This is a genomic window from Nostoc sp. 106C, assembly GCF_002154725.1.
Classification (GTDB): domain Bacteria; phylum Cyanobacteriota; class Cyanobacteriia; order Cyanobacteriales; family Nostocaceae; genus Aulosira.
The window spans coordinates 1-57,671 of record NZ_MTAW01000066.1; the positions used below are offsets into that span (position 1 = coordinate 1).

44 protein-coding genes and 2 pseudogenes (1 of these 46 running past the window's edge) are annotated in these 57,671 nt (G+C 40.4%); 23 read left to right on the forward strand and 23 right to left on the reverse strand.

Going from position 1 to position 57,671, the window contains the following annotated elements; genetic code table 11:
• Positions 1-203: 203 nt before the first annotated feature.
• From BV375_RS06285 to BV375_RS06300, 4 genes and pseudogenes are all read right to left on the reverse strand, one after another.
• Positions 204-2,810: a DUF3769 domain-containing protein gene (locus tag BV375_RS06285; protein WP_086758431.1), complete on the reverse strand. Its 2,607-nt coding sequence runs from the start codon at positions 2,808-2,810 to the stop codon at positions 204-206.
• Between the two features lie 12 nt (positions 2,811-2,822).
• Positions 2,823-3,047 (reverse strand): hypothetical protein, encoded by a 225-nt coding sequence (locus BV375_RS06290; RefSeq protein ID WP_134075838.1) that lies wholly within the window; start codon positions 3,045-3,047, stop codon positions 2,823-2,825.
• A 113-nt stretch (positions 3,048-3,160) separates the two neighbouring features.
• Positions 3,161-3,277, reverse strand: a complete 117-nt coding sequence (locus BV375_RS06295; protein ID WP_015114068.1) for a photosystem II reaction center protein I — start codon at positions 3,275-3,277, stop codon at positions 3,161-3,163.
• Between the two features lie 668 nt (positions 3,278-3,945).
• Positions 3,946-4,091, reverse strand: a pseudogene (locus tag BV375_RS06300) (acyltransferase); the annotation flags it as partial.
• 620 nt (positions 4,092-4,711) lie between these two features.
• Between BV375_RS06300 and BV375_RS06305 the strand changes: the two are divergent.
• The 3 genes from BV375_RS06305 (at position 4,712) to BV375_RS06315 (ending at position 8,873) form a co-directional block, all read left to right on the forward strand.
• On the forward strand, positions 4,712-5,026 hold the full coding sequence (locus BV375_RS06305) for a hypothetical protein (RefSeq protein WP_086758435.1): 315 nt from the start codon (positions 4,712-4,714) through the stop codon (positions 5,024-5,026).
• A 524-nt stretch (positions 5,027-5,550) separates the two neighbouring features.
• Entirely contained in the window at positions 5,551-8,115 is a 2,565-nt protein-coding gene (glgP, locus tag BV375_RS06310) for an alpha-glucan family phosphorylase (protein ID WP_086758437.1), read from the forward strand.
• Between the two features lie 23 nt (positions 8,116-8,138).
• The gene (locus BV375_RS06315; protein WP_086758440.1) at positions 8,139-8,873 is read left to right on the forward strand and encodes an HAD family hydrolase; all 735 of its coding nucleotides are present in this window, start codon (positions 8,139-8,141) and stop codon (positions 8,871-8,873) included.
• A gap of 29 nt (positions 8,874-8,902) precedes the next feature.
• Here BV375_RS06315 and BV375_RS06320 read toward each other — a convergent pair whose 3' ends face one another.
• Positions 8,903-9,634, reverse strand: a complete 732-nt coding sequence (locus BV375_RS06320) for a DUF429 domain-containing protein (RefSeq protein WP_086758442.1) — start codon at positions 9,632-9,634, stop codon at positions 8,903-8,905.
• Between the two features lie 271 nt (positions 9,635-9,905).
• Positions 9,906-10,805, reverse strand: a complete 900-nt coding sequence (locus tag BV375_RS06325) for an XDD3 family exosortase-dependent surface protein (protein ID WP_086758444.1) — start codon at positions 10,803-10,805, stop codon at positions 9,906-9,908.
• A 555-nt stretch (positions 10,806-11,360) separates the two neighbouring features.
• Between BV375_RS06325 and BV375_RS06330 the strand changes: the two genes are divergently transcribed.
• From BV375_RS06330 to BV375_RS06350, 4 genes are all read left to right on the forward strand, one after another.
• Positions 11,361-12,662, forward strand: a complete 1,302-nt coding sequence (locus BV375_RS06330) for a HEAT repeat domain-containing protein (protein ID WP_086758447.1) — start codon at positions 11,361-11,363, stop codon at positions 12,660-12,662.
• 556 nt (positions 12,663-13,218) lie between these two features.
• Positions 13,219-17,517: a PAS domain S-box protein gene (locus BV375_RS06335; RefSeq protein WP_086758449.1), complete on the forward strand. Its 4,299-nt coding sequence runs from the start codon at positions 13,219-13,221 to the stop codon at positions 17,515-17,517.
• A 234-nt stretch (positions 17,518-17,751) separates the two neighbouring features.
• Positions 17,752-18,699, forward strand: a complete 948-nt coding sequence (locus BV375_RS06345) for a LysR family transcriptional regulator (RefSeq protein WP_086758453.1) — start codon at positions 17,752-17,754, stop codon at positions 18,697-18,699.
• A gap of 147 nt (positions 18,700-18,846) precedes the next feature.
• Positions 18,847-19,917 carry an anthranilate phosphoribosyltransferase family protein gene (locus BV375_RS06350; RefSeq protein ID WP_086758456.1) on the forward strand — a complete coding sequence of 357 codons (1,071 nt, stop codon included), beginning with the start codon at positions 18,847-18,849 and terminating at the stop codon, positions 19,915-19,917.
• Positions 19,918-20,213: 296 nt separating this feature from the next.
• Here the strand turns inward: BV375_RS06350 and BV375_RS06355 are convergent, their stop codons facing one another.
• The 6 genes from BV375_RS06355 to BV375_RS06380 form a co-directional block, all read right to left on the reverse strand.
• Positions 20,214-21,116, reverse strand: coding sequence for an MBL fold metallo-hydrolase (locus BV375_RS06355; RefSeq protein ID WP_086758459.1), 903 nt, complete (start codon positions 21,114-21,116; stop codon positions 20,214-20,216).
• Positions 21,117-21,128: 12 nt separating this feature from the next.
• A complete protein-coding gene (gene panD, locus BV375_RS06360; RefSeq protein WP_086682243.1) occupies positions 21,129-21,512 on the reverse strand; it encodes an aspartate 1-decarboxylase in 384 nt (127 codons plus the stop codon).
• Between the two features lie 223 nt (positions 21,513-21,735).
• Positions 21,736-22,248 carry an inorganic diphosphatase gene (locus BV375_RS06365; RefSeq protein ID WP_086758461.1) on the reverse strand — a complete coding sequence of 171 codons (513 nt, stop codon included), beginning with the start codon at positions 22,246-22,248 and terminating at the stop codon, positions 21,736-21,738.
• Between the two features lie 390 nt (positions 22,249-22,638).
• Positions 22,639-22,818, reverse strand: a complete 180-nt coding sequence (locus BV375_RS06370; protein ID WP_086758463.1) for a hypothetical protein — start codon at positions 22,816-22,818, stop codon at positions 22,639-22,641.
• A gap of 836 nt (positions 22,819-23,654) precedes the next feature.
• A complete protein-coding gene (locus tag BV375_RS06375; RefSeq protein ID WP_086758465.1) occupies positions 23,655-24,626 on the reverse strand; it encodes a DUF362 domain-containing protein in 972 nt (323 codons plus the stop codon).
• A gap of 72 nt (positions 24,627-24,698) precedes the next feature.
• Entirely contained in the window at positions 24,699-26,135 is a 1,437-nt protein-coding gene (locus BV375_RS06380; RefSeq protein ID WP_086758467.1) for an aspartate ammonia-lyase, read from the reverse strand.
• A 208-nt stretch (positions 26,136-26,343) separates the two neighbouring features.
• On the opposite strand from BV375_RS06380, the gene BV375_RS06385 reads away from it, so the two are divergent.
• Together BV375_RS06385 and pgsA are read left to right on the forward strand one after the other, a co-directional pair.
• Positions 26,344-27,105: an ATP-grasp domain-containing protein gene (locus tag BV375_RS06385; RefSeq protein ID WP_208099067.1), complete on the forward strand. Its 762-nt coding sequence runs from the start codon at positions 26,344-26,346 to the stop codon at positions 27,103-27,105.
• Positions 27,106-27,143: 38 nt separating this feature from the next.
• Entirely contained in the window at positions 27,144-27,650 is a 507-nt protein-coding gene (gene pgsA, locus BV375_RS06390; RefSeq protein WP_086758469.1) for a CDP-diacylglycerol--glycerol-3-phosphate 3-phosphatidyltransferase, read from the forward strand.
• 34 nt (positions 27,651-27,684) lie between these two features.
• On the opposite strand, the gene galE is transcribed toward pgsA, so the two are convergent.
• Positions 27,685-28,761 (reverse strand): UDP-glucose 4-epimerase GalE, encoded by a 1,077-nt coding sequence (gene galE, locus BV375_RS06395; RefSeq protein WP_086758471.1) that lies wholly within the window; start codon positions 28,759-28,761, stop codon positions 27,685-27,687.
• Entirely contained in the window at positions 28,758-30,176 is a 1,419-nt protein-coding gene (locus BV375_RS06400; protein ID WP_086758473.1) for a sugar transferase, read from the reverse strand. The genes galE and BV375_RS06400 overlap by 4 nt, the downstream gene beginning before the upstream one ends.
• Positions 30,177-30,883: 707 nt before the next feature.
• Here BV375_RS06400 and BV375_RS06405 point away from each other — a divergent pair.
• From BV375_RS06405 to BV375_RS06450, 10 genes are all read left to right on the forward strand, one after another.
• Positions 30,884-33,076: a polysaccharide biosynthesis tyrosine autokinase gene (locus BV375_RS06405; RefSeq protein WP_086758475.1), complete on the forward strand. Its 2,193-nt coding sequence runs from the start codon at positions 30,884-30,886 to the stop codon at positions 33,074-33,076.
• A 136-nt stretch (positions 33,077-33,212) separates the two neighbouring features.
• Entirely contained in the window at positions 33,213-34,508 is a 1,296-nt protein-coding gene (locus BV375_RS06410) for an oligosaccharide flippase family protein (RefSeq protein ID WP_166507394.1), read from the forward strand.
• A 1-nt stretch (position 34,509) separates the two neighbouring features.
• Positions 34,510-35,256: an FkbM family methyltransferase gene (locus tag BV375_RS06415; RefSeq protein ID WP_086758478.1), complete on the forward strand. Its 747-nt coding sequence runs from the start codon at positions 34,510-34,512 to the stop codon at positions 35,254-35,256.
• An 87-nt stretch (positions 35,257-35,343) separates the two neighbouring features.
• Positions 35,344-36,219 (forward strand): glycosyltransferase family 2 protein, encoded by an 876-nt coding sequence (locus tag BV375_RS06420; protein WP_086758479.1) that lies wholly within the window; start codon positions 35,344-35,346, stop codon positions 36,217-36,219.
• A 100-nt stretch (positions 36,220-36,319) separates the two neighbouring features.
• Positions 36,320-36,769, forward strand: coding sequence for an acyltransferase (locus BV375_RS06425; protein ID WP_208095488.1), 450 nt, complete (start codon positions 36,320-36,322; stop codon positions 36,767-36,769).
• Positions 36,766-37,947, forward strand: coding sequence for a glycosyltransferase family 4 protein (locus BV375_RS06430; RefSeq protein ID WP_086758481.1), 1,182 nt, complete (start codon positions 36,766-36,768; stop codon positions 37,945-37,947). The genes BV375_RS06425 and BV375_RS06430 overlap by 4 nt, the downstream gene beginning before the upstream one ends.
• Before the next feature lie 34 nt (positions 37,948-37,981).
• Positions 37,982-39,328, forward strand: a complete 1,347-nt coding sequence (locus BV375_RS06435) for an O-antigen ligase family protein (protein ID WP_086758483.1) — start codon at positions 37,982-37,984, stop codon at positions 39,326-39,328.
• Positions 39,329-39,444: 116 nt separating this feature from the next.
• A complete protein-coding gene (locus BV375_RS06440; protein ID WP_086758484.1) occupies positions 39,445-40,482 on the forward strand; it encodes a glycosyltransferase family 1 protein in 1,038 nt (345 codons plus the stop codon).
• Between the two features lie 59 nt (positions 40,483-40,541).
• On the forward strand, positions 40,542-41,735 hold the full coding sequence (locus BV375_RS06445; protein WP_086758486.1) for a glycosyltransferase family 4 protein: 1,194 nt from the start codon (positions 40,542-40,544) through the stop codon (positions 41,733-41,735).
• 185 nt (positions 41,736-41,920) lie between these two features.
• Positions 41,921-44,023, forward strand: a complete 2,103-nt coding sequence (locus BV375_RS06450) for a right-handed parallel beta-helix repeat-containing protein (protein WP_086758488.1) — start codon at positions 41,921-41,923, stop codon at positions 44,021-44,023.
• 20 nt (positions 44,024-44,043) lie between these two features.
• On the opposite strand, the gene BV375_RS06455 is transcribed toward BV375_RS06450, so the two are convergent.
• From BV375_RS06455 to BV375_RS06480, 6 genes and pseudogenes are all read right to left on the reverse strand, one after another.
• Positions 44,044-44,619 (reverse strand): YdcF family protein, encoded by a 576-nt coding sequence (locus BV375_RS06455; RefSeq protein WP_086758490.1) that lies wholly within the window; start codon positions 44,617-44,619, stop codon positions 44,044-44,046.
• 117 nt (positions 44,620-44,736) lie between these two features.
• Positions 44,737-45,639 carry a dTDP-4-dehydrorhamnose reductase gene (rfbD, locus tag BV375_RS06460; protein WP_086758493.1) on the reverse strand — a complete coding sequence of 301 codons (903 nt, stop codon included), beginning with the start codon at positions 45,637-45,639 and terminating at the stop codon, positions 44,737-44,739.
• Positions 45,636-46,181: a dTDP-4-dehydrorhamnose 3,5-epimerase gene (rfbC, locus tag BV375_RS06465; protein WP_086758595.1), complete on the reverse strand. Its 546-nt coding sequence runs from the start codon at positions 46,179-46,181 to the stop codon at positions 45,636-45,638. Before rfbC ends, rfbD begins: the two co-directional genes overlap by 4 nt.
• A 79-nt stretch (positions 46,182-46,260) precedes the next feature.
• Positions 46,261-47,247, reverse strand: a complete 987-nt coding sequence (gene rfbA, locus BV375_RS06470) for a glucose-1-phosphate thymidylyltransferase RfbA (protein ID WP_086758496.1) — start codon at positions 47,245-47,247, stop codon at positions 46,261-46,263.
• Between the two features lie 70 nt (positions 47,248-47,317).
• Positions 47,318-48,388, reverse strand: a pseudogene (gene rfbB / locus BV375_RS06475) (dTDP-glucose 4,6-dehydratase).
• Between the two features lie 104 nt (positions 48,389-48,492).
• A complete protein-coding gene (locus BV375_RS06480) occupies positions 48,493-49,431 on the reverse strand; it encodes an NAD-dependent epimerase/dehydratase family protein (RefSeq protein ID WP_086758499.1) in 939 nt (312 codons plus the stop codon).
• Between the two features lie 272 nt (positions 49,432-49,703).
• Between BV375_RS06480 and BV375_RS06485 the strand changes: the two genes are divergently transcribed.
• The 4 genes from BV375_RS06485 (at position 49,704) to BV375_RS06500 (ending at position 54,158) form a co-directional block, all read left to right on the forward strand.
• Positions 49,704-50,846, forward strand: a complete 1,143-nt coding sequence (locus tag BV375_RS06485) for a glycosyltransferase (protein ID WP_086758501.1) — start codon at positions 49,704-49,706, stop codon at positions 50,844-50,846.
• Positions 50,847-50,958: 112 nt separating this feature from the next.
• Entirely contained in the window at positions 50,959-51,717 is a 759-nt protein-coding gene (locus BV375_RS06490; RefSeq protein WP_086758503.1) for a sugar transferase, read from the forward strand.
• A gap of 393 nt (positions 51,718-52,110) precedes the next feature.
• Positions 52,111-53,190, forward strand: a complete 1,080-nt coding sequence (gene gmd, locus BV375_RS06495) for a GDP-mannose 4,6-dehydratase (protein WP_086758505.1) — start codon at positions 52,111-52,113, stop codon at positions 53,188-53,190.
• 23 nt (positions 53,191-53,213) lie between these two features.
• Positions 53,214-54,158, forward strand: a complete 945-nt coding sequence (locus BV375_RS06500; RefSeq protein WP_086758507.1) for a GDP-L-fucose synthase — start codon at positions 53,214-53,216, stop codon at positions 54,156-54,158.
• Between the two features lie 131 nt (positions 54,159-54,289).
• Here the strand turns inward: BV375_RS06500 and BV375_RS06505 are convergent, their stop codons facing one another.
• From BV375_RS06505 to BV375_RS06515, 3 genes are all read right to left on the reverse strand, one after another.
• Positions 54,290-55,876 (reverse strand): DHA2 family efflux MFS transporter permease subunit, encoded by a 1,587-nt coding sequence (locus tag BV375_RS06505; protein WP_086758509.1) that lies wholly within the window; start codon positions 55,874-55,876, stop codon positions 54,290-54,292.
• Between the two features lie 219 nt (positions 55,877-56,095).
• On the reverse strand, positions 56,096-57,370 hold the full coding sequence (locus BV375_RS06510; protein WP_086758511.1) for an MFS transporter: 1,275 nt from the start codon (positions 57,368-57,370) through the stop codon (positions 56,096-56,098).
• Positions 57,371-57,493: 123 nt separating this feature from the next.
• Positions 57,494-57,671, reverse strand: the final stretch of a protein-coding gene (locus BV375_RS06515) for an HlyD family secretion protein (protein WP_086758513.1). 1,331 nt of this gene lie beyond the right edge of the window; only the last 178 of its 1,509 coding nucleotides appear in the window; its start codon lies beyond the right edge, outside the window — the gene reads right to left on this strand; its stop codon occupies positions 57,494-57,496.

Here is a 57,671-nt window from a genome sequence, read left to right on the forward strand (position 1 = left end):
ACTAAACAAAAAACCGAACAATTATTTTGGAGGGGGCTTGGGGGACGCAACCGTCCCCCAATCGGGGGTTTGGGGGAGAATCCCCCAAATCTTGGTTTTTGTTCGACAGATGAGAACTCTTATCACCTTAACTGAACCGTATTGGTCTATTGGTTATTTCTCCCTTGTATCCCTTGTCCCATTTCTCCCTTCCCCTTTCCCCATTAGCGCTCCTGGCGCACACCACCAACAACTGGCCTAACTTGTTCTCCAGAGAAGGGATCTGTACCACCAATCCAGTTAAAATCACTAATTCGGAAGCTAATGCCGCCTAATTCCAGCACTGGATTGTAACGTAATGTCAGCCCATAGGTACGACGGCTATATTCCACAATATAGTCAGTGCTAGTTTCTCTACCTGTATCTAAGTTAACAGATGTCTGAAAGCCTAAGCGAAATGGTCCATAGATTTGCTGTGTAATCCCAGCGCTCAGCACTCTATTGTCAACAGCGCGATCAAACAAAAAAGGCGATAATCCACTGGTGAAACCTTGGGAATAGGTAACATTAAAAGCGGTATAGTCGAAATACGGTCGCGAGAAATGACCAATCTGCCCTTCTAAGCCAATTGTGCCAATGAGGGTGCTTTGATTGTCACCATTTGTGTAATAAGTACTAGTACCAGTAACACCAGCGATCGCGCGCAAGTAGGGAACTACTTGGTTGGGTGTGTATCGTAATCCCCCAGTAGCAGTAGGTGGTAAGGGTTGTCCCTGCCAGAGTAACAAACCACCACTGAGAGCAGCACTACCTTGGAGGCGACCTAATGAGATGCGATCGTTTTCTCTATTAGGTTCTAGGAGGTCAAGGCGATCGGTGTTGGCATTAATATACTGAGCACCAGCCTGATAGCTGAGGTTAATGCCGCTGTTGCCTAGGGGAATCACAGGAGAAATAAGTACACCACCAAGACTACTTTGAACTGTTTGGTAGCCAAGAGTACCGTTATAGAGGCGATCGCGGTAGCTGTATTCTAGATTCAATAAATGAGGATTTTGATCGCCTAATGTCTGGCGCAACCGCAAACTCGCTTTGAGGTTATTTTCAACTTCACCTAAGTTGAGACTAGTTAACTCGCCTCTACCTTCAATTACAGCCTTGGGATTTAAAGTCACATTTAGTCTACTTCTGATCCCAAACAGCCCTGCTAAGTCTCCAGTACCTTGTTCAACGGCTTTTTGCACGAAAAACTGAGGTGCTATCGTCCAGCGTGTCTGGTCTGAAGTTACAGGTTCAAAGCCACGTTCAATATATAAACCACCACGCTGATCTGAATCAAAACCAGGGGTAGCGATCGCTGGAGTCACCTCACGTTCCCGGCGGTCAATCCTCTGCTGTTCTCGCGGAATACCGACAGCGAACTTCTGGTCAAAAACTAAACGTCCTTGCTGAGCTCTAACTCTATCTACTAAAGGTGCTTCACGTGTCAAAGTAACGTTAGCTGCTCGTAAAACTAGTTCTGGAGGTGAAAAAGGATCGTTAGTGATGCTGACATCTTTTGCTTGCCAACCGCGGGGATAAAATTCAATGCGTTCGGCCTCAAAGCGGAGGCGGTTGACTAAGCCCCCTGATTTTGGTGGGGGAATGTTTCTGGCATCCGTTCTGCCACCAACTGTAATATCAATTCCCCCAGGACTGCTGACTCCAGATAAGGGCTGATTGGAGCGAATGCGATCGCTGACTGGACGCTGTGGTATTCCTCCTGCTGTCACATCTGTGGGTAAGAAAGCGACATCTCTTTGTGCTGTGGGAACGTAAATTTCTCCCCTGCCTTTTTGCAGTTCCCCACTATCTTGAATAAAGTTATAAGTAAAACGTTGTCCTCGCAATACTTGATCGCCCCGTGTCAATGCTACGTTGCCTTCTCCTACAGCGATCAAGTTATCCAAATTTATTTGCAAGCGATCGGCATCTACCACTGCCCCATCAAATCGCACGACCACATTTCCTTCTGCGGTAACAATTCGGCGTTGGTCATCAAAAACTTGGCGATCGGAAATTACTTCCACCGTTCTTGGTCTGGTTGGGAGAGTTGTACCAGATGGTTGATTTTGTGGCTGATTCGTGCCTGCCCCCTGAGGTGCTGGGGTTGACTGACTTGGCGGTTGAGTTTGTTGCTGAGGCGACTGAAATTCTATGGTTGAGGGCGTTGCAGATCCGTTTGTTGGAGTGCGAGACTTGAATTCGATAATATTTTGGATTGATTGTGGTTCCGGTGTATTTTCCGCAGCCGATGGTACGATATTACTGTTTTTTGCTGGTTGCTCAGTTTGAGTATTACTTGGCTGTTGTGATTGGGCAACTTGTGCAGAGGGAAATAAGTTCTGATTGTTTGTAGCGTTTGCGACATGGAATGAAGCTGGGAACACCACTGTGACTGGCGCATCTAAGCTACTGCTGTCATTTTGTACAGGATAAGCGATCGCCAATGGCTGCCCCAACAATGCTGCACTTTTCGGAGCAATCAGGGGAGAAAACTCTGGTGGGAAGGTTTCTGGAGGATTAACTCTGGATAGAGTTGAGGAAACTACTAACTTATTGCGAGCCTGTTTCAGTCTTTCTGGCAAAGATAAAGACTTCTGCTTTTCCCCTACAGGTGAAGGCTGCGGTGTTGCTTGTTGTTGCTGGGATGTCTCTTGATTTTCCTGCGTCCCAGTGTCTGTTGCTATTAATGAATGAAACTTGCTATCACTAGCAGATGAGGTAGGGTTTGCAGGTTGTAACGCTTCCGTAATCGGAGATGGTGCAGGCGGCAGAACTGGATGAAGCATATTTCAGCACAATCAAGCTAACAAATAGCCAATGAATAGCCGGAAGGATGAACTACACTTTTTGCCTTCCGACTTAGCTTTCTGCCTATTTGCAGCAAGCTGGCCGGAGAAGAACACTACGCCGCCAAAAGAATCCGCTAGGAGGGTTTCCTTCTGGGTGAACTTTGGGAGTTCCCTCCCTGTAGCAAATGCTGTCAGCTTTGCCGATTCGCAGATGTCTGGAGGCTGGCTTCCCATACTTGTTGGGAAAACCCATCGTATTATATGGGTAAGCCCTATTAAAGCAAGTGTCCATAGCTTCTGGTGTCTTCGGCCTTCCGGCATTCCTACGCGGATTATCAGTCGCGCTTTTACTCTAAATCCCGACGACCGGGGTTACGAGCTGGATCGTTCGACAAAAATCCAAAGACGAAGATAGTCACAAAGAAGGCAACAACAATATAAACAGCGATTTTTAAAGTAAGCATCAGAGATATCTCCAAATGGTATGAGAAACAGAAAATTTCTCTCTCGGTATCTGCTAAGCAGAAAAGATAGCTCCTTTATATTACCCAAATCTTGTCCCTTTTTTGGAAGACTCTGGTGCGGTTGGAGAACCATTTCACCAGCGCATCATTGCTTCGGGTCGAGAGTTTGGCCGTGGTTTGCCTGTTTTTTAAATACCATGAACTTAGAAGTTGTGGACGTTGTTACTCTTGTGACGGTTACTAGCGCTATAGGTTTCCAAGTATGGACATAGAGTAGCTAGTTATCAAAAATAGCTATTTTTTATAGTCTGTCGTCCATCATAAGCGCAAAAAATTGGCTTCGCCTCAGTATTTATTGGTGTTAACAAAGCGCTCAAATCTAGCTTTTTCGAGGTTTTATCCTCACCAAGTTCCACAGGACTTAAGCACAAATTTGACTTGTAGAGGCTGGGCGTAAGGAGTAGAAGAATGTAACATTGTAATAATTTTGAACCCTACTACCATACATTCCTAAATCCCTAAACCTTTGGCAAAAACTATTTATTTTTCGTTCTCATGCGATAGTCTTTTGCAATTGAAGCTTTTAGAATTTTGAATTTTAAGGTAGCGCTACTAGCTTTTAGTGTCTTTTTATACATTATTAATGTGCGTTGTTCCTGATGGCTGCCTTATAGCACTAAATCCTGGCAAATACGGCTTTTGATAACTTGTGCAGGTATATCTATAGCAACAGAGAAGGGAGGATATTTTTGGTAACAACTGCGCCTGCACCAATGACACTATCTTGACCAATAGTGACACCATCTAATACGCTTCCCCGACTGCTATGACGGCTTTCTTGCCACGAATTTCTAGAGTATACTGCTCTAATCATGTTGCACACAGATGATTTACAGAACAAACAAATCACTCTTGAAATTACATGAGTGGTTTTTAACCAGAATTGCTCCTAAATATCAAATATTTTATTTTTAATTTTTTACGCATCAAATTATTAATATTGAGCTAATATTGTGTTTTTATAATTAATAGTAAACAAATATTTTATATACAAAAATAAAAAGCAATTTTAAATGTAGACTTTTACTTTCAACAATTCTGCAACTCATAACTGCATTTGATAATTTCCTTATGGTTTATACCATTTCATCTTAATAATGATACAAATATGCGCTTCAGGGTTTAGCAATGCTAAACCCCTACGAAAAATTTATGTGTATCAAGATTTTCGTGAATTAGTATTACACCTAACAATTTGTAAATCACCCGCTTGGATAACCCATTCGGGTGATGTGTGCTGAACACCGCTCATTATAAATTTTGAAGAAAACTTACAGATATTTCGCAGGCAAATTTACTCTAACCCACAAGAGCGATCGCTCAAAGTTCCATATCACTTTCAACTCCCACACTTAGTTAAGAAGTAGGCTTTTTATGAAAGAAATTGTTCAACAAGCTTTAAACACTGGCTATTTAAGTGTTACAGCCCAAAATCAGATCCGATTACTGCTGCAAAGTGATTATGACTCAGAAGACTTAGATGCCTACATCATTTTGCAGCGAGCTGTTGTGGCGGGTGATGTCAAGCAAGAACCACGTAGTCAAAAAGCCTCTCGCTCCACTACAGCTAAAGATACAACATCAAATATCAAACTTGCGTATCAGGTTGCAGCTGAGATTGCTTGTGTCGCAGCGATGGCTCTGACTATGCCAAAAAATACCAATGATTCTTCTTACTTGGGTGCATAAATTGTTACTTTTCCTTAGTCACTGGGTAAAACAAATGCCACCTACTTACACGACTAGCAATCAATACATTACAAAACTTTTTTCTCAAGCTAATAGAAATCCTCGACCAGCTTTATTAAGAAATAATTAAAATTATAATCTGACCAGAACTCAAAGCGGACTGTTTTCAGGTTGAGCTAAAACTCTTGAACAGAGCTTCTAGAGGGGTTCTTGCCAGTTATTGTCTGGTTAGTAATGAAATATAAAATAAATATAAATACTTAAAAAATTTAATACATACAAATATCTTTCTAATTGAGTAGAAAATCACATCAATAGTTAAGTTTTACAATACCAAGCATAGATCGCAGAAGACCTCTTAAGATAGAAAATACTGTTGGTGTAAACTCTAGCAACGCTGATAAGAATGATTCTCAATGCTTAACAAAGTCATAGCATTCTTACAAACATAGTATAAAGAATTGGCAACATTGGGTAAAGACAGTAAAAAATAACCTTAGCTAAACTTGGAGTTTTGCCAACCTATGCAGCCAATTCGTACATTCAACGTCTCTCCTTCTCTTCCGCCGCGACTCGAACCGCTGCGGCGGCTGGCATATAACTTGCACTGGGATTGGAACGTTGAGAGCAAAGATTTATTTCGCCGCCTAGATCCCGACTTATGGGAGTCTAGCCACCATAACCCGGTGTTAATGCTGGGTACTATCAGCCAAGGGCGACTTTTGGAAGTTGTTGAAGATGAAGGCTTCTTGGCGCAAATGGACAGAGCTGCTCGCCAGCTAGAAGATTATTTGCAAGAGCGCTCCTGGTATCAAAAACAGCGCAGCCAAAAGCCAAAAGAATGTTACGCTTATTTTTCTGCTGAATTTGGATTAGTGGATTGTCTGCCAGTTTACTCTGGAGGTTTGGGTGTTCTCGCGGGCGATCATTTAAAATCTGCCAGTGATTTGGGTTTACCCCTGGTTGGTGTAGGCTTACTCTACCAACAAGGCTATTTTGCCCAGTATCTCAATGCTGATGGTTGGCAGCAGGAACGCTATCCAATCAATGATTTCTACAATATGCCTTTACACCTGGAGCGTAATTCTGATGGTTCAGAACTACGCATCGCAGTAGAGTACCCAGGACGTAAGGTTTACGCTAGGGTTTGGCGGGTACAGGTGGGAACAGTACCACTGTATTTGTTGGACACCAACATTGAACCCAACAACCCCTACGACCATGACATCACAGATCAGCTGTATGGTGGTGACATTGATATGCGTATCCACCAAGAAATCATGCTGGGTATTGGTGGTGTCCAAATGTTAAAAGCTTTGGGGTATAAAGTCACTGCTTACCACATGAATGAAGGTCACGCAGCCTTCTCAGCCCTAGAGCGCATCAGGATGTTGATTCAAGAAGAGGGGTTGAGTTACGCTGATGCCAAACAAGTGGTAGCTTCCAGCAATATTTTCACGACTCACACGCCAGTCCCAGCGGGGATTGACTTGTTCCCGCCCCAGAAAATTTTGGACTACCTGAAATATTATGCAGCTATCTTTGGCTTGCCTGAAGAGCAATTTTTAGGGCTAGGGCGTGAAAATACAGGTGATTTATCAGCACCGTTCAGTATGGCGGTGTTGGCGCTGAAAATGGCAACATTTTCTAATGGTGTAGCCCAACTGCATGGCGTGGTATCACGGCAGATGTTCCAAGGGTTGTGGAAAAAGGTTCCTGTAGAGGAAGTACCGATCGCCGCAATTACTAATGGTGTCCATGCCCGTAGTTGTGTGGCCAAATCGACTCAGGAGTTGTATGATCGTTACCTAGGTCCAAATTGGTCCTCAGCACCACCAGATAGCCAGTTGTGGGAGCGAATGGATGCCATTCCTGATGAAGAGTTGTGGCGCAATCACGAACGCTGTCGACTCGATATGATTTTGTATGTGCGAGAGCATTTAGTGAAGCATTTACGCGATCGCGGCGCTTCTGCCTCAGAAATTGCTCAAGCCCAAGAAGTTTTAGATCCAAACGTTTTAACCATTGGTTTTGCACGGCGCTTTGCTACCTACAAGCGTGCTACTCTCTGGATGCGGGATCTAGAACGCATCAGGCGGATATTACTCGGTAATAAAAACCGGAAAGTACAATTTGTGATCGCTGGTAAAGCACATCCCAAAGATATTCCTGGTAAAGAACTCATTCGTGAGATCAATCATTTCATCCGCGAACAACATTTAGAAAAACAAGTAGTGTTTGTTCCCAACTATGACATTCACATATCTCGTTTAATGGTGGCTGGTTGCGATATCTGGTTAAACACGCCACGTCGTCCGCGGGAAGCCTCTGGAACCAGTGGAATGAAAGCCGCAATGAACGGATTGCCGAATTTAAGCGTCCTCGATGGCTGGTGGGATGAGGCTGATTATGTCCGCACTGGCTGGGCGATTGGACATGGAGAAAATTACGAAGATCCCAACTATCAAGATGAGGTAGAAGCCAACGCTCTCTACGATTTACTAGAGAAGGAAGTTGCACCGCTATTTTATGAGCATCGGGATGCTGATGGCTTACCTCGTCATTGGGTTGCCAAAATGAAGGATGCGATTCGCTTGAATTGTCCGTTCTTTAACACAGCCCGGATGGTACGAGAATATGCACAACGAGCTTATTTTCCAGCTAGCGATCGCTACCAGACTCTCACTGCTGATAACTACGCCCCAGCGAAAGAATTAGCAGAGTGGAAAGCCAAACTCAGCGAACACTGGTTCAATATCAGAATCAAAGATGTTGACGTATCAGCAGCAGCAGATATTGAGGTGAACCAAACCGTTGCAGTGAAAGCCAAGGTTGATTTGGCAACATTGACGAACAACGATGTGCAGGTAGAACTATACCAAGGTACAATCGATGCCAATGGTGATATAGTCAACGCTATTCCTGTAGTCATGGATTACCAAGGCGAGGATACCCAAAGTTTAAGTGTTTACACGGCTAATATCATTTATACAACCTCTGGTTTGCAAGGTTTGTCTTTGCGGGTATTACCGAAACACCCATACCTCTCTAATGCTTATGAGCCAAGGTTGATTGCTTGGGCTGAGTAAGAGTAACGAGTGCTGAGTGTTGAGTGCTAAAAAACTCATTACTCAGCACTCAGGGCAGATTTGGGGATGACAATGTAACCAGTGGTGCGATCGCCGGAAAAACAATGATACAAGCTTTAATATTTGACTTGGACAATTGTTTAGCTGCGGCCAACGAGTTTGGAGAGCAACTTTTTGCACCTGCGTTCGATGCCATCAGAAAGGCGAATCACGACGTAGTCTCTGAAGACTCACTGAACGCAGCGTTCGCTGATTGTTGGCGACATCCGCTAGATTGGGTAGCAACCAAATACGAATTTTCTGAAGCGATGCTGGCGGCAGGCTGGAAGGTATTAGCGACGACCGAGATCGAGCAACCGATGTATGGGTATGGCGATTTGGCGCTACTCTCGGAACTATCAGTTCGGTGTTTTCTGGTGACTTCTGGTTTCCGCCGTCTTCAGGAGAGCAAGATTAAGGCGCTTAATCTAGAGCGATTTTTTACAGCCATATATGTGGATGCAATTGACGAGCCGAACAGGAAAGGCAAGCAGGGAATTTTTGAATATATCTTGGATACTTATAAATTGAGACCGACGGAAGTTCTCGTGGTCGGAGACAATCCAGATTCGGAGATTCTAGTAGGAAATCGTCTGGGCATGAGAACAGCACAGACCCTCCGGGCGGGAGTGCCGCGTACAGACAAGGCAACTTTTTACATCCACTCTTTGTCCGAGCTAAAAGAGTTGTTGGTCGGTCTGGAAAATAATGATGACTAGGTGTGAAAACGGTAATCTTTTATTTGAAATTACACTACTTTACCCTGTGGGATAACAATGTAACCAGTAGTGCGATCACCCAATACTAAGTTACGTTGCTCACCCCAATACCACCAATGTGCAGCAACATAAGCGCAGATGAGGCTATCTAGCTGATCTTCGACTGCTTTCAGTGCTGCACCTGTGCGAGGAATTTCATAAATAAAACCACTTTCCAGACGCAGAGGTGGTTGGAGAGTAGGTAAGATATCAACAATATAATTGTAGAGTCTGATTAATTCTAAGCGGCGCTCACTCAAGCGTCCTTTTTTATATTTGAGAATGCGTTCTAAATTGAATAAATGAACTATTGCTGGATGAGGAAAAACTTCTATTTGATATCTACCAAGTTTTTGCGGTTCTATAGCTGGTGCGTGGGCAAAACCACGGGCTTCTAATTCTAAACCAAAGTTAACGGTACGTTCTGCAAAAGCTAAACCCAAATTGGCTGGGTAGCATCCAGCATGATATTTCCCAAAATATTTGTGGCTGAGTTTGTCTGGTAGGCGACTTCCACTAGCGTTAGGGATGAGGGTAGGTGCATCTACAGCAATGAGTGCTGGTTCTTCTGGTTGTACGTAAGTATCGATCCAGGCGAGGATATCTGCGATCGCTTCTTTACGATCTAAATCAAGGATCTTTAATTGTCCGTCGATTAATTCTAAACAGCATAGTCCGCTTGGTTGGGATTTCCAACCTAAATCAATGCCGAAAAATTTCATTGCCCAGCAGCCAATTATTTACAATATGTTCAGCCTGATCTTACAGTTTGATCCCATCTCTTTTGTGTTTTTGGCTTACACTAAAATCTCCTCTACCCTGTTGCAGGATTGGAGGAGAAATTTGGTAGGTACTATACTTATTTCAACACACACGAAATCAGAAGATTTTAAAAATTGCTAAAAGAATTAGATGCACTTTTGATATCTTAACCATGCATAGCGAAAATAGAGATTATGCAAGCTCACTGTTGAAGTAAGAGAAACTTCAACCCTATACATGCTGCTTTCTACGAAGCTGACGTTGCTGAGCCATGACAAAAGTTAAACCCGCCAAAACTAAACCAATTCCTCCTGATGATTCTGGTACAGACTGAAGATTTCCTTTCAGTGCTACGCCATCATTGCCACACTCCAAAAATATATTACTGACATAATTACCGCTACCGATTAAAGCTTTATCCAAAGAAAAGCCAATTGTATAATCTCCTAAAGCAGAGAAGTGAGAAAAATCTAGCCCAACATTAGTAAGATCCTGAGTACCAAGCATGGAGATATTTCCAACTTTTGTACCTGAACCGATCGCATTGAGAATGGGGGTATTGTCTTGAGTAGGATTACTGGCGATCGCAGATTTGTAATAGTAGTTGTAAACATCTTGTGTTGTAGCTAGGTCTGTACCTTGAGTGTTAGTCTTACCCCAGCCCCAGTCATAGTACCACTTCAAGTTGCTGTAGCCTCCATGTTGCGTAGTAGTACTCTTGGCTGTGACTCCTGTATAAACTCCAGTTTGCAGACTGTTGTCATAGTTGGCAAACCTGACACCAACAAGTTGACCATTTTGACTAGCTGTTTGAAAATCTTGACCTGATAAATTAAAGAACAAGTCACTCCAACCAATGTGGACTGAGTGACCAGGATTCCAGTAGTCATCAGAATCAGTAGTACCTGTCAAAGGCATTCCACCCGTCAGCGCGACATAAATCTTGTCGCCTGAATCTTTGATTGCCATACCTTTAATGTCAAAAGTGTCACCACCAGAGCCATCTCCAACGGCGTCAATACCGTAGTTCCAGCCGTTGTATAGTTGTCCAGCATTTGCCTGTTGGCCAGACAATGTTAGAAGACTGATGCTGACGGCTGTAGTAGCAAGAAGGAATTTTAAATTACGCATTATGATCAAGGCTGCTCTACGAAGCAGTGATATTTTTATCTTGCTAATAGCCTACTCAAGCTTGAATAAATTATGTAATGATAAAAATAAGGTTTTTTCCAAAAAGAAGTCAAACGTTTTTCTTCAAAAAGCACTTTTATGTAAGTGTTTTCTCTCAATAATTGCGAAAAAATAGTAAGTTTACTACGTGGCTAGATGCCAATAAATATAAACTTTATAAATAAATTTACTCCAGCCATCTTATTAGATTTGTGAACTTATCGGTAGAAGTAGGCAACAGGTAAAGCAGTGGCTCTTCATAAGTAACTGCTGTTAGCGCACAGTAGCGAGATACGAGCGTTACCCGTTCGCTGTTCGGTATATGCTGAAGGCGTTCTCGTTCCCTCAAAGAGGGTTCCCGCAGGCTAGGGTAACAGAGAAAGGATGAAAATGAGTAGGTCGTTTTTTGCAAAAATCAAATAAGATTCTTATGCCTTTCGATATATGCTCAGCAATTCAGTAAATATTGAGTAGGCTATGAGAAGATGCAAATTAGCAGTGTAGAGGTGTCTCAGGATCGTGAATAACATCAACCAGCTTTTGGTGCAGGCACAGATAGCACATGATGCAGCTGATTGGTCATTACTGATTCAATATTTACAGCAATTGATTCTGAAACAAGACTCTACAAATCCAGAAATAGTTAAAAATCGAGAGCAAATGCTGGAACTAGCACTCTCGATTTTAGAATTTGGAGATTTTCAACAACGTTGGGAAATTGCCAAGGTTTTTCTCCAATTAGGAAATATCGCTATCCCCCGATTAATCAAAATTTTAGAAGATGAAGACGCAGAAGAAGAAGTTCGCTGGTATGCAGCACGGATATTGTCAGAGTTTAAGCACCCAGATACGATCGCTCCTTTGGTGCAATTGTTAAAAAGTAGCGATAGTCAAGAACTTAAGGCGATGGCCGCAACAGCATTAGGGGAAATGGATACTCTGGCGATCGCTGCACTTTCTGAACTGTTAAGCGATGATGATACACGGCTTTTGGCTGTGCGATCGCTCTCTTACATCCGGCGAACTGAAGTAATTGCGCCTCTATTGAGTGTGATACAAGATCCCCAAGCCGCAGTCAGAGCCGCAGCAATTGCAGCCCTCAGCAGTTTCCACGATCAACGTATACCCCCTTTGTTAATCAAAGCTTTAGATGATTTCGCTACCCCAGTTAGACTGGCCGCAGTGCAAGGTTTAGGTTTTCGCTCTGATTTATGCGAAACCCTAGATTTGGTGACGCAACTCCAACCCAGACTTTATGACTTGAACGAAGATGTTGCTTGTGCAGCAGCAATTGCTCTGGCGCGCATGGGTGGTGATAATGCTGCTAAGTACTTATTTGAGGTACTGTTTTTACCTAATCAGTCAATCAAACTGCAATTGGAAACCATTCGCTCTCTTAGCTGGTTAGGGACTAGCTCAAGTTTGGAATATCTCCAACAAGCACTTAACCAAAGCTTATCGGAAACACTGTGGCAGGAAATTGTCACCGTTTTAGGAAGAGTACAACAGCCCGAATTAACTGCAATAGCCACAGAAATTTTGCTGAAAATGCTGCGATTAAAGCATCCAGCCACAGAAATTGCCAATATTAAAAGTGCGATCGCTCTATCTTTAGGTCAGTTAGGTCAGATACAGGCAATCGAATCCTTAATTTTACTACTAGCAGATCCAAATAAATCGGTGAGACTGCACGCGATCGCTGCACTTAAAAACCTAGCTCCGGAAGTTGCATACCAACGATTGCAACAGTTAGCACAGAACACCAAAATCACATCCGAGTTGCAAAAAGGAATAGCGTTCGCTTTAACAGAATGGTGATTATCTCCAAGTAAATAAGGCTAGTGGTTCAGAATAATTGATTGTGAGATGTTGTGAGATTTCCGACTTCTTGTAGACAGCCGTATGGTAGAAGTCGGGAATCGGAATCAATCTAATAATTATAGGTATAAATTCTCAAGCTAACTAACAAGCAGAAAAACCGTAGACGCAAATTTTGCTATTGGAAGTGATAGACTAATGTCTGTAAAACTGCTTGTTAAAAAAAAATTAACTTCATCAAGAATTACATAGTTTTCTACTTTTTTATTAACAATAAATATCGCCAAAACTGAATTTTAATTTTGACGTTTTCTTGAATAATCTAGAAGCGTTTACAGAAATAGAGCAAAACAAGCTAAGAATAATCAAGCATTTCTAGATTTGTTAATCATGCATTCTGGCATAGTCGGGTAATAGATCCATTCATCTCATTAATTAAAATGGCTGAAATACTTTAAAGCTAATTTTTGTAAGCTCACGTACTATTTAGGCAACATCAACATATAGAAACCAGATTGTAGCTAGTCATTCAAAGCCAATACACGAGGGAGGGATTATGTCACTCACAATACAAAAGAATAATGAATTTAGCCCTCAGTCCCTTCATTTACCAAGTTTAAAGGATTGTATAGATTACTCCCCCTTGACAGTTACCACAGATATTTCTGTAGTCGATGCCATTATCTTAATGAGTCAGCACCGAACTAGTAGTGCCTTTGTAGTTGAGGAGTCGCAGGTACTAGGAACTTTTACAGAACGAGATGTAGTCAGGCTAACGGCCTCTGGAGCTAATCTATCTGGTGTGAAAATTGCAGAAGTAATGACGCGTCAAGTTCTTACTCTGAAGCAATCTGATGCTCAAGATCTCTTCAGTGTCGTGTCGCTATTGCATCAGCATCAGATTCGCCACCTACCTGTATTGGATGACAACGATCAACTGGTTGGTAAAATCACACCTGAAACTATTCGGCAAGCGCTGCAACCAGCCAACTTCCTGAAGCTGCGATATGTTAATGAGCTAATGACTACACAGATTATTCATGCGCCGCGAACTGCAACTGTATTAAATACAGCCCGACTCATGGCTGAACATCAAGTTAGTTGTGTGGTGATAGTAGAAGCAACAGAGGCGCAGTTAGACTCCCATTCTCTCCTAATCCCTGTAGGAATTATTACCGAGCGAGATATTTTGCAATTTCAGGTATTGGGTTTAGATCTAGCTCAAACCCAAGCAGAAAGCGTGATGAGTACACCGTTATTTTGCCTGAGTCCCACAGATTCTTTATGGGTTGCCCATCAAGAAATGCAGCATCGCCATGTCCGGCGATTAGTTGTGGCTGGAAAGCAAGGGGAATTGCTAGGAATTGTTACTCAAACAAGCTTTCTGCAAGTTTTGGAACGTCTGGAAATGTCTGCTGTAATTGCCGCACTCCAACAACAAGTAGAACAACAGACAGATGAATTGAGAAAAGCCAATGAGCAATTACAGCAAGAGGTTGTGCAACGCCAGCAGATGGAGGAGGCGCTACGTCGAGTTACTGATGAGCTAGAAAGACGGGTAGCAGAACGTACCATTGAACTTTCCCAAGCGAATACACTTTTGCAACAGGAAATCAGCGATCGCAAACGTGCATTTGTTCAACTCCAGCAAACAGAGGAAAATCTACAGCAAGAGCGTGATTTTATTTCAGCCATCCTCGATATAGTTGGCTGTTTAGTTGTGGTACTCGATCGCCAAGGAAGAATTATCCGTTTTAATCAAACCTGTGAAGCATTAACTAATTATTCGTTTGCTGAAGTCAAGGGAAAGCCTTTTTGGGACGTATTTCTAGTTCCAGAAGAAATAGAATTCGTCAAAGCTGTTTTTCGACAAATTCAAGCAGGTCAATTCCCAAACCAACACCAAAACTATTGGTTAACAAAACAAGGAAATCTTCGGTTGATTGCTTGGTCCAATACTGCTATTTGCAATCAGCTAGGGGCAGTGGAATATATCATTGGCACTGGTATCGACTTGACTGAACGCCAGCAAGCAGAATCGGCACTAAGAACTAGCGAGTTGCAACTAAGAGCATTATTTCAGGGGGCAAATGACGCTATGGTAATTGCGGACGATGAAGGCAGGTATGTAGACGCTAACCCCGCCGCCTCTCGACTTTTTGGCTTGTCAACGACAGATCTGTTAGGTCGCACTATTGTAGAATTTGCCGAGCCTGGTTTTGATTTCATCCAAGCATGGCAAGACTTTCAAGCAAGTGGGGAAGAGGCTGGGGAATTTCGCCTCCTACGTCCCGATGGAACTATCCGTGAAGTGGAATATAGGGCAACGGCTAATTTTTTGCCACATCGTCATCTATCAATTTTGCGGGACATCAGCGATCGCAAAAAAGCAGAGTTGGCACTACAACAGCATACAGAACAGCAGCGACTAGTGGCAGCAATTGCCCAGCGTATCCGCGCCTCTTTGAACTTGAGCGAGGTTTTAAATACCACTGTGGCTGAAGTCCGCCAGTTCCTCCAAGCTGACCGAGTTTTTATTTATCAGTTTCACCCCGACTACAGTGGAACTGTGGTAGTGGAGGCTGTTGGTCAAGGTTGGATTTCTGTTCTAAATGCCAAAGTTGAAGACACTTATTTTATGGAAACTGGCGGTGAAGAATACAGACAGGGTCGTATTCAAGCTGTACCAGATATTTATACAGCAGGTCTCACCCAATGCCACTGCGATGTACTTGCTCAATTCCAAGTGAGAGCAAACTTGGCAGTCCCAATCTTGCAAGGAGAACATTTGTGGGGATTGCTAGTGGTTAACCAATGTTCTGCATCCCGATTGTGGCAGCAGTGGGAAATAGATTTAATGAATCAATTGTCAACTCAGGTAGGCATTGCCATCCAACAATCGGAACTTTATCAGCAGGTAAAAACTGAACTAATCGAGCGCAGGCTAGCAGAAGAAGCATTACGCAAGAGTGAAGCACAACTAAAGTTAGCTTTGGAAGCTGCCCGCACAGGGATTTGGGATTGGAATATTCTCGACAACAAAATTACTGGTTCTGAGAACTTACCTGCGATGTTTGGTCTTCCCCCGGAGAAGTTTGATGGGAGTTATGAAACCTTTATCAATCTAGTTCATGTGGAAGACCGAGAATTGGTAAGTAACGCAGTCATGCGCTCAATTCAAGAGGGAGTAACCTACGACATCGAATTCCGTCTTGTCTTACCCAATGGCAACATTCGCTGGGCAGCCACTAAAGGTCAAGTTTTTTACGACCAAACTGGCAAAGCCGTGCGGATGATTGGAGTAGATATGGACATCAGCGATCGCAAGCAGGCAGAACAGAAAATCCGCGAACAAGCTGCTTTGCTTGATATCGCCACTGATGCGATCGTAGTCCGCAATTTATCACATGAAATCTTGTTCTGGAATAGAGGAGCCGAGCGCTTATATGGTTGGTCGGCAGAGGAAGCATTAGGTAAAAATGCCAATGAGTTAGTGTATAAGAAAATTCCGTCACAACTTGCAGAAATTTTCCAGACTGTTGTTGAGCAAGGAGAATGGCATGGTGAATTGCATCAAGTCACCAAAGATGGTGTGGATATCATCGTCCAAGGGCGTTGGACACTGGTGCGCGATGAAGCCGGAAATCCCAAATCAATCTTGGTTGTTAACACCGACATTACTGAGAAAAAACAGCTTGAAGCTCAATTTCTGCGTGCCCAGCGCCTAGAGAGTCTCGGCACCCTTGCCAGTGGCATTGCCCACGATCTTAACAATATCCTCACGCCCATTCTCACCTCATCTCAATTGTTGGTGCTCAAACTTAGCAATCTGGATGCACGGAATCAACAATTATTAAAAATAATCGAAAATAATTCTAAACGCGGCGCTGATTTAGTTAAACAAATTCTCACCTTTGCCCGTGGTTCTGAAGGCAAGTGGTTTCCATTACAAATAGAACATTTGCTGTCGGAAATCCAATATATTACTAAAAGTACATTTCCCAAATCCATTATTATCAATACTAATCTACCAACAACAAACCTTTGGACTGTCTTGGCAGACTCCACGCAATTGCATCAGGTGTTAATGAATCTCTGTGTCAACGCTCGCGATGCGATGCCCAATGGTGGTAATTTGGATCTCACAGCAGAAAATCTCCTGATTGATCACACCTATGCCAAAATGCATTTGGATGCTCAGGTAGGTCAATATGTAGTGATAACTGTCTCGGATACGGGCGCGGGTATTCCTCGCCATATATTGGATCGGATTTTTGAGCCATTTTTTACTACTAAAGAACAGGGCAAAGGTACAGGGCTAGGTCTGTCAACAGTGATTGGCATTGTCAAAAACCACCGTGGTTTTGTTCACGTCTCTAGCGATATTGGCAGAGGCACGCAATTTCAGGTTTACTTGCCAGCTGGCTCTCACAAGACAAGCCAGCAATCAGAAACTCTAGAATTACACAATGGCAAAGGAGAAACGATTTTAGTTGTAGATGATGAATCCGCCATTTTAGAGATTATCAAAACCTCCTTAGAAGACTTCAACTACAGAACTCTGACGGCTAGCAATGGTATCGAGGCGATCGCATTATATAGTCAGCACCAAGATGAAATTAGCTTGATATTGCTAGATATGATGATGCCATCGATGGATGGATTAACCACCATCCGCGTCTTGCAACAAATGAATCCGCAGGTCAAGATTATTGTCATGAGTGGTATCAATGCCAAAGGTCAGCTTGCAGAAGTTCATGGCATCAATACATTTTTGAGCAAGCCCTACACTATCAATGAATTATTGCAGGCTATAGAGAGAGCGCAAGCAGACTACTCATCTGATGAACCATAAATTTTATCTTGATATTTAGATACAGCAACAAAAAATTCCAGATTTTTGTCGAAGAGATTTGGCGAAAAATACAGCATAAAGATGAATATTGATGAGCAAAGCTGTAAAACGCCAATCAAAAAAATTTAAATTAAAATATTGCATAACCAACCACTTGTAACAAACTGTACCAAATTGAGTTAGAAAATCCGTTAACTTAATGAAAGCCATAAATGTAATTCAGGCTACAAAAAAATGCGACTAGAGCAGTTGCAAGCTTTTTTAGCGATCGCGGACACCGGTAGCTTTCAACAAGCAGCACGAAAATGTGGGGTCACTCAATCTACCATTAGCCGCCAAATCCAGGCATTGGAAGCAGATTTGGGGATAGAACTGTTTCATAGAACCACTCACGCCAAGCTGACACTGGGGGGTGAGAGGTTGCTCCCCCGTGTGCGAAAAATTTGTCAAGAGTGGCAAATTGCTACAGAGGAATTAACAGATTTAATCGCAGGTAAGCAGCCAGAATTGTGCATTGCAGCCATTCACTCGCTGTGCGCCTCCTACTTACCACCAGTATTGCAACAATTTTATCGGGATTATCCAGAAGTACAATTACGGGTAACTTCCTTAGGTAGCGATCGCGCACTAAAAGTCCTCAAAGATGGATTGGTGGATCTGGCAATTGTGATGAATAATCGCTTTCTAACTACTGGCCGAGAAATGGTAGTAGAAGTACTGTATGAAGAACCAATAGAAGTTCTCACCGCAGCCAAACATCCACTAGCCCAATACGAATGTGTCCCTTGGTCTGAGCTAATTCGCTATCCCCAGGTAGTATTTAAAGATGGTTATGGGATGCAACGCTTAATCCAAGATCGATTTGAGCGACTAGAAGCGACACTACAAGCAACTTTAGAGGTAAACACCTTAGATGCTTTCCGGGGAGTAGTGCGTCAAGGAGAACTAATCGCTTTGCTACCTCATTCCGCATTAATGGAAGCGCAGCTTGACCCAACTTTGGCAGTACGCCCTTTAGCTACTAATAGTAATGGTACTTTGCCTGACACTTCTAGTTTGACACGTCGGGTAGTCATGGTTACAACTGGTGACCGTCTCCAAATTCCCCCCATCAAGCACTTTTGGCAACTGGTACGAGACAATATCCCACCGCAAATTAACCAACAGCGATCGGCTTCTTAATAGTCAATTAGTCATTAGTCCTTAGTCATTGGTCATTGTCCATAATTAACAAAGGACAGCGTTGTTGAATAATGGAATGATTGAGGCTGACGCAAAGACGGGATAGGGACAAAAGACGAATGACAAAGGACAAAGGACAAAGGACAAATGAGCAATGTATTTAGGCAATTTCTGCAAAAGGTAGGGAGTGGAAATCACACAGGAGAAAATTTAACTCGTGCTGAAGCCGCAACAGCTACTAAAATGATGTTGCTAGGTGAAGCAACTCCTGCCCAGATCGGGGCGTTTCTGATTGCCCACCGCATCAAACGTCCTATCTCAGACGAGTTAGCAGGAATGTTAGATGCTTACAATGAACTAGCGCCAAAACTCCAACCCATCGCTTCAGAACGACCAGTCATAGTCTTTGGCATCCCTTATGATGGCAGAACGCGCACTGCACCAATTAGCCCGCTCATAGCTTTACTATTAGCTGCTGTCGGTCAACCAGTGGTGATGCACGGTGGCGATCGCTTCCCGACAAAGTATGGACTACCCTTAGTAGAAATTTGGCAGGGGTTAGGTGTTGATTGGACAAACTTGTCACTAGCAAAAACCCAGCAGGTATTTGAGCAGACAGGAATTGGCTTTGTTTATACGCCCCAGCATTTCCCATTAACTCAACGTATTTGGGAATACCGGGATCAACTAGGGAAACGTCCACCCTTGGCAACAATGGAGCTAATTTGGTGTCCTTACGCTGGGGATGTGCACATGATTCCGGGATTTGTCCATCCACCTACAGAAACCCTGTTTCAGCTAACCCTGGCTTTGCAAAATATTACAAAATATACATTAGTGAAGGGATTGGAAGGTAGTTGTGATTTACCACGCGATCGCACGGCAATTATCGGCTTATCATCACCTTCAGGACAGCTAGAACGCTTGCACCTCGTACCGCGTGATTATGGTTTTACGACTAAGAATGTCCCCCTTGGCACGGCAGAAGAACTACTTGCCGAAATGCAAGCGGTTTTGGCTGGTAATCCTACAGAATTAACCCAAACAGCCTTGTGGAATGGCGGATTTTACCTCTTTTCAAGTGGCGTTTGTCCAGATATGCGATCCGGTATAGCGAAAGCGGAAGAATTATTAATGAATGGTGTGGTAGCTGACAAACTTCAACAACTCAGCCAAGAAGTGGGTTCAATATCAAAAACAGCATTTCAGCCAGCGTGAAGAAGGCAGGAGGCAGGAGGCAGAAGGTGAGACAGCGCGGTCTTGGGGGTTTCCCCCATGAGCGACTGCGTTCGCCGCAGGCGTTCTCGAAGAGTACCCGAAGGGCAGAAGGTTGCATGAGCGTGTAAGCTTCAGACCTACACTGATTTGGTGTGGAACTTAAACTCTTGCTCCCTTCTGTCTTTGTTGCCAATTTTGTTAATATGTGATGCTTAAAAAAGTACAATTCAAGAACAGTATATGAAGAAAAGTCAAATCTCTGAAACTCTCTTCCCTTCTGCCTCCTGCCTTCTGCCTTACTTAGCCACAGATAAAATCATGCCTTCACAGGCTAAGAGTGCTTTAGGAAATACAGACTTAACTTCAGATTGAACCCGATCTAGAAAATCATCGTCATCATCTGGATGATAATGAGAAATGACTAACCTTTTAACGGCTGCATCATTAGCTAAATCCGCAGCAGTTTGCCATTGCAAATCAGCTAAATCATGATTGTGAGCGGTAGGGGGATTGTAGGTACCATTAGCAATCAATAAATCGACCCCTTTAATTAACTGTAAAATCCGCTCTTGCTCAAGTTGCTCAGGACTCTTGGGCAAATCCGTAATATAGGCAACGCTAAAATCTTGCCAAGTAACTCGGTAGCCAAGCGAGCGCTGATGTTTATTGATCAATGCTGTTTTAATTGTGACATCCTCTAGCTTGACCTCGCTACCTGAGTTCAGATTGTGAAAATGCAATTCCGATTGCATTACCTGTAAAGGATAGGGAAAGTGTGGCTGAAGCATTTGATCGTACAGGCATTGCTTAATCGAGGCGCTATTCGAGGCTGCTGTGCCGTAGATATGAAAGCAATTTTGGTCAATAAATGCAGGGGCAAAAAAAGGAAACCCGAGAATGCGATTTGATTGGGAGTTAGTGAAAAATAAATGGCCTTCTATTGGCTGTTGCAGTTGCTGCCAAGTTTTACCAAGTACTCGTAAGCCAGTACCCCCATCAAAAATCAACTCTTTTCCAGCTACACGCATTTCTACACAAGCAGTATTCCCACCATAGCGGTTGGTGCTGCTTCCTGGGGTAGGAATCAAACCTCTCACACCCCAGAATTGCACTGAAAATTCTGTGGCTGGACTACTGAGTGGGGTAGTTTGCTTCTCAGTTAAGTAGCTTTGGGAACCCGACAGCTCAAAATTTGACATTTTCCTTGAATTTTAGACCTTACTGAGCAGGTCATCGTAGTGCCGTACTTCCAACAGTTGGTTTTTTTCGTCTACAATGACGACCGTAGGCGAGTAATTTTGTAACTCTTCCGGAGTAAACTGCCCGTAGGCCATTATAATCAGGCGATCGCCTATAATGCCTAGACGTGCAGCAGCCCCATTTAACTCAATTACTCCTGAGTAGTCTGGAGCAGGTATTGCATAGGTAATAAAACGCTCGCCATTAGCTTTATTCACTACTTGTACCTGTTCGTAAGGTAAAATGCCAGCTTTTTGCAACAGAATGTTATCTATACTGATACTACCTACATAGTTGACATTTGCCCCTGTAAGGGTACAGTTGTGAATTTTGGCTGAAAGGAGAGTTCGCTGCATTTGATTTAGGATTTATGTAGCAATTTTTGCAAGCGGCAAACAGCAAAAGGTTTTGATTTTCTTGTTTCTTGACTCTGGTGACTAGGTTTTTAACTAGGTTGTGCCAATCAAATTATGAAATCATGATTAAACAAAATTGGTAATGGGTTAATCAATAATCAACAATACAAAAGCCAATTTCTGAATTACTGACTACTGAGATATTACCCATTACCATAACCGATTATCCTTGAGCAGCTTTAATAGACTTTTCTACCAATGCATTTACCTGCTCAACATCCTGCCAACCGAGAATTTCAGTCACCTTTTTTTCCAGATTTTTATAAGTGCGGAAAAATTCAGCAATTTCATCCAAACGGTGTGATGGTAGGTCTTTTAAAGATTTTATTTGAGCGTAGCGCGGGTCTTTGTCAGGAACGCAAAGGATTTTTTCATCGCGATCGCCACCATCAATCATCTCTAACAAGCCAATCGGTCGTGCAGCAATTATACAACCTGGAAAGGTTGGTTCATCAATGATGACCATACCATCTAAGGGATCGCCGTCATCAGCTAAAGTATTGGGTACAAAGCCGTAGTCGTAAGGATATTGTACCGAAGAATAAAGAACTCGATCTAAGGCAAAGGCTTGAAGATCTTTATCGTATTCGTATTTATTTTTACTCCCGCCAGGAATTTCAACTAAAACGTTAATTAGTCCCGGTTTTGGTTGGGCTGGTATAAGGGTTAAGTCCACAAAAAAGATCCTCCTGTAACACAGTAGATTTTGGGTGCATCGATATAGGCTCCCCGTGTAGAATTTTAGGGCCAAGATGGACTTCTTCCCAAGGTATTCTTTTAACGAAAGGGAACAGGTGAGAGCAACAGTCTCCTGTTCTCTTGAAAAAAAGGGCGGTGATTCTTCAGAATTCACCGCGCCGCCTGTCACTATTGTGATTTCCCCTGCTAGAAGCAGATAGGATTCTTAAGTGTTTAAATAGAGTCGGTAGTATCCAAGGTTACGTCTTCACACAGTCACAAGAGAGTTAATCCAACTCTGTGTTTTGCTGAGTATTTGTGCTGGATTAGAGTTTATTACTCTTTGGATGCTTTCTATTCAAGTTTCGCTGATGAGACTGTTTAATTGTCACTTCATTGGCAGATTATAACTCAGAGGTTGCTGGTTATTCGGTACATTCGTTGAAGAATAGTGGGCAATAACAAATACAGGTAATGTCAGAGTTAGTAGAGCGATCGCAGTTCCCACAATGTCTGCCAACCTATGGGGATATATATCGTTATTGGCAGACTGGCTATTTGAATTCATACAAAAAATTTGAAATTCACCTATTCACTTTCAGAAGTTACTCTCGTCGAGAGAGTCTTGATTCTATTTTAACTATTTTTTAGATGTAACCTATGGATACAGTCCGAATATTATCCAGTTTTACAAGTGTCATAATATCTCTTTGCTACAAAACTCTTTTGATACAAAGTTTTACACAAACATTTTTGTTTTTCATCTGGTGTCTAATATTAAATTTCACTTGCTCTCCGGTATCATTTTTGAATTCCTCAGATTTAGATTCAAGCAATATACATTACATTTTTGCAGTTGATTGCAGATGCAATCTCCAAGTTATTTCGGGCTTTACTGCATTAGTATAACATCTGAAAATGCTTTGTCTAAGGTACTTTTAAGGATATTGAGTTAATTTGTGTTACCTAAGATTTATCCCGAAAAACCACTGATTATCCATCACGGTTACTAATACTTCAACAGTAGTTATACGTAAATATCTTTACTTTTCTCATTCACGAATAGTGTTGATTTTTTAACCATGAATTCAGACCGAATAAATACAGACATATTTAGCTGGTTTGGTAGTATTAATTCAGTTCTTATGCCAGAAATATTGCAGAGTTTACATTACCTAGCATTAGTAATATTTTCTATTTTGTCAATCTGCATATAGGTATATCTATAGAAATACAGAATACTAGATCTCGCGTTAATGCAGAGTTTGATCGACAATATTGTCATAAATTTCTCAATGATAAAACCGCCGCTAAACTAGGGCGGTTTATTTAAGAAATCAGAGTTTAGTTATAGCTTACTCTGTTAATTTGTAAATTGTTGTAGCCAAGCTCACACTTATTCAACTAACGTCTACCATAAGCAATCATCGGTTCTTTAATAAATCGAATGTAAATGTGTTTAAACGTGGATTTAATCACACGAGGCATAGCAAAATCGATGGGAATTAACTTGTCTGGTAACCGCCAATCTTCTAATTTTAGTAAGTCAGGTTCTAAGTGAGGAAAATCAATATCAGCCAATTCTGGACATACGCCTAATCTTTGGGAAGCTGCAACGGTGGGCACTTGCTGAGGTGGGACGTTGAGAATTTCTACCATTGCCCGATCTAGGGCAAATACATTTGATGCTGCGGCTAAAATACCCAAAGCACGAGGTTCTCCATTACTAGGGCCATTGCCATCATGACCGATGATGCCATCTAAAATGGTTAAGTTGGGGTTAATAGCCTTAGCAGTTTCTACTAACATTTCGCCAAATCGGTTGGCATCTTTACCAGCTTCCATATGCCACCAAGCTTTCATCTTGCCAGGGACACAACCAAAAAGATTTTTGACGCCTAAGGTTAATGTCAATTGGGCATGGGATTTGACTTTCGGCAGATTAATCACCACATCCGCCGCCATTGCTTCTTTAGATAACAACAGGTGGTTAAAATTTTCGCTGACAGTTTGGTAACGCTGTCCGTGAAAATCTACTATTGGCAGTTTGAGTTCTTCTAAAATCGGTGCATAGCCATTTGCTATAGCCACTCCTTTGGCACTACCAAAGGCTGGGCTATCCCCTAAAAATGGCTTACCGCCAGCTTCTATTACCATCTGAGCAACTTCGTAAACCAGTTCGGGGCGAGTAGTACACTCTTTACCAGGACGCGCCCCTGTGAGGAGATTAGGCTTGAGTAAGACGCGATCGCCTTTATTAACAAAAGCTGCCATTCCCCCAAAAGGTTCCAGCAGCGTTGTTAAAGACTCGCGTAAAGCCTCTCGTTCGTAAGAAGTAGCACGGATTAAACTGACCGATGGTTTTTGGGTCTGCATGGATAATAAATAAGATTAGTAAAGATAACAGAAAGAAGAACTTCTTCTTTCTTATATCTTCCTACTATCTTTCTAATCCACTTTGTCTGATTCTGTGGTGAGGGGTAAGATACCACTCATTTGTTCAAGATTTAGCACTGTGGCTAATTCCGCCTCACTCATCAGCCCTCTTTCTAAAACAATCTGCCTTAAGGATTTGCCCGTTTCCAATGATTCCTTAGCTACAGCCGCCGCATTGAGATAACCGATGTGAGGATTGAGGGCAGTAACTAAAGCTAAACTCCCTTCAGCGTATGCCAAACACCGTTCTTTGTTAGCGGTAATGCCTTTGATGCAGCGTTCTGTGAGGGCGGCGATAGTATTGCCCAAAATTTCGATGCCGTGAATCAAGTCATAGGCAATTAGCGGCATCATCACATTTAATTCCAATTGTCCGGCTTGCGCTGCTAATGCGATCGCATTGTCATAACCCATAACTTGAAAGCACACCATCGATGTCATCTCTGCCATCACCGGATTATACTTTCCTGGCATAATCGAGGAACCGGGTTGCACTGGCGGTAGTTGAATTTCTTTGAATCCAGTTTTTGGCCCAGAATCCATCAGTCGCAAATCGTGGGAGATTTTCACTAAATCCTGAGCTAAATTGCGTACCGCCCCGGAAACATTTACAAATGGTGCCATACTCTGCATTGCCGCCATCAGGTGAGGTGCAGGTTGCAAAGGTGAGTTGAGTAATTGGGAGAGAACTTCTACCACCCGCGCCCGATATAGGGGATGAGTATTCATACCCGTACCAGCTGCGCTACCTCCTAAACCCAGCACCATTAAATCTCCAGAGGCAGTGTAAATCCGGTTTTGATGTTCTGCAAGGATGTGTGCCCACCCTCGGAAATTCTCACCCAAACGCACAGGTACAGCATCTTGCAAATGTGTTCTGCCAGACTTGACAATATCTTGAAATTCTGTAGCTTTGGCTTCTAGGGTTGCGATCGCATGATCTAAAGCTGGGTGTAATGTATGCGAAAGTGCCAATAAACCACCAATGCGAATTGCTGTCGGAATTACATCATTGGTAGACTGCCCATAATTAACATGGTCATTAGGACTCACACGTTTGTAGTTGCCTTTTTCATCACCCAGAATTTCTAAAGCGCGATTCGCCAAAACTTCGTTGACGTTCATGTGGTGCGAAGTACCTGCACCAGCTTGATAAACATCGACAACAAACTGATCGCGGAACTTTCCTACAAGTATCTCTTCAGATGCTTGCACAATTGCCTGACTTATCTCTTGGGGAATACAACCTAGTTCGCCGTTAACAATTGCTGTAGCTTTTTTGATTAATAAACAGGCGTCTACGTAAGTAGGTAAAGGCTTAAGTCCGCTAATCGGAAAGTTTTCGATTGCCCGCAACGTTTGAATACCGTAATAAGCGCTACTGGAGATTTGGCGATCGCCCATTGAATCGCGTTCGATGCGAAATTGGGAGTCTGTTTGTTGAGTCATAGTTTGGATAATTTCAGGGAATCTCAAAACACAGATCATCCCACGCCTAGGCACAGATGTGGAGATCTAAAATCTGTAAGCTAAATCATTTTTTACGTAATAATTTAGGTATTTATATCAAAGTTTGGATCTTTACTCTCTGTATTATTTTGGTGGGGTCTTGCTTTGAGGTTATCAGAGTTGAACAATTTAAGATTAAATTTTTGAGTTGGCATTGATTTCTCAAGCTTTCATTCAAGAACAGGGTAATGGAAAACTCCGATATGAGGAGCAACTTGTTACTGAAGAACTTAGGCAACGAGGCATACCCATCACGTTTTATACTCAAAAGCGAATTCAGAGGCGACAACTTTTACTTGATGAACAGTCTTTAGTAGTTGGCGATATGCCATGTGTTTTAGGCGCATTAAAACAGCTTGGTATCCCAGAACCTTTACCGAATGATTATCCCAACTCTATGAGCAACTTCATGCACCGTCGGATATGGACATCTACGCTTTTGGAGTTGGAACATGGGCTTCGGAACGGCAAATATCCTCCAACATTTGCTAAACCTGCTGTACGCCGCAAACGCTTTACAGGTTGTGTCTTTGAATCAGAATATGATTTATACCAAGTTTATGGAGTGTCGCGTCAGGAAAAGTTGCTGTGTTCAGAAGTAGTGTCTTGGCTGAGTGAGTATCGCGTCTATGTTGCGCACTCAGAAATTAGAAGTATCGATCATTATGATGGGAATGCCAATATTCTGCTAGATCTCGAAAAAATTCGGTGCGCTATTAAAACTCTGGATAATGCGGGACAATCCTATGCAGGGTATGCAATTGATTTTGGAGTTTTAGATTCTGGAGAAACTGCTCTTGTAGAGATGAACGATGGTTTTGCTCTAGGAGCATACAAAATTAATCGCAAAGACTACACAGACATGATTTTAGCAAGATGGGAGGAGCTTTTATCTCAGCGTGTGGCATAAGAGGCGGACGGATTGTATTTTTAAATTTAGAATTGCTTATGACCCTACCCAACTGGATTACTTTTTCACGCTTATTAGGGATACCATTTCTGCTTTATGGTTTATACAATCCCACAAATCAAGCTAAGTGGATATGTTTAGCAATTTTTTTAGTGGCAGCATTAACTGATTGGTTAGACGGCTACTTGGCACGGAAACTCAATCAAATTAGCGATTTAGGAAAGTTTCTTGACCCTTTAGTAGATAAATTTTTAGTGCTTGCGCCGTTGATGGTGCTGATTGAATTAGGCAAAGTTCCAGCTTGGGGAGTGTTTCTGCTCTTAGCGCGGGAATTAGCGATCGCTGGTTGGCGGGTGAATCAAACTCAAATTACTGGGGCGAATATTTGGGGTAAACTCAAAACCATAAGTCAAATAGTAGCGATCGCACTTCTGATTGCACCCCTCTCACAAGAGTGGCAAATCCCAGCCTTGATTGCTTTTTGGGTTTCTGTCATCCTGACATTAATCTCTGGGGGAATTTATCTTTTACCGTCATCTGAATGATGAAATTACCTCTTTTAATTTAGCCAAAGCTTTATTAAGGTAGTTTATAGGCAATTTCCGTTATTTTAGATCTGACAGATCTTTCCTTATTGATTGACACTAGCTTTTGTCTAGCTGCTCTTTTAGTCCGTAGTTTTTCCTGATGCAATTCCCAAGCTAGGGTCGTGTAAACGATCGCATCCAAATCATTATATTTAGGTTGCCAGCCTAATACCTTGCAGATTTTATCTGCACAAGCCGTAACACAAGCTGGGTCACCAGGACGACGGTCGGCTTCAATCACAGGGAAATCTACCCCAGATATTGCTTTAACCCGTTCAATCACTTGCCGGACACTATAACCTTGCCCATAACCGCAATTGAGCGTTTGGCTTTCTCCACCCTGTTCTAAGTAGCGTAAAGCATCGACATGGGCAGCAGCCAAATCTTCAACATGAATATAGTCCCGAATTCCAGTACCATCTGGAGTAGGAAAATCTGTGCCAAAAATTCGCAATTCTGAATGGCGCTGCAATGCAGTATTACACGCAGCTGCAATTAAGTGTGTTACATTACGCAAACTTTGCCCCAATCGCCTGCAAGGGTCGGCTCCCCCAACATTGAAGTAGCGCAGAGTTACATACCTGAGACGAGACGCGAAACTGTAGTCTTGAATCAGCCATTCACTCATCAGCTTTGAGCGTCCATAGGGGTTAATGGGTAGAGTAGGGGTAGACTCCGTAACCGGATTTTCTTCAGGTTCGCCATAAACTGCCGCGGTACTAGAAAAGATGAATTGGTTAACATCTAGCACATTACAGCATCGGAGCAAATTCAAAGTATTGCGCGTGTTGTTGGCGTAGTAGTCAAGGGGATTGGCAACTGATTCCGGTACAACTAAACTAGCGGCAAAGTGCAGCACCGCACTGAATCGATGTTTGGCAAAAACTTGGTAAAGACGGTCTGTATCTGCTAAATCACCAATAATTAACTCACCGTGCAGTACAGCTTGAGGGCAACCTGTAGAGCAATTGTCGTAAACCACCACATCATAACCAGCTTCACCTAATTGGCGCACCACATGGGAACCAATGTAACCTGCGCCGCCTGTTACCAATACTTTTGTTTTCATCTACCTTTTCCTAACAAAACAACCCTGACAGTTTTAAAGGCGATCGCTATATCCAACCATAAGGAATAATTTTTGATGTAGTAGAGGTCATAAGCTAGCTTTTCGTAAGCATCCTCAACTGAAGCACCGTAGGGATAAAGTACTTGTGCCCAGCCAGTGATTCCCGGTTTAACTAAATAACGCAGCTCGTAGTACGGAATTGTTTCTTTGAGCTTGACATCAAACTCCGGTCGCTCCGGCCGGGGGCCAATCAAACTCATATCTCCCCGCAATACATTTAAAATCTGCGGTAGTTCATCAATTCGCAACACTCGTAGCCAGTATCCCACTCTAGTGATCCGCGGATCGCGTTGACTTGCCCATTGTGCCCCCCGTTTCTCAGCATCCTGATACATGGACCGAAATTTATAAACCCTAAATGGCTTACCGTACAACCCTGTGCGTACTTGACTATAGAATACGGACCCTGGACTGTCCAACTTAATTGCCACCATTGCTAATAGCATCAGTGGAAATAAAAATATTAGCAACAGCCCTGCCAGTATTAGGTCTACTAACCGCTTCAACTTCAGACTAATACCACCAGGTACTAAGTTAAAACCAGCACTAAAAGCCAACCAGCTATCTTCCAGTAGGGAAGATGGAAGTTTGTACCATAAGGTTTCGCAAATATCAGGTAGCCTGTAAATTGGGATACCTTGTAACCGTAATTGCATCAACTGCTGCACCTGGATATCAGAAAAATCCATTGGGCTTGCCACTACTACCCCTGACCAAGATTGCTGACTCCAAGCAGACAAGTCATTTGAGCCAGCTATGTAACTTAGATGAGAGGCTGTTTTTGCTAATTCCGTGAGTTCTGGATCGGCTTCTGCAAGCACCACCAACCGCCCCAATGGGTTCTGTTCAAGGAAAATTTGTGCAAATTTTATACCACTTTTGCCTGCACCTAGCATTAACCAAAGACTTTGCTCGGCGTGCGATCGCAACCATTTGACTGCCCATAATCTTAAGATCACCGCCCAGATTGTAAATATTCCTAGACTGACTAGCAAAATTCCTCGCCCCAGAAATGGGTATTGCCCCCAAGTCCCAGATAAGTAAATTAGGGCAGAGGTAATTCCACCAGCTATTAAAGTGCTAACCACGATACGAGCTGGAGCACGCAAACCTGCTATTTGGGTATCTGGATGATAAGTATCTGCTAGATAAAGCCCTGCCAGAACCAGCAGTATAAATCCGCAAACAACTAGATCAAACCCCTCAAAGAGCTGACCTAGGCGTAACCAAAAGGCAACTCCTAAACAAACAAATAAGCCAAAAATATCTCCTACCAAAAGTAATACAGGCATGAAGCGTGGGATCTTGAGTAACTGAATGCTTCCCCTGTAACCGTGAAATGGTATATTGAACATAAGTATTTTATACTACTCTTAAATTCTGAGATAAACGATCTGTAGGTAGTAGAATTTTTGTGCTTTAAAATGCTTAACTCTAAGGTTTTTTGCCTTGAGTATGTATTTCAGTTTGCCAATTTTTGGCTGGAAATGAAGCAAATTTAATTAGCTCAGTTTCAGTTTAAGAGTATTTTAAGTGTTTCTGCGATAATAATTAGTCCCTTTTATCACTAAAAAATTAACATAGCGACAGTTATTTTTGTAATAAGTGCTTTACATGACTTGTTATTTTTCAGTACATGAGTTTTGGATATTTTAATCAAGCGTACATATCTATAAACCGTAGATAGGAATACACTGAGTCATGGGTACTTTAGCACCTCAGTGGAATGTAAACAAACAAAGGGATTAAACAAGTTATTCAGTATTAGTCTTCAGTGAAGCTTCAGAATAATTTTTTACAAATAATACTTATCTAGTTTTGGCAATTAATAAATAATACTTATCAATTTCAGCGAATTTATGAAAGGTACTATTTTTTGCGAATAAAGAACAAAAATTAGTATAAAATAGTCGGGACATTTTGGGAATCAGGATATTTTAAGGAAAATTTCTGATAAATAGCAAGACTAGCCATCCCCGGTTAATTTTGTTGGGGCGATAATTGTGTTTGCACCTAGAACAGTGCCAGCCCAAATTATTTGTGGTTTTTCAGTACATTATTTATGCCTACTAAGCGAGACGACCGTGACCTTATTGATTTTCAAGAATACTGGCCGATACTGAAAAGGCGTTGGCCGGTGACAACAGTTGTGATTGGCTCTGTGTTTGGACTGACAGCGTTAGTCACCTTCCTCCAAAAACCAGTTTACGAATCACAAGCCAAGCTGTTGTTCAACAAACAGAGTGGAGTTTCATCACTCACTGGTCTATCTTCACAAGTAGGAGAACTGAGCGGTTTGACCAACCTCAGCAATCCAGTGGATACAGAAGCTGAGGTGATTCGCTCAAATTCTATCGTCCAAAAAACCATCACTAGCCTTAAGCTGAAAGATAAATCGGGTAAACCACTTTCAATAGAAAAGTTTCTCAAACTACTGAAACTGAAGACTATTCGGGGAACGGATGTGATGCAGCTCTCTTACCGCAGCACAAATCCGCAAGAAGCTGCAACTGTTATTAATTCCCTGATGAACTATTACTTGGAAAGCAATGTTCGCACTAACCGGGCTGAGGCCAGGTCTGCAAGAGAATTTTTGAATCGACAATTGCCTGAGGTAGAGAAACGAGTTTTAAAAGCAGAAATGTCCCTGCGTCGGTTTAAAGAACAGAACAGAGTGGTGGCTCTGGATGTAGAAGCAAAAGCTGGTGTCGAAGGCCTTAAAGATTTATTAGAGGAAATTACTAAAGCCCAAGCAGAATTGGCTGATGCTAGTACTCGCACTAGAGCGTTGCAAAGCCAAATTGCATTAAATACCCAACAGGCTGTAGAACTCAGTACCTTAAGTCAATCTCCTGGTATACAGCAGGTACTTGAAGAATATCAAAAAGCAGAAGATGAGTTAGCGGTGGCACGGACTCGCTTTAGTGAAGAGCACCCCATCGTGATTAATCTGGATAAAAAAGCAGCAGCTTTAAGAAGCCAACTAGAAGGCAGAGTTTCCCAAACGATAGGTAGTTCCGAATTCGTACCAGAGCAAAACTTGCAAATAGGAAAACTTAAGCAAAATTTGACAGAGGAATTAGTCAAATCAGAAGTAGATCGATTGGCAGTGGCAAATCGATTAGCGGAATTGCGGCAAGTATACGTAGTTAATCAAAGACGCTTGGACATTTTACCTAGGCTGGAACAACAACAGCTACAGCTACAGCGACAGTTGCAAGTAGCGCGAGTCACTTATGAACAACTGCTGAAGCAATTGCAGGAAGTTGAGGTACTAGAGAACCAAAACATTGGTAATTCGCGGGTAATTTCTGAAGCTTTAGTTCCTGACAAGCCTGTTTCTCCCATCGTTCCCTTAAACTTGGGGCTAGGTGGAGTTTTGGGAATTCTCCTAGGTGTGGGAGTAGCACTGATGCTAGAAGCTACGGATAATTCTCTCAAGACTATTGAGGAAGTCAAGCGGCTGTTAGACTATCCTTTATTAGGTACAATTCCGTTAGCTGAAAAACCCAAAGGTAGTGATGGTGAAGGAAGTGCAGAGTTACCTACACTCCATAATCCGTACTCCCCTGAGTCCGCAGCTTTTGAAATGCTCCAGGCTAACTTAGGTTTCAGCATTTCTGATAAGACGCTGAAAGTAATTGTACTAAGTAGCTCAATTCCCGGTGAGGGTAAATCTTTTGTAGCCGCAAACTTGGCTGTAGCAGCAGCACAAACTGGACGCCGAGTCCTGTTGGTGGATGCAGATATGCGTCGTCCTCGTCAGCATAAAGTTTGGGAACAATCAAACCTGATAGGGCTGAGCAATATTTTAGTCAATCAAGCTGAGTTACCTACAACTACCAAAGAAGCACTGATGACTCTAGACTTAGTGACTGCTGGCACAATTCCACCTAATGCTGCTGCACTCCTAGAGTCAAAACGGATGGCTGCTTTAATCCAAGAGGCTACCAGTAACTATGACTTTGTGATTATTGATGCTCCACCTTTAACAGCCGTTGCTGATGCCCAAATATTGGGCAAGTTAGTAGATGGAGTTTTGCTAGTTGTACGTCCTGGTGTAGTTGACTCTGCGGCTGCTAATGCTACAAAGAACCTATTAGCACAGTCTGGTCAGCGAGTTTTGGGAATGGTAGTCAATGGTATCACTGCTGGTAGCAGCTATGGTGGCTACTATTCCAAGGGATATTATCATCAAAATGGGCATTCCAAAAATGGGAAGGTTGATGTTCAGACGCTTAAAATTCGGAATTAGCAATGGTAGATGATGAAGTTTTTAGCCTAGGTATATCAGGGTCTTCTTTCAATTTCGCCCATTTCAACCAAAAAGCAAATTTATCTATCAAAGTAATCTAAAATGCAGCGATTAACTACAAATAATAATTGTCTCAGTGAATCATAAGTTGTTAAAAAATGGGCTATACAATGCTGCGTCTGGAGCAATCAGAATTGGATTAGCCGTACTCACCATCCCTGTATTAATTCGCTTGATTGGGGTTGAAGAATATGGGTTATGGACATTAGCTTCTGCTGTGGTCGCAATGGTTACTTTAGCTGAGGCAGGTCTTTCTACAACAACAACTGTCTTTGTATCGCAGGATCTAGCCAGGGAAGATACTGAGAGCCTATTGCAGACTTTGACAGTCACTATAGGAGCAATGTTGATATTGGCTACTCTAGCTGCGATCGCTCTTTGGTTTGGTGCAGAAAACCTAGTAAAATTATTTCCTAAGTTGCTAATAGAACAACGTTTAGCGGCCGTACAAGCACTGCAAATTGCTGGAGTAGTAGTTTGGACAAGACTACTTCAGCAAATAGTTGTTGGGTTAGAGCAAGCTTATCACCGTTATGGAGCCATGAATTTCTTAATTACACTTCAGTCAGTACTTACTAGCCTGGGTGTGTTGGTACTTGCATGGCTGGGGGGAAAAACGGTTGCTTTAATGCAGTATCAAGCTTTTGTGAGTGTGGGCTCTTTGGTTGCTCATATCTGGCTAGGCTGGTTACTCATGCGGAATATTAAGCTACATCCAATATGGAACCTTGGCAAGATATTAGTTATTACGCGCTATAGTTTTATGACATGGCTTGCTTCTTTAGGAGGAGTTTTATTTACGCAGTGTGATCGCATAATTGTTGGTGGGTTGCTAGGTACAGAAACCCTGGGAGTTTATGCAGGTATCACCAGTATTACTTCGCAAATAAACGTATTATCAGCTTTAATTGTGCAACCAATACTTCCTGCATTAAGTAATTTGCTCGCATATCCTCAGGAACATTTAGTAAAATTTCAAGATCAGATAAAAAAAGCTTTTAAAGTTAATATCTTGACTGCCTTAGGCATGGGTATTATCTTATTTATACTTGCGTCCATAATCATGTACTTAATGTTGCCATCTCAGGTCACAGATGAGACCATATTAGCTTTTCGCATCGCAACAATAATTTATACTACTTATTCCATGAATGCTGTAGGGTACTACATTCTTTTGGCAGTTGATGCTGTGAGGTTAAACTTAGTTATTAACCTACTCAGTGGGATATTATCTTTGACATTGATATATGTTCTGTGTTTTAAATTAGGACTAATAGGTGCTGTTTTAGGTAATGCAGGCTACTTACTAAGCCTCTTATTTATTCCTTGTGCATTAAAACAAATAAATTTACTGATAGTTAAAAGTACATAAAATGGCATTACTAACTGAATTTACTCGTAGACTTAATTCTTTAGCACGCTACATTGAAAATCCTCAACTCTTTATTCTACGACAAAGTGGAGTAATATTAGATACATTTTCTATTTTAAACAAACCTTGGATACACGAACTTAATATTACAACTATTATTGATATAGGTGCTAATGTTGGACAGTTTGCTATTAGTATAAATGCAGTTTTACCCAAAGCACAAATCTATTCTTTTGAACCAATACCAGATTGTTTTAATAAGTTAAAAGCAAGTATGTCCGGGAAAAAAAATTTTACTGCTTTTAATCTCGGTATTGGCGATCGTGCAGGTGATTTAGTATTCCAACATAATAGTTATTCGCAATCATCCTCTTTTCTCCAAATAACGCATTTACACAAAACAGCATTTCCAGAAACATCTGATAGTCATTCTATTAATGTAAAAATAGAAAAACTAGACGAAGTAGCAGAAAAATTATTGCTTACTGATTCGCTGCTAATCAAAATAGATGTACAGGGATATGAAGATAAAGTATTAAATGGTGGAGAAGCAACAATTAAACGTGCAAAGATAATTATTATAGAAACATCTTTTACAAATTTATATGAAGATCAACCATTATTTGAGGATATTTATTCTAAGTTAAAAGACTGGGATTTTGTCTATGCTGGTTGTTTCGATCAACTGTATCATCCTCAAGATGGAAAAATTCTACAAGCAGACAGTATATTTATTAAAAACTCATAATTAAATTTGAACTTAGGAATTAGAACTCTACTAATAACAACAGATTTGGAAGTTTTTAAGTTATACGAACAAAGGATATTTATAATTATGCCTAATCATCAAAAATATGATGATATTGCCGTAGTTATTCCTACACACAATCGGATTAGTGAACTATTAAATTGCCTAGAGTCAGTCTATCAGCAAGAGAATGCACAGTTGCAAGTATTTGTAATTAATGATGGCTCGCAAGATGGTACTACTGAGCGCGTTAAGGAAGCATATTCTCAGACACAAATTATTGAGGGAGATGGCAATCTATGGTGGACAGGTGCAACTAATGTTGGAATTAAAGCAGCACTAGAGCAAGGTTTTAAATACATCCTACTGCTAAATGATGATAATATTCTGGCAGATGGTGCATTAAAAACTCTACTTAATTATGCACAAAATCATCCAAAAACCATTGTTGGTTCCTTGGTAGTAATCAAAGGAACAAGTATGATTGGGTATGCAGGTGCAGGCATCAACTGGTTGAAAGGAGGTCCTTTTCTTAAAGACTATCGCCATGAATATAAAGGTCAGTATCATAATATGATTGATACTGATTTTTTGGGTGGTCAAGGTGTACTTATAGAAAGTTCTATCTTCAGTAAAATTGGTTTGTTTGACTCAACTTATTTTCCCCATTATCACGGGGATGCAGATTTTTATCTAAGAGCAAGTGCCGCTGGAATAAAGATTGTAGTTCATCCCCAAAGTATTGTGTGGGATAGCGAAAATCCTAGTAGTTTTCCTCGCTATGGATTTCGTAAGGGGTTTAAAAAACTTGTTGAAGCGTATATTTCTCGGCGTTCTCCAGTCAATATAGTTGAAACAACGCGCTTTTTCTGGCGACATTGCCCTTTCTGGTTACTACCAATTGCGTTACCTCGGAAATTGCTGGGTTTTTTGAAGGGCTATCTTCATGCACAATTCAGTTAACGCGGAACGTTCAATACTCGCCGAAACTTCATCAGGTATATTTTATTACTTGTGCAATCATATTTTTAATAGTATTCCATCTTATACATTCAGGCACTGGATGTATAGATCTCTGTTGGGATATAAATTAGGTAAAGATGCAACTATTCAAATGAATTGCTATGTATATTGTCGGGGTAATTTAGTAATTGGCGATGGCACGATGATTAATCGTGACTGTGTTTTAGATAGTCGCGGTGGTCTATATATTGGATCGCAAGTGAATATTTCACCCTATGTACAAATTTACACAGCTCAACATGATATAAATTCTTCAACATTTGCTGAAGAACGTGCAGCAGTAACCATTGGTGACTATGTTTGGATTAGTACTAGAGCTACTGTATTACCTGGCGTAACTCTTGAAGAAGGTGTTGTTGTTGCGGCTGGAGCAGTTGTCACTAAAAGTGTACCTGCTTATAAGATTGTCGGAGGTGTACCAGCACAGATCATAGGTGAGCGTGACAAAAACTTAAATTACATTCCCGTTTGGAGACCTTTGATGCAATGAAGCGTAAAGTATTTTATCTTACACCTTTTCCTCCAACGCGAAGTGGGATTGCAGATTATGCTGTTTGCTATAAGCAAGCAATAGAAGATTATACAGATTGGCATTTAGAGGTTGTTGCGCAAAAAGAATCTATAGTAGGTAATTCTATTAGTGATATTTTGAGTATTTATCACCAGGTAAAGCAGTGGCAAGTTGATGGTGCTTTTAACAATGTTGCTATAGTACATGCAGAAATAGGATATACGCAGTATAGAGAGTTTTATACTCTGTTTTGGATTCAACGTTTATTACCATCCCTACCATACTGCATTACAGTTCACGATCCTCCTTTAGTTATAGCGCCTGCCTTATACTACTTGTCCTTTGGACTGAAAGCACGAGCGATCAGATATGCTTGCCGCACCTTAGATTATACTTTTTTAGGAAAAGGACTTATTAGTTCTATTTTATCCCGAGCATCATGCACTTTTGTGCTTTCGGATATTGGTGCAAAGGCTCTTAATCAGCTGGTAGGACAGAACACTAACATTCAAACTCTACCGCATATTAACTACCGTTCACCTCTCTCCCGACAAAGACGGTTACAGACAATTAATGAGGAATCAATAAACATATTATTTATGGGTTTTTGGCATAAAACTAAAGGCATAGAACTTTTACTTCAAACCATAAAAAATGTGATTCTTAACACTCAGCAAAAAGTAAAGCTTTTGATGGCAGGAGGCCTTTTACAAAATAATCAAAATCAGAAATATGTGCAATCAATTTTAAATATTATTAAACATTCTCCAGTCAGATCTGCTATAGAAGTCCTTGGTTATGTGCAACCAAACGCTGTAGATGCAACTTTTGATCGCTCAGACATATTTGTGCTGCCTTATACTCAAAGTCCAGGGTATTCTTCCAGTGGAGTTTTGATGCGTGCCATGAATGCTGGATTAGCTATAGTTGCAACTGATTTTGCCCCAATAAATGAGGATATCAGACATTTAGAAACTGGTTTATTAGTTACTCCAAATGACGTCAATGCGCTAGAAAAAGCATTAATAAGACTAATTAATGAACCAGAATTAAGATTAAAACTTGGTGTTCAGGCTCAGGAATGCGCTTGTAAAGAACATAGCCAAGAGCGAGTCGCAGAGATTGCCAGCAATATATATACTTCTATAAGTTTGTGACTATATAAAAGTAGGTTAAAACATAGAGTTCACCGTGAAAATTTTACTTTCTTGTATTATTCTGATAGCTGTCTTTGGCCAACCAAATGGTCTTTCTTTAATTTTGCCATTCTATCCATTTTTAGCTTCTGCATTAACTTTACTTTTTTTAGTATTTATTTTTTTTAATAAAGTTCGTAAAGGCGAATATATCTTTACAAGTCTTAATATTTATTTGCCTACTATTACTTTTCTTGTGTATTCAGTCTTGTCTTTATTGTATGCTCCTGAACCATTGTTTGGTTTGAGAATATTGATTTCAATGATATTCAAGCTCATAGTCTTTACTCAAATTGTCATTATTTGCAATCAAGAGAATCGGATAAAACAACTGTTAAAACAGTTGTTAAAAACTGTAGCAATTATGGGAACAGTATTCTCTATTCAGGGGTTGCTATTAATTTTATTTACAGCATTATTTAAACTAAATCCAATTTCTGAAATTAACGATGTTGGTGGATTAGGATTAATGGATTATAACTATAATCTTTTTTACTATGGTATTTTAGGTTTTGGTAAACAATATATAACCTTGCTAAGTTTTACAATCCCTAGATGTCAAGCTATGTTTACTGAGCCAGGTTGGTTTGCTAATTTTTTGGAATTGTCATTTTTTTCTACTCTAGGTTACTCTGCGTTAGAGAACAAAAATTATCAGTCAGTAAGATGGATGCTGTGGCTGCAAATCCTTGCATTATTCTCTTCGTTTTCTACTGCAGGTTGGTTAGCTTTAGGAATAGGTTATCTGATATATATTATCTGTACAAATAGAAATACAAAAGCCTTAGTCAACAAAATCATTAAAACTGGATTTTTGTTGCTGTCAATAAGTGCACTTTTATTAACAATCATCTCTTTTCTTCCAGTTCTTTCAGAAGAAATTTACAAAATAATATGGTTAGAAAAGTTCGCAACAGCTTGGGGAACTGCTTCAGCTACTGAAAGAATGGAAGTAATAAATTTAGCTCAAGAACTTTTTCTCCAACGTCCTTTAGTCGGTTGGGGAACAAATCAAATGAAAGTCATCAGTGATGGATTTGGTGCGAATAATGCTTTTATGACAGTGCTTGTAGAACTAGGTTTAATCGGCTTAGTGATTTACTTAATTATGCTTTTAGCTATTATCAAAACTATACTAGTAAATTATAGAATGGCATTAATAAACAAATCTAACTCTCTAATCCATCTCACTGCATCGAGTTCAGGTTGTGTAGCAGCACTGATTACTCACTCTATGTTCGTGGATACTAACTGGGCATTTTTTTATTGGATTGGTTTGTCATTTGTTTACATTAATTATCTTTTATTAAAGCATGATTCAAAATCACCTGATTTCGGTTAAGGGATTTCCCGATGAGCTTGACTGTTATGTTATATAGTATTATCAGTGTATATATAGTGTTAATAACTATGAATAAAAAAATTCCTTCTTTATAATTATTTCATTAGTACCAAAGTATGAAAATCACATTAAATTTTGATGATATTATTTATCAACTTCAACAGCAAGGAGGAATATCTAAATATTGGCAAGAACTAACAAATAGGATTGCTGCGAATCATTTATTTGAAGTAAATCGTACAACAGGCAGTAAGATTACTCGATATTTACCAATATATACAAATGCAGATATTTTTCATTCAAGCTATTATCGTAAACCATTAAGTAAAAAAGCTCAAAATATTGTAACTGTTTATGATTTTCTCTATCATTTTGGGCAATTAAAAAGCATAAATACAAGAATTAATATCTGGCAGATAGAATCAGCAATCAATGCTGCTAATGCCATAGTATGTATTTCAGAAAACACAAAAAAAGACTTGTTTTTACTTTATCCACATCTAGTAAATCATCCTCACGTTTATGTTGTAGGTATTGGTGCTTCTATTAAGTTTGATGAAACTATCAACTTAAAGCCTCCTAGTAGAATTTTAGAGTCAAGTATTAGTAAACTACAAAAATCTATATTATTTGTAGGAAAAAGAATAAGATATAAGAACTTTGAAAATGCACTTTTAGGTTTTTATGAATCCGATTTAGCAAAAGAAGGTTTTACTTTGTTATGTGTTGGTTCCAGTTTTTCTGTAGCAGAAGTTCAACTATTAACCAAATTGAATTTGCGAAATAATGTTGCCTTTATTGAAAATGCCACGGAAAAAGAATTGAATTATGTATATCAAAATGCTTTTGCTTTAGTTTATCCTTCTCTATATGAAGGTTTTGGTTTACCACCTCTTGAAGCCATGAGCTGTGGTTGTCCAGTGATTGCTTCTAACACTTCTTCTATTCCAGAGGTAGTTGCAGATGCAGGTATCTTAATTAATCCACAAGATCCTCAGGAAATAGCCTCTGCTCTAAAAACTTTATTAGATCATAAAACAAGAAGTAGTTACATAACTAAAGGTTTTGCTAGGTCTAAAATATTTAACTGGGATGAATTTGCTCAAAATTATATTCAAATTTATAAATCTTTAGTTGTTGAGAGTAAGAAATAATTTTATTTTATCGGAGATTATCATTAAGTTTATATTAGTGAATATTAATTAATAAAAAAATGCATGAAATTACCATTATTACGCAGTACTTTTACCCCAGTGTGTTTGCTTCGGGACAATTAATGACCGATTTAGCAAATGGACTGAGCCAACGTAGATACAATGTAAATGTATTTACAGGTAGCCATTCCAATGAGAGTATTCCTGATTACTTAATTAATGTAAAAATTAATCGTGCTTTTTCTCCTATTCAACCTAACCGCAGCTTTCTAAGTAAAATTACCAGTTCAGTTTTTTTTCTACTTGGGGCTTTTTTCTATATTATTTTTAATCAGCATCGTAATACTACTCTATTAATTGTATCAAATCCACCCTATGCAGGTATTTTAGGAATTTTTTTCAGGATTTTCAAAGGTGGAAATTATGATTTTTTGCTGCAAGATATTTTTCCTGAATCCGCCGTTATAATTGGTATCATGCACCCAAAGGGGATTTTGTTCAAATTCTTTGACAGCTTGATTTACTTAACTTGCAAATATTCTCGAAATACTATTGTTCTTACTCATTCGATGGCAGCATTTTTAGCAAAAAAATATGCTTCATCAAGCCAAAAAATTAAGGTGATTGAGAACTGGGCTATTGTAGATATTCCTGTTTATGAAAAACAAGATAATAAATTTGCTCAACAGTATAATCTCACTGAAACATTTACGGTTTTATATTCGGGTAATTTAGGTAGACTGCATGACATAGAAACTATTGCTGAAGCTGCTAAATTACTGAAAGATGCTCCTATTAAATTTGTATTTATTGGCCATGGAGCAAAAATTCAAGTATTAGAATCAGCAATTGTAGCAGGTCAATTAAAAAATATTTTGTTATTACCTTACCAACCGAGAGAATTGCTACCTCTATCTCTGACGGCCTGTGATGTTTCCTTGGTTAGCCTCATTCCATGTGCTGAGTCTATAGTTGCTCCCTCTAAACTGTATGGAATGTTGGCAGCTGGACGGGCAATAGTGGCTCTTTCTTCGCAAAATTCATATATAGACCAATTATTGGTAACTTATAAATGTGGAATTAATAGCCCCCCTCACAATCCACAACATCTGGCAAATATTGTTTTGGAATTATCTACTAATTCCCTATTAGTAAAACAAATGGGTGAACGGGCACGTCAATTATATGAAAGCAAATATACCTTTAAACGTGCTCTTGATGACTATGAGAAACTGCTATTTTCAGATTCATAAATCTGCTTATATTATTCAATATCAATTGATATCCTTAAGGAGAAATATTTGTATAGAAAGCTTACTAGTACAGTAGCTTGTCGTTAAGCTAAAAGAAATAATATCTTAGATAATACAAAAGCGATCGCCAAAAGCAGCCATAGTTATACTAATTATTCCAGTATTTTTTATTGAAGGAAACAAATATGGATCGCCGCTCTTTTCTAGGTTGGATGGGATTGGGCTGGTTAACCGCTTCTCCTTTATTTCTTGGCTCTTTAATTACCAAACTTCAGCAGCAGCTAGTATTTGCAAATAATTCTCATAGTCTAAAATCTATTGCATTTTATGTTGCCCCAAATGGTAATGATGCTTGGACAGGCAAACAAGCAAATCGGAATAGCACTCAAAACGATGGGCCATTCGCAACTCTAGAACGAGCACGTAATGCTATTCGCGAACTCAAGCGTCGACAAGACGGTGTCTTGAAACAACCTGTTACCGTTTTCATCAGAGGTGGTACATACTTTTTAGCCCAACCATTGGTATTCAACTCAGAAGATTCTGGTACGCACAAATGTCCCGTTACTTACACAGCCTATCAAAATGAGAAACCGATAATCAGTGGCGGTCAGCGTCTTCAAGGATGGCAAGAGGTAGTCATCAACGGTAAACGGTTATGGATGTTAGAAATACCGCAAGTTCGCCAAGGTCAATGGTTCTTTCGACAGCTTTGGATGGGAAACCAACGGCGAACTCGTGCCCGTTACCCGAAAAAGGGATATTTACCAGTTGCAGAAGTTCCAGATGCTACCCCTAACACCCCTTGGACTCAAGGTCAATCACGATTTAAGTATCGTCCAGGCGATCTCAAAAACTGGAGTACCATTAATAATGCCGAGATAGTGGTGATGACACGATGGGTAGAGTCTCGGCTACCAGTAGTCAGGTTAGATGAAAAACAAAGACTAGTTTCTTTTGTTCAGCCTAGTATTCAGAGAATGGAGCCTGATAATTCTCAGTCTCATACAGGCGCAATCTATTATTTAGAAAACGCTTTTGAAGTTTTAGATAATCCTGGCGAATGGTATTTAGATAAAAAGTCAGGCAACCTGTACTATATGCCTTTAGTAAGGGAAGTTCTGAATAAAGTTGAGGCAATTGTGCCTCGAATATCCAGCTTGGTTACCCTCCAAGGTAATCTTGAAAATAGCCAATTCATCGAATATCTGTCATTTGAAAATCTGACGTTCGCTCATTCGGAATGGTACTATGCCAATAATTCTATCGTAGCCTTTGGTCAGGCAGCAGAAGGTGTTCCAGGCTCAATTTATGCACAAGGAGTAAGATACTGTACTTGGCAAAACTGTCAGATTACGAAAGTCAGTAATTATGGGATTGAATTTGCTAACGGCTGTGCAAATAATTCATTAATTCGTTGCCAAATTTACGATTTAGGAGCTGGAGGCGTCAAAGTTACTCAGGGAGCTAGTAGTATTCAAGTTATTAACTCTCATATTCACAATGGAGGCAAGATTTTCCATAGTGCAGTAGGAATTTTAGTAATGAATGCAGGGAATAATTTAATCAGCCGTAATCATATTCATGATTTCTACTACACAGGAATTTCCGTTGGCTGGACCTGGGGTTATCAAGCTAGCCCGACTAAAAACAATGTTATTGAATTTAACCATATTCATCATATCGGTCGACTCTCGAATGGTGATGGTCCGCTGTTAAATGATAAAGGTGCGATTTATACGTTGGGTGTGCAACCAGGAACTGTAATTCGTGGCAATCTCATTCATGATATTGATGCTTACAGTTATGGAGCTTGGGGTATTTATTTAGATGAGGGTAGTTCACAAATTCTGGTAGAAAATAACTTGATTTACCGTACTAGAGATGGAGGATTTCATCTGCATTACGGTAAAGACAACTTAATCCGCAACAATATTTTCGCTTTTGGTCGGGTGGCACAAATTCGTAGATCGAGACCAGAATCTCATATAAGTTTTAAATTTGAGCGCAATATTATTTACTGGAAACAGGGACAACTGCTAGATAGCGATGGTCAATGGGACGATTCTAATTATTTATTAGACTATAATCTTTATTGGTATGGAAGTAAGGGCAATTTTCACTTTGGTAAGCTGTCATGGCAAGAATGGCAGCAAAAAGGTAGGGATAAAAATTCTCTGATTGCTAACCCACTATTTGTTGCTCTCGATCGCGATGACTTTCGGTTGAAGCCGAATTCCCCTGCTTTCAAATTAGGGTTTAAACAGACTGACTACAATCAAGATTGAGATATTATTCATTTGCTGTCTCAGCTAAGACGAGGGTTTAAACTCGCGCCACTTCGTCCACTTAAAATCCACAAAATCGATCGCCCGCAATCTCGCAACACTCTTAGCAAAGTTTCTGATTTATCTACTCGTGAAGGTACTGCAATAGGTGTAACTGCAATTCCTTGGCTACCTAAAACAATAGTTGCGATCGCTCTTGCTCTTCTCATGTGATAATCCGATGTAATCAGATATATGTGCTGTAAATTCTGCTGAACAAAATCTGCTGCTAGTGTGGTGAAATTGGTTACTGTATCTGTAGCACGGCCATCCAACCGCAACCGTTGATCCGGCACACCAAATTTCTGAAAAATTAACCGATTATATTCCAAATTCGCTTTGATATCAGAAATCCAAATATATAAATTAGTGTGAGAATGCCAAAACTGCGCTGCGAACTCCATCCGCTGAGAATCAGTTCCCAGAACAAAAATGGCCTGTGGTACAGGGGCTTGGTAAGTAGCGATCGCTATCTTAGCAGGAATAATACTAATCCAGACAGCTAAAACTCCCCCCAAAAATCTCAGCAGGTAGCGTTTAAAATGCTTGCGTTTCATAACTAAACGCCATGAATGCGTCAAAGTATAAATCTAATGCTTCTTTCCAAGAGCTATCGTAACCTGACTGCACTAATTTACCACTACTTTAAATTATTGATTTTTACCTTTTCATAGCTAATTATTAAAAGCCATCACCAACTCTAAACTCCTTTCCCAATCTGGCAAAATCAATCCAAATGTTGTAGATAATTTCTGATTGTCTAATAGAGAATAAGCTGGTCTGCTGGCTGGTGTGGGATACTCTTTTGAAGTAATCGCAGTCAACCTTTGCAACTTGCGATCGCTCTTTCTATCGTCAAGCTCAAAAATTGTTTTGGCAAATCCATACCAGCTAGTCTGTCCACTGGCTGTTAAGTGATATAACCCACCTTTACTTACTAATAATTCATATATATTCTGTGGATTCTGAGATAGAATTTGGGCTGTAGCTTCGGCTATCATGCGACTCCAAGTAGGTGCGCCTATTTGGTCATCAACTACTCTGATTTCTTCACGTTCCTGAGCCAGCTTTAACATAGTGAGTAAAAAATTCTTACCTTGTAAGCTATAAACCCAACTGGTACGTAAAATTAAATGCGGTACACCTACAGATGCGATCGCCTGTTCTCCAGCTAGTTTTGTCTTACCGTAAATATTTTGCGGGTTGGGTTGGTCTTGCTCTGTATATGCAGTATTTTTATTACCATCAAATACATAATCTGTTGAATAGTGAATAACGGCTGCACCGAGTCGCTTGGCTTCTTCTGCGATCGCACCAGGAGCAATACCATTAATCGCCATTGCTAATTCTGGCTCTTTTTCTGCTTTATCTACTGCTGTGTAAGCCGCCGGATTGATAATTAAGTCTGGTCTTACTTCCCTAATGGTGCGGCGAATAGTATCTAGTTGAGTTAGATCCATTTGCAAATTTGGGTTATTAACGCTGCGTCCTACAGGTATGACTTCACCTATAGTCATGAGTGTGCGTTGCAATTCCCAGCCTAATTGTCCAGTTACACCTGTCAATAGAATTTTCATGCATATACCTCTGCATCTCGCAGTAATTTTCCAGCTTTATCTTTCGCAGATAAGATTGGTTCTGCTTGAATTGGCCAAGCGATCGCTAAATCAGGGTCATTCCACAGAAGCGTGCGTTCATATTGGGGTGCGTAGTAATTCGTAGTTTTATACAAAAATTCTGCATATTCAGAAACCACTACAAAACCGTGGGCAAAACCTGCTGGTATCCAAAGTTGCCGTTTATTTTCGGCTGTCAAGTCCGTACCAACCCATTGACCAAAAGTTCTAGAGCTTTTCCTTAAATCTACAGCCACATCAAATACTTCTCCTACTACCACTCTCACAAGTTTTCCTTGAGGCTGCTGAATTTGATAGTGCAAACCACGTAATATATTTTTGGCAGAACGAGAATGATTGTCTTGGACAAAATGTTCAGTAATACCTGCCTTTTCTAACAAAACTTTTTCATTATAACTTTCATAAAAAAAACCGCGTTCATCTCCAAATATCTGCGGTTCAATCACTATTACATCAGGAATTTCTGTGTGTTTTACTTGCATTGTCATATCCTTATTAATATAAAAATTTTTGCTTGATTATAGTGCCTTCATCGGCTTAAAAGATATGTCATGCAGAGAGTTATTTATCGTCTGGTTTAGTTGTTGGTGTTTGCACAGCCAATAAATTCCAGTCAGATGGTTGTTGATTAAAATATGATTTTCCCATTCCGTTATTTTGTTCTATGGTTGCAAATATTTGATCGTTCTCTAAAATTGACATCAGGTAACGACCATAGCTACTCTTTGACATAGATTCAGCTAATTGACGCAGTTGGGATGAGTCAATATATCCTTGGCTGTAGGCAATTTCTTCAATACAAGCTATTTTTAGACCTTGGCGTTCTTCTAGTGTTTGGATAAAGTTACCAGCCTGATGTAAGGATTCATGAGTACCAGTATCTAACCAGGCATATCCACGGCCTAAAATTTCTACTTGCAGTTGACCTTGATTCAAATAAGCTATATTTAAATCAGTAATTTCTAGTTCATTGCGAGCGGAAGGCTGAAGTTGGGCAGCGATTTCTACTACTTGAGAATCATAAAAATAGATGCCAGGTACAGCATATTTAGACTTGGGAATTAAAGGTTTTTCTTCTATACTAATTGCTCGTCCATTGCTATCAAATTCAATTACTCCATATTGCCTGGGATCTTTGACTTGATAGCCAAATACTAATCCACCTTCTTTCAGAGTGGCAGCCCTAGCTAACACTTCTGTTAAACCATGCCCATAAAAAATGTTATCACCTAAAATTAAGCATACTGCCTCGTTAGCAATAAAATCTTTGCCCAGAATAAAAGCTTGTGCTAATCCTTCTGGTCGCGGCTGCTCAATATAGCTAAACTGCAAACCCCACTGACTACCATCTTTTAAAATTTTCTCAAATAATGGTAAATCATTAGGCGTAGAAATAATTAAAATTTCCCGAATACCTGCCAGCATTAATATAGATAACGGATAGTAAATCATTGGCTTATCATACACGGGCATTAACTGTTTGCTAACAGCATAGGTTAGAGGATAAAGACGTGTACCAGAGCCACCTGCAAGAATAATACCTTTCATAATATTTGCCATTTGTCATTAGTCATTTGTGTCAAACTACAAATAATTTAAGATAGTTAAATCTCAATAACTAAGCTTTTCTATTTTCATAGTTTTGTTTTAACCAATTTTGGTAAGCACCAGAGCGCACCTGATTTACCCAAGTAGAGTTATTGAGATACCATTGAACTGTTTTTAATAACCCACTGTCAAACTTTTCTTGAGGTTGCCAACCTAAATCACGGTTGATTTTAGTACAATCAATTGCATATCTTCGATCGTGACCAGGACGGTCTTTAACAAAAGTAATTAAAGAAGAGTGATGAAAATCAGGTTTAGGAGCCAAGTCATCTAAAATAGCACAAATTTTCTCTACAACTGTTAAATTAGCTTGTTCATTAAGACCGCCAATATTGTAAGTTTCACCAACTTCACCTTGTTGAAGAACAAGATATATAGCCTCGCAGTGGTCTATGACATAAAGCCAATCGCGAACATTTTGCCCATCCCCATATATAGGTAGTGGTTTACTATCTAGAGCATTGAGAATAGTTAAAGGAATTAGTTTTTCGAGAAACTGACACGGCCCGTAATTGTTTGAGCAATTGGTTGTTAAAGTGGGCAATCCATAGGTGTGATAGTAGGCTCTAACAAAATGATCCGATGCTGCTTTCGATGCTGCGTAAGGACTATTGGGTGCGTAAGGAGTATCTTCACGAAAAGCTGGGTCTTGGGGTTTGAGTGAGCCATATACTTCATCTGTAGACACATGCAAAAAGCGAAATTGCTGTTGTCTTGGCAATGATAGTTTTTGCCAGTAGAGTCTACTTGCTTCTAGTAGTTGAAATGTTCCGACTACATTAGTTTGGATAAAATCATGGGGGCTAATTATGGAACGGTCAACATGACTTTCCGCAGCGAAATTAATAATTGCATCTGGTTGATACTGCTCTAAAAGCTAGCTGACTAACTCTACATTGCCAATGTCGCTTTGAATAAAATGATAGCTTGGGTCGCTTTGGAGTTCTGCTAAGGTTTGAAGGTTACTAGCGTAAGTCAACTTATCTAAATTAATTACATTAGCCCATTGTGCCTTTCTAGCTTGGAGAATAAAATTAGCTCCAATAAATCCGGCTCCCCCGGTAACCAAGATTGTTTGCATATTGCCTAGAATTATTTGTTTAATACATCTTATATGAGAATTTATACGTAAAGACGCGCTAGTTTGAGCTTACGCCTTTACGTAAGTTGAAATTTTTCTGTTGCTCACAAAGCTTGTAAAATCTCTTCATCCACAGAAAAATCAATCTCAGCTTTGTCTCGTCCAGATGCTAGATAATCATTTTCAAAAGCATCAGTCAGCCCAGATATCAAATCATACTCAGGTTGCCAGCCCAATTCGGTTTGAGCCTTATTCACAGATGCAAAGAAATGCTGCCCCCGCATTGGAAAAGCTTTACGCTTACCGAAATCAAATTTTTTCGGGTCGTAATGGACAATTTTTACAGCATCGGGTGACTTGCCTGCTGCTTGTCCACAAGCACGAGCTAAACCATCAAAAGTGACAAAGCGATCGCCTGATACATTGTAAATCTGCCCTACTGCCTGCTGATTGTCTAAAACTTGAGTCATGGCTTTTGCTAGGTCTTTTACATGGCCTAGCTGCGTAATATATAAACCATTTCCAGGAATGGGAATCGGGCGATCGCGGACAATTCTATCAAAAAACCAGCTTTCCAAATCGTTATAGTTACGTGGCCCATAAATATAGGTGGGACGAATTGAGGTAAAAGGTATGCCGATTTGAGCGAGGTAAGCTTCTGTTTCATGCTTACCCCGATGGCGACTTTTAGGATCTACAGGATCGCCTTCTACATGAGGCATTTGGTCAGATTTAAGATATACTCCAGCAGAACTCATATAGACAAAATGTTGTACACGGTCTTGAAAAATTTCTGCCAGTGGTTGAGTATCAGTAAGTTCTCGTCCATTATTGTCAAAAATGACATCAAAATTTTCCTGTGATAACTTTGCTTTTAACTGGGTAGCGTCAGTGCGATCGCCTATAATTTGTCCTACTCCCTGTAAGGAAGGTGCAGGTCGATTACCACGATTGAACAGCACCACCTCATGTCCTTGTTCTACTAGCAGTTGAGTTAAGTAAATACCGATGAACCGAGTTCCACCTATAATCAAAATTCGCATAAATTACCGCTTCCTATGTCAGTTGTTGTCAAGGGATTGGGGACTAATATCTAGGAAAAACTGTTACCCAATACTTGATACCTAATACTTACTACCCAGTATTTAATCCCATGTTTGAGGTTATCAGGTTGTAGCATCCCTCTGGAACCTGTTTTGGGAGAATTACGTCTTCAGTGAAATCTGGGTTGCTTTCCATTCCTTCATCACAAAGGGAAACTTTTCAGTTAACCTGACAATTTGCTTGCTGTATTTTCCACTTATTTACGTTAGCTGTGCCCTTGAAATATGCTCTGATTCATGAATGGCTGACACCTAAAGCCACTGGCGGTTCAGAACTAGTTGTACAAGAAATTCTGAATCATATAAATGCGGATTTATATGCTTTGATTGACTTTGAATCCAGCAATCCTAAAAGCTATTTATATCAGCGTCAGATTGGCACAACTTTTCTCCAAAACTTGCCCTATGCCCGCAATGGTATACAAAAATACTTACCTTTGTTGCCGTTAGCCATTGAACAGCTGGATTTACGTCAATATGACGTAATTCTATCTTCATCTCACGCTGTAGCAAAAGGAGTTATTACCACTCCCGAACAATTACATATTTGTTATTGCCACAGCCCGATGCGCTATGCTTGGGACTTGACTTTTGATTATCTGCAACAAAGTCAGTTAGGAAATGGTGTAGCTGGATGGATAACGCGCTATTTATTACATCGTTTGCGTCAGTGGGATGTCTTGTCAGCAAATCGTGTTGATTATTTCATTGCCAACTCAGAGCATACAGCTCGCCGAATTTGGCGTTGCTATCGACGAAAATCAACAGTAATTTATCCGCCTGTGAATGTCGAAGCAATGCCTTTTTTAGCTCAAAAAGAAGATTTTTATCTGATAGTTTCCCGGTTAGTGAGTTACAAGCAAGTATCCTTAATTGTCAGAGCTTTTAATCAACTGCAAAAACCATTAGTAGTAATTGGTACAGGTCCACAGATGAAATATCTTCGCAAGATGGCGAATTCTCATATCCAAATACTGGGATGGCAACCTGATGATGTAGTAAAAAAATATATGGCTAGAGCCAAGGCATTTGTGTATGCGGCTTGTGAAGATTTTGGTATTGCCTTAGTTGAGGCACAAGCTTGTGGTACACCTGTAATTGCCTACGGTGCAGGGGGAGCGTTAGAAACTGTACAAGATATTCGTTCTTATATTGATACAGGAACAGGCATTTTCTTCAAGGCACAAATAGAAGCTGCTTTAATAGAAGCAGTAGAAAAGTTTGAAATGTATCAGAATGCATTTAATCCTGAGTATTTGCGATCGCACGCTAGCCAGTTTTCTCGTCAGGTTTTTAGCGATCGCTATCTAAATTTTTTAGATAAGTGCAGCAAAACAAGGCCATATTTGGAGTAATGGTCAGGATTTTTGTAATTGTTTTGTAGGCTTTTGGAAATTTAAACCCAGAAGCACCTCCTTTTAGCTTTAAGATTGGGACTATGTGTGGTGTGGATTGTTAAGGAGTATGATGACTGCCCAGAGCTCACTCCTCTCCGGCAAGCGAGGACTACGGCAAGATGCTAGCGCATCTGCGCGTACTTTCTTAAAACGCGGTCAACAAAAAAAGACTCCGAGGGTAAAACCCAAAGGTTTGTCTTTTCAAGGTTTAAACGGAGAGTTTGCCAAGCGACTGTTTGACATTGTGTTTTCCCTGTTTGTTTTGATTGTATTTTTCCCTGTTTACTTAATCTTGGCCTTACTGATTGCTTTTAGTTCAGAAGGCCCGATTTTTTATGTCCAAGAAAGGGTAGGTAAAAACTACAAGCCCTTTAATTGTATTAAATTTCGCACAATGGTGAGCAATGCTGATGAAATTCTCGTACAAATGATGGAAACATCTCCTCAGATGCGGCAAGAATTTGAAAGCAGCTTCAAGCTCAAACAAGACCCTAGAATTACTAAAATTGGGCGGTTTTTGCGAATTACTAGCTTAGACGAATTTCCCCAGTTCTGGAATGTTTTAAAAGGAGACATGAGTGTTGTTGGTCCACGACCCTTAGTAGAGGAAGAACTTCCAAAATATGGTTATCATATCGATCGGATTTTAACTATCCGGCCGGGAATCACAGGATTATGGCAAGTTTCTGGGCGTAATGATATTCCCTATCCTCGAAGAGTCCAAATAGACCTGCATTATGTCAAATTTAGAACTTTTTGGCTCGATTTATGGATCATCTTGAAAACCATTGATGTCGTTATTATGCCCAAAAATAACGGAGCCTACTGAAAAAATACTTAAAGAGTAGATTCTATGGGGCAGTTAATGCCCCCAAACAAAAATTACTGAGCCACCTGTAACCAAAAATCAAAACAGATTACATATTATTCTTTAAGCAAAAAATAATATGTAAAAAATTTGTCTAGGCTTAATATAATTCTGGATTAAATAAAGTTTTTGTAAATATTTATAAAAATTTTAAATAAAAAACTCATAATTTTGATTTTAACTAAATCAAAATACTTGTTAGGTATATTTATACAAGTATATTTGTTGACTTGAAATTTACAGTATTAACGAAGATTGGTAGTTTCCCATTAGGCAATTTAGCGATTAACTGCTAGCTTGTATCAGTTAGGCTGTAACTTTTTTTTACCGAAGATAACAAAGGAATCACTAAGCATGGCACAACAGAAACGAGCATTGATTACAGGTATTACTGGTCAAGATGGTTCATATCTGAGTGAGTTTTTGTTAGAGCAAGGTTACGAGGTTCATGGTATCATCCGCCGAACTTCTACTTTTAACACAGACCGTATCGATCACATGTATGAAGATCCTCACAAAGAAGGCGTGCGGTTGTTTCTTCATTATGGCGATTTGACGGATGGTACGACGTTACGTCGGATTTTGGAAGAAGTACAGCCACAAGAAATCTACAATCTAGGTGCTCAATCGCATGTAAGAGTGAGCTTTGATTCACCAGAATACACAGTAGATGCTGTAGGAATGGGAACACTACGTTTGTTAGAAGCAATTCGGGATTACCAGCGGCGCACTGGAATTCAGGTACGGTTCTACCAAGCTGGTTCTTCTGAGATGTATGGTTTAGTTCAAGCAGTACCTCAAACTGAGACAACGCCCTTTTATCCTCGTAGCCCCTATGCTTGTGCTAAAGTTTATGCCCATTGGCAGACGGTAAATTACCGTGAATCTTACTCTTTATTTGCTTGTAATGGCATACTTTTCAACCACGAATCACCTCGAAGAGGTGAAACTTTTGTAACACGCAAAATTACTAGAGCAGTTGCTCAAATTGTTGCTGGTAAACAGAAAAAGCTTTATATGGGCAATCTTGATGCCAAGCGAGATTGGGGTTATGCCAAGGATTATGTCAGAGCCATGTGGTTGATGTTGCAGCAAGAACAACCAGATGATTATGTAATTGCGACTGGTGAAACCCATTCGGTCAAGGAGTTTTTAGAATTAGCATTTGCTCATGTGAATCTCCGTTGGCAAGATTACGTAGAGTTTGATGAGCGCTATCTTCGCCCTGCTGAAGTAGAGTTATTAATTGGTGATGCTACTAAGGCACGCCAAAAGTTGGGTTGGACACCATCAGTAACCTTTGAGGAACTGGTAGCGCTGATGGTGGAAGCAGATCTACAAGCACTCGGAGTTACTGCTGCGAATGGAAGTGGTTCATCAGTACTGAATGATATTGCGACTGTTCGACAACAACTGGGCGCTCTCCACTTTTGATTCACACTGCTGAGGATAAAAATATGACCGCCTTAGAACTAAAAAATAAACGGATTCTCGTTACTGGTGGGTCGGGTTTCCTAGGTCGTCAGGTAATAGATCAGCTGTGTCAGGCAGGGGCAGATATTGCGAAAATTACAGTACCGCGATCGCGTGAGTGCGATCTGCGCGTTTGGGAAAATAACCAACGTGTCGTTGATCAGCAAGATATAGTCATCCACTTAGCAGCTCATGTCGGTGGTATCGGACTCAATCGCGAAAAACCAGCAGAGTTGTTCTACGACAACTTGATCATGGGAACACAGCTCATTCATGCTGCTTATCAAGCTGGAGTAGAAAAATTCGTCTGTGTTGGCACTATCTGCGCTTATCCCAAATTTACCCCTGTGCCTTTCAAAGAGGATGACCTTTGGAATGGCTATCCAGAAGAAACCAATGCTCCCTACGGAGTTGCCAAGAAAGCACTTTTAGTCCAACTGCAAGCTTACCGTCAGCAGTATAACTTTAACGGTATTTACCTCCTACCCGTCAATTTATACGGACCAGAAGACAACTTTGACACCAGAAGCTCCCATGTAATTCCGGCGTTAATTCGCAAAGTTCATGAAGCCCAAATCAAAGAAGAAAAGCAACTTTCTGTTTGGGGTGATGGCAGTCCTACTCGTGAGTTCCTCTATTCTCAGGATGCGGCAAGGGGGATTGTTATGGGAACTCAACTTTACAACGATTCCGAACCAGTAAACCTGGGAACAGGCTATGAAATCTCAATTCGAGATTTAATCACTCTGATTTGTGAACTCATGGAGTTTGACGGTGAAATTGTCTGGGAAACAGATAAGCCTAATGGTCAACCTCGCCGTTGTTTGGATACTGAACGGGCAAAGCAAGCTTTTAATTTTACTGCCCAAGTCAGCTTTCAGGAGGGGCTAAAAAATACCATTGAGTGGTATCGGCAAAACGCCGCATAAACAAATAAGTAGGGCATATGCCCTACTTATTTGTATTTTGGTTTTACGTTCTTGAACAGAATTTTTAATTTCCCTGTAAAGACTTTAGTTCCATCTTAGACAATGCCTAGGCAACGGCTTTCAAGGGTAGATTAATGAGCAACAGCACCACCAGTAGCTTTTACCTTTTTAATAAAAACAATAGCAAGACCGCTTAATAATAAGGCAATCCCGATAAAATAAAAACAGTCATTAAAAGCCATGACAAAAGCTTCTCTACGAACAATATTAGATATGGATGCGATCGCCTGATTTTGCGCTGTACTCAAATCTGCGCCTCGACTGATGAAATATTGCGTCATCTGATCAATTCGCTGTTGAGTTTCGGGATTATATAAAGATACGCTATCACCTAATCTATTTGAGTGAAATTGCTCTCTATTAGTTAATAAAGTTGCTAAGGCTGCAATACCTAAAGAACCGCCCATATTACGCATCATATTAAATAAACCACTTGCCGAACCTGCTTCTTTGGGATTCAATCCAGCTGTGGCGATACTACTCAGCGGAACCATAATTAATGGTTGTCCCATTGCACGGACAAGTTGCGACCATCTTAATTGATCTAATCCTGTTTGATAAGTCATCCCGGCGTTCATAAACGCACTGATAGCAAACAGGGAAACTCCCACTCCCACCATTAACCGTACATCAATGCGTTGCATCAATTTAGGTATAAAAGGAATAATAAATAATTGGGGAATACCTGCCCAAATTAATACTTCACCAATTTGTAGCGCATTATATTGTTGAATTTGCGCAAGATATAAGGGCAAAACATAAATTGAACCATATAATCCCACCCCTAGGGAGACGTTAACAATACTGGCTAAACCAAAATTACGCCGCAGCACCAATCTTAAATTAATAAATGGTTGCTTGCGAGTTAATTCTATAAATAAAAATAATGCTATAAAAATTGCCGCTATCACACTTAAGCGGACAATCAAAGCCGAACCAAACCAATCTTTGCGGCTACCTTCTTCTAATACAACTTGTAGGGAACCTAAGCCAATAGCCATTGAAATAATTCCCCACCAATCGCCTTGTTTGAGCAATTGTAATTGCAGTTTGTCTTGTTTAATGCCATACCATACTCCGGCAAGCATTAACACCCCAGGAAATACATTTATATAAAAGTTATATTGCCAACTAAAATTTTCTGTTAACCAACCTCCTAATGTGGGGCCAATTGAGGGAGCAAACACTGCGGTAATAGCAAATGCGGCTAGTCCTACTGATTGCTTGGATGGCGGTAAAGTCGTCAGTACAACTGTCATCGCCGAAGGAATTAAAATCCCACCGCTGAAGCCTTGTAAAGCCCGGAAGACAATCATAGAATTGAGATTCCATGACCAAGCACAGCATATAGAAAAAAAGATAAACAGTATAGTATTTACTATTAGATAGCGTCGCAGTGAAAACACCCGCGATAACCATCCGGTAAGTGGGATAACTACAATTTCTGCTACTAGATAAGCAGTAGAAATCCAAGACCCCTCTTCTAAAGTTGCGCCTAAACTTGCTTGAATTTCTTGCAATGAAGCATTAGTAATTTGAATATCTAAAACCGCCATGAATGCGCCAAGCATACTGGCTAATACACCAATCCAAGTTCTTAAAGGTATATTTTCTGGTGGTAGGGCAGTATTCGGCTGGATAGCACCTGTATTAGCCATAAAAATTGCTCCAGTTTCAGATTTGAGGCGCGCAAGAAGGAATATCTATCTATTTTTCAACTTTAAAGCAAAATGTCCGTGAAGCAAAACAGATAAAAGAAATAGTTCTTATCGGTAATTGAGGATTGAAAAGCTCAGATTACCGACTTCCCTAAAAAGTCGGTAATCTTGTTTGTTACGAATGCTTTAGGAGTTCTATATCCGTGCATAGCAGCCTATTTATCTTGAAGATTTTAGACTTTTTACAATGCCCTTTTGCTCATAGAGTGGCATAACTAGTTGTCTCAATCCAGGTAGTTGTCTACCAAAAATAATAGAGCCGATAATACAAGCGATGCCATCAATAATTAATGTATTAGGAGCGCCAATACGACTTGCTAAGAACCCTCCCAATAAATTGCCTACAGGTATCATTCCTAAAAATGACATCGTATACAAGCTCATCAATCTACCACGTTTATCTTCTTCTACAATTGTTTGTAAAAACGTATTGCTGGCGGCAATTTGGAGAATTGTGCCTAAGCCAACAAACAACATTGTAAATAAAGAAAGTGGTAAAAATCGAGATAGAGCAAAACCAATTAAACCTACTCCTAAAATTGCTGGAGCTATAGCAATTAATTTACCAATTCCTAATATTGTTCGCCGTGTAGCTAAATAAATCCCACCCGCTAATGCTCCTACTCCAGAGGCTGCCATTAAAAAGCCTAATGCTTCTGCTCCTCCTTTAAGAATTTCTTCAGCAAAAATGGGTACAAGAATAGTATTTTGTAATCCCATTAAGCTAACTAAAGTTGATAGCAACAATATAGCTCGGATTGGTGGAAAGCTAAAAGCATACACAAATCCCTCTTTAACTTGTTGGAGAGGATTACCAGCAATCACTGCAACTTTCCAAGGTTTAATTGTCATCGCTAATAAAGCGGCAATTACTGCAATGTAACTCAAACCATCAATTAAAAAACAGTAAGCAGCACCAATTCTAGCAATGATTAACCCACCAACTGCCGGACCAATTAATCGCGCACCATTAATCATTGTTGAGTTGATAGCGATCGCATTGGCTAAATCTTCTCTTCGTTCTACTAGTTCTGGTACAAATGCTTGCCTAGCTGGTGCATCCAAGGCGTTAATAAATCCTTGAAACAAGCTGAGAGCGATGATGTGCCATACCTGAATCACACCCGTTAGCGCTAGTACCGCCAATGCTAACGACTGAATCATGGCCATGATTTGTGTAGCAATTAAGGTACGATACCGAGAAAAGCGGTCTACAAAAACACCCCCAAAAGGAGCAAGAAAGAAACTAGGAATTTGACTAGTAAAACCCACAACTCCCAACATTAATGCAGAGTTAGTTAGACTATAAACTAGCCAAACCGTAGCAAGTTGTGTCATCCAAGTCCCAATTAGGGAAATACCTTGTCCGGCAAAAAACAAACGGTAGTTTTTTGATTTTAATGCAGGTAGTTGCGATAGCTTAATCTTAGGCATTAGTCAAGAGTCAATGGTTATTAGTCATTGGTCAATAGTCAAGAGCCAATAGTCATTGGTCATTAGTTATTGGCTTTTCACAAAGAACAACTGACAAATGACAAAGGACTAATGACAAATAACTTACTTAACCTCTACAGTAACTTCCGCAGACATCCCAGGTGTAATCCGTGAGTTATATCCTTGGATACTCTTTTGGTCGAAAACTACTTTTACTGGAATACGTTGAACGATTTTGGTGAAGTTACCGGTGGCGTTATCTGGTGGTAATAAAGCAAATTGAGCACCGGAGGCTGGGGAT

Coding starts and splice junctions, on each gene's coding strand:
- BV375_RS06425 (WP_208095488.1), top strand. CDS start 36,320: ATGTATAGATCTCTGTTGGGATATAAATTAGGTAAAGATGCAACTATT.
- BV375_RS06345 (WP_086758453.1), top strand. CDS start 17,752: ATGCGACTAGAGCAGTTGCAAGCTTTTTTAGCGATCGCGGACACCGGT.
- rfbD (WP_086758493.1), bottom strand. CDS start 45,639: ATGAAAATTCTATTGACAGGTGTAACTGGACAATTAGGCTGGGAATTG.
- BV375_RS06405 (WP_086758475.1), top strand. CDS start 30,884: ATGCCTACTAAGCGAGACGACCGTGACCTTATTGATTTTCAAGAATAC.
- BV375_RS06335 (WP_086758449.1), top strand. CDS start 13,219: ATGTCACTCACAATACAAAAGAATAATGAATTTAGCCCTCAGTCCCTT.
- gmd (WP_086758505.1), top strand. CDS start 52,111: ATGGCACAACAGAAACGAGCATTGATTACAGGTATTACTGGTCAAGAT.
- BV375_RS06505 (WP_086758509.1), bottom strand. CDS start 55,876: ATGGCTAATACAGGTGCTATCCAGCCGAATACTGCCCTACCACCAGAA.
- BV375_RS06375 (WP_086758465.1), bottom strand. CDS start 24,626: ATGCAGACCCAAAAACCATCGGTCAGTTTAATCCGTGCTACTTCTTAC.
- BV375_RS06415 (WP_086758478.1), top strand. CDS start 34,510: ATGGCATTACTAACTGAATTTACTCGTAGACTTAATTCTTTAGCACGC.
- BV375_RS06455 (WP_086758490.1), bottom strand. CDS start 44,619: ATGAAACGCAAGCATTTTAAACGCTACCTGCTGAGATTTTTGGGGGGA.
- BV375_RS06480 (WP_086758499.1), bottom strand. CDS start 49,431: ATGCGAATTTTGATTATAGGTGGAACTCGGTTCATCGGTATTTACTTA.
- BV375_RS06355 (WP_086758459.1), bottom strand. CDS start 21,116: ATGTCAAATTTTGAGCTGTCGGGTTCCCAAAGCTACTTAACTGAGAAG.
- BV375_RS06420 (WP_086758479.1), top strand. CDS start 35,344: ATGCCTAATCATCAAAAATATGATGATATTGCCGTAGTTATTCCTACA.
- BV375_RS06510 (WP_086758511.1), bottom strand. CDS start 57,370: ATGCCTAAGATTAAGCTATCGCAACTACCTGCATTAAAATCAAAAAAC.
- BV375_RS06430 (WP_086758481.1), top strand. CDS start 36,766: ATGAAGCGTAAAGTATTTTATCTTACACCTTTTCCTCCAACGCGAAGT.
- BV375_RS06370 (WP_086758463.1), bottom strand. CDS start 22,818: ATGAATTCAAATAGCCAGTCTGCCAATAACGATATATATCCCCATAGG.
- rfbC (WP_086758595.1), bottom strand. CDS start 46,181: ATGCAAGTAAAACACACAGAAATTCCTGATGTAATAGTGATTGAACCG.
- BV375_RS06440 (WP_086758484.1), top strand. CDS start 39,445: ATGAAAATCACATTAAATTTTGATGATATTATTTATCAACTTCAACAG.
- pgsA (WP_086758469.1), top strand. CDS start 27,144: ATGACCCTACCCAACTGGATTACTTTTTCACGCTTATTAGGGATACCA.
- BV375_RS06445 (WP_086758486.1), top strand. CDS start 40,542: ATGCATGAAATTACCATTATTACGCAGTACTTTTACCCCAGTGTGTTT.
- BV375_RS06305 (WP_086758435.1), top strand. CDS start 4,712: ATGAAAGAAATTGTTCAACAAGCTTTAAACACTGGCTATTTAAGTGTT.
- BV375_RS06350 (WP_086758456.1), top strand. CDS start 18,847: ATGAGCAATGTATTTAGGCAATTTCTGCAAAAGGTAGGGAGTGGAAAT.
- BV375_RS06290 (WP_134075838.1), bottom strand. CDS start 3,047: ATGGGAAGCCAGCCTCCAGACATCTGCGAATCGGCAAAGCTGACAGCA.
- BV375_RS06490 (WP_086758503.1), top strand. CDS start 50,959: ATGACTGCCCAGAGCTCACTCCTCTCCGGCAAGCGAGGACTACGGCAA.
- BV375_RS06380 (WP_086758467.1), bottom strand. CDS start 26,135: ATGACTCAACAAACAGACTCCCAATTTCGCATCGAACGCGATTCAATG.
- BV375_RS06320 (WP_086758442.1), bottom strand. CDS start 9,634: ATGAAATTTTTCGGCATTGATTTAGGTTGGAAATCCCAACCAAGCGGA.
- glgP (WP_086758437.1), top strand. CDS start 5,551: ATGCAGCCAATTCGTACATTCAACGTCTCTCCTTCTCTTCCGCCGCGA.
- BV375_RS06400 (WP_086758473.1), bottom strand. CDS start 30,176: ATGTTCAATATACCATTTCACGGTTACAGGGGAAGCATTCAGTTACTC.
- galE (WP_086758471.1), bottom strand. CDS start 28,761: ATGAAAACAAAAGTATTGGTAACAGGCGGCGCAGGTTACATTGGTTCC.
- BV375_RS06450 (WP_086758488.1), top strand. CDS start 41,921: ATGGATCGCCGCTCTTTTCTAGGTTGGATGGGATTGGGCTGGTTAACC.
- rfbA (WP_086758496.1), bottom strand. CDS start 47,247: ATGAAAGGTATTATTCTTGCAGGTGGCTCTGGTACACGTCTTTATCCT.
- BV375_RS06325 (WP_086758444.1), bottom strand. CDS start 10,805: ATGCGTAATTTAAAATTCCTTCTTGCTACTACAGCCGTCAGCATCAGT.
- BV375_RS06500 (WP_086758507.1), top strand. CDS start 53,214: ATGACCGCCTTAGAACTAAAAAATAAACGGATTCTCGTTACTGGTGGG.
- BV375_RS06295 (WP_015114068.1), bottom strand. CDS start 3,277: ATGCTTACTTTAAAAATCGCTGTTTATATTGTTGTTGCCTTCTTTGTG.
- BV375_RS06285 (WP_086758431.1), bottom strand. CDS start 2,810: ATGCTTCATCCAGTTCTGCCGCCTGCACCATCTCCGATTACGGAAGCG.
- panD (WP_086682243.1), bottom strand. CDS start 21,512: ATGCAGCGAACTCTCCTTTCAGCCAAAATTCACAACTGTACCCTTACA.